A 57,671-nucleotide genomic window follows, 5' to 3' on the forward strand; every position below is an offset into this window, starting at 1 on the left:
CCCCGCTGCTGCGCATGTGTTATCAACTTCCGGATTTTCGAGACGAAATAAGTGTTCGGCGATCCAGTGGGGCGTTTTCTAAATAAATTTGAGGTTGCAATTTTATGGCTCTGTGTGCGGTCCAGTGTTTCTGAAAGTGCTAGTGAAACAGACTGATGACCATTATCACGCAGCTCAGGATCGCCTTGAATAGGATGAGGATTGTGAACAAAAATCTTTTTTGCCACTGTAATCTGGGGTGCGATCGACAGCATTTGTAATAGGGTCGCATTAAGCCCCTTGAAAAAAGCATTTATCTTATCACTCAGGTCAATTTCGGAACAATCGGCGATCACATGCATCCTGAAAATGGCGTCAGGAATAACATCCTGCGGCTCCAATGCATGTATACCGTAATCCAATGCGCTCAGTTCAATGTAAATGGTCCGGACTGCCGCACTTTTTGAAACAATGTCCTCAGCAATTTGAATGGAAGTTTGAGGCGAAAGACTGAATATGCCAAAGTTGTAGCTGCGTGTTTTTTGCTGGTTTAATGAATCGAATATGGCGGGATCAATGCCGAACAGGGTGCGGCTGGTACCTATGAACACAACATTGGGTTTGTAGGCTCGGCAAAGTTCGTGCCTTGCATTTACGTCACGCCTCGGATCGGTATAAAACTGTTCAACAAGGAGTACAGCCGCCATTTTAAAGGCAAGAAGCAGTACAAGCCATGCGGAAAGTTTACCGACCATTTTTAAAATTGTATATAATAAAAATTACCTACGTTGGGGTTGCCAAATAGCAGCACAAGTTGCACCAGCAACAATAAAGCTAGCCTTCGATGCACCGGTGTCTTTTTTTGCAAATAAGTAGCAATATCTTCCTTTTCACCCATTTGGTAATTAAAAAGGTCCATAACGAGGAACAATGCAATTGTTAAAAGCAAACTTGACTTGCTCAACGAGGTAGCGCCCGACGAAATGCCGAACATACTGCTGTAAAGTTTCAGCCCGTTGCTCAGTTCCGCGGCGCGAAACCAGCCCATGATCAGCGTGCCTGTGAGCAGCCGTACCACCACGCGGCTCACATAATGTACCTGGGAGCCGATCGGCAAACCAAATCTGGGATAAAATTTTTGCCAGAAATGCTTCGTCCGCATTTCAAAGTTAATGTAAGCCCATTGCAGCGCGCCCCAAATTACAAACGACCAGCTAGGCCCGTGCCACAAACCGGTAATGACAAACGTGACAAGCCGGTTGATTTCGAGCCGCTTTTTGTTGGTAACGCCTTTACTGATGTTGAAAAAAACGTAGTCGCGGAACCAGGAAGTAACGGTAATGTTCCAGGAATTCCATGATTCGGTGCGCGACGGACTAAAATAATAGCGGTTTGAAAAGTTTCGGCTGAGTCTGATCCCTAGTAACCTGGCTGAGCCCATTGCGATGTCGCAGTAACCTGAAAAATCGCAATAAAGTTGAACGGAAAAAAGCAGGATCGCCAATGTTACGGAGAGGCCGTTATAGTTGACAGGATCGTCAAATACGGGGTTACTAGTGCCGGAGAGTCTCGACGCAAGTACTAATTTTTTAAATAAACCCCAGATAATGAAATAAATGCCAGCTTTGATATCGTCTGCGCGATACGAAACAGGATTTCGAAGTTGTGGCAGCAATTGCCGCGCACGTTCCAACGGGCCTGCCAGCATAGTTGGAAAAAAACCCAGGTACAACGCCAGGTAACCCCAGTGCTGCTCGGGTTTGATGTACTTTCTATTAATATCAGTGAGATAGCCGATGATCAGGAAAGTATAATAAGAAATACCAATGGGCGCGAGCCAATTAAGGGCAACTGCGGAGTAAGAATTACTAACGGGAATAAGGTATTTGAAAAAAAGCAGGGGCGAGAGGCAAACAATTACCGAAAAGGTTAGAACGGTTTTCCGGCGCTGTTTTGAATGCAGCGGATTTCCCAGGTATTTTCCTGCAAAGTAGCCTATCGTAACAAGAACAATCCAAACAAGCACATACCAGCCACTCCAGCTAATATTGAAAAGGATACTAAGCGCAAGCAGCAGTATCCATTTGCGGGTATTGGGCGTCCAGTAATAGGCTGGGACAACCAGCAGCAGAAAGAGGAAGTAAGTAAAGTCGGTAAATTTTAGCATTATGCCCCTATCTTAATAACACCGGCAGGCTTCTATACCCGCGGAAAAATACTTTGGTGTCCCATTCACAGAGCTTTGCAGGGTTTAAGCGGATACTTGGAAAGGCTGACATAAACGCCGGTAGGAATTTCTGCATTTCAAATCGGGAAAGTCGGGCACCGACACAATGGTGTATACCGAAACCAAAGCCAATATGAGGATTTGGTTTCCGGGTAGGCATAAATGTATCAGGGTCTTGAAAAACGGCCGGGTCACGATTGGCTGAGGCAATTCCGACGAGCACTGTTTTACCTTTATTCAGTGACAGGCCTTCAAACTCCATTGCCTGATGAATCTGCCTGGGAATCCAGTTGACGGGACTGACAAAACGGATCAGTTCTTCTACCGCTATCGCACATTCCATATGCGAATTCCAGTTGATTTCCTTGTCTTTATTATCGATTAATGTGGCAATGCTTCTGGTGAGCAAGAGGGTAGTAGTTTCGGTAGCCGCATTCACCAGGAATTCCCATGTACTGATCAGCTCGTGGATACGGGAAGTGCCCATTATCTCGTTCATTTCCAGGAGAAGGCTGCGGGTCAGGTCTTTTTCGTGGCGACTAAGTGTTTGGGAGAGATAGCTGGTGAACTGTCTAGACATATTCGCACATTCCAGCAGGTCTTTCACTGAAAGCGTTTTTTCAAATATCAGTGTGATCACATAAGAGAATTTCTGGATAAAATCGTAATCAGAGCTTTCCAGATTTATGATCTTGCTGATAATTAAAAAACTGAATTTTCTTGCAATTTCAACCAGATCAGCTTCTTGCCTGTCACCATAGATATTCAAGACTTCTTGTATTGCGTTGCGTGTTATTTTTTCATAATCCGCTTCGTAAAACTTTTTGTTTACAAACCGACGATGCTCAGCATGCCGGTCACCGTTCATAAACAAAAGCCAGTACCGGAGGCTTTCGCCGAATTCGAGGAGGGCAGGATCGTTGTTCGCGATGGCCGATACGATCCGGAAACGCTCGGTAAAGTCGAAATTCCTGAAGTTCTCAGAATCTGAGAAAACCCGCTTGACATTCTTGTAATCCATGACGACCAGATCTCCAAACATATTAAGATGAACCGGGTTGGATTGTCGCATACTTCCGATCAGCTCTGAGTAGTTTTGGCTGATCTCATTTTGTGACGACCAAATAGTCGTTGCGGACATAAATTCCTTATTTATGAACTATTGAGTAAGTATTTAAAAAGCAGCAATATATGCTAAACTTCTTGATTCTCTAATATCCACTGGGTTGTAGCAGCGATCGTTCCCATTTCCCAGAAGATGGACGGGCTGAGCTCCATTCCCAACCACTCTTCTAAGTCGGCCGTGATGTTAACCAAAACAAGTGAGTCCAGCCGGAAATTGGCGATATTTGCATCCGGTAATACCTGCGCGGGATCCATTTCGGCATGGAGGGCAATATTGTGGATAATCCATCCGGAAATTTCGGTAAACGTTTTATTCATGATAGTAATTCGAGGTTTTGGTCAAAACTACCAAATATTTCTTTGGCATGAAGCCTTTGAATTTTTCCGCTGGAAGTCCTAGGGAGCTTGCCCGTCGGAATCAGTAGGATCTTATACGGGATCAATCCGAATGCAAGTCCGACACTGTGTGCGACAGTATTCTTTATCTGATCCATATCTTCTCCTGGTTGCACTATACGTTTTACTTCTGTTACAATCACAAGCGACTCGCCGAGTTCGGTATTGACGGAGAAGGCAGCAGCTGCATTTGGCTGAACATTCGTGTGGCATTCACTAACAACTTCCTCAATATCCTGCGGATAGTAATTTACTCCCCGAATGATAATCAGTTCCTTGGTACGCCCGGTAATGTAAAGTTGCCCATTTTCCATAAATCCCAAATCTCCCGTTCTTAGATAGGGTCCCGCGCCATCGCTGGTATATGCATGAAAAGTAGCTTCCGTAGCTTCCGGGTTCTTCCAGTATCCCAATGCAACGCCAGCGTTTTTCACCCATATTTCTCCAATTTGGGACGATGGCAATGCATTCTTCTCTTCTGACGCAACGATGACTACTTCCGTAAGCTCCACAGGCGGCCCGCAGGCGACTACCTCTTTGGAATTATCAGCTGTTTTGTGATAAACCATCGGTGTTCCATTCAAATGTAAGCTCACGGCCAGCGTAGCTTCGGCAAGTCCGTAGGCGGGTACCAGGCTGTTGCGCCGGAATCCAGTGACTTTCATGGTTTCAGCAAATCTTTCCAGGCTGGATATGCGTATCGGTTCTGCACCTACATACAATACCCGCAAAGAGCTTAAATCCAGCGTGGCAAGCTGTTCACCTGATATTCTGGCGTCACAATGATCAAGTCCGAAACCCGGCCCGCCACAAAACCCGGCCTGGTAGTTACTGATAGCTTGAAGAAATAAGAATGGCTTGGTAATGAAAAGCAGGGGGGAAAGGACAATGCCGGTTCCTCCTGTGTACAACGGGGATAAAAGCCCGTCAACTAATCCCATATCATGGTAATGCGGCAGCCAGGTCACCGAAACATCAGCTGCCGTTCTTCCAAAGCAATTATCGATAGCACTCAGGTTAGCAACCAGGTTAGTGTGGCTAATCATAACCCCCTTTGGAAGGCTTGTAGAGCCGGAAGTATATTGCAGGTATGCCGTTTGATGCGGATCGATGTCTGGAATATAGTTGCCGGCAGGCGTGGGATCAAAAGATACTTCGTCTGTAAACAACCAATTGATAGTGTAATCCTGTAATGCTTTTACGGCATCATTTTGCCTTTGAAAAAGCATTCTAAATGTCTTCCTGTTGGTGATGATCGCTGATGCTGCACAATCGCGAATAATATTGAGGATGCGCTGAATACCAGATTCCGAGTAGCCAACAGGGCAAGGTACGGCAATAAGCTTTGCTTGCAGTGAAGCCAGAAAGAAGCGAATAAAGGCGGCTTCTGCCGGAAGTAAAATCAGCAAGCGTGCGCCCGGCTTATATCGTGTGGATAGCCCGGCCGAGATCGCGTTTACCTGCTGACTTAGTTTGCTGTAAAGTATTTGCTCGGTTAACTCACCATCCTTACCTAAAAAGCCGTAAGCCAGCTTATCGGGATACAGGTTAGAATTTGATTCAAGTATATTGAGTATATGCATAAAAAAATAACAGGCCGAAAGCGAGAAGTTGACTCCGCCTTTGGGCCTATTTAATTAAAGCTTAAAATGTTTACGTCATCTCGGTACCCTGGACCTGTTTCCATGACCGTAATGGTTGCCCCGATTATACTGACGTCTGTATACTTTATCATTTTGACGGCTTGGTCTGTAGCGGTCCGCATGAATCACCCGGCGATGCGGCTTCGCAACCACTACCCGCGGCGGAGGAGCCGGGGCGCGGTAATAATACCGATGCCCGTGCCTGTAACCATAATCATAGCCAGGGTTGTATGACGCACGGTATGTACAGGATGAAATGCTGATTGCTGCGATAATCGTTATAATTACCGACAACATGACTCTGTTTGCTCTCATGGTTTCGTTCGTTTTGTGCTTCTTATAAAACGATCCCGCCGTGGGAATAGTGCCATCAGGCACCTGGCAAACGTGTTGTCGGATAAGTTATCCACAGTGTAGAAACTTGTAAGTGCAGGTTAATACACTGTAAATTCGGTTCGTGTGGACTTGTTAACAGGTTATCCACAGTGGTAGTGTGGATAACTTGTTAACAAATATTAGCAAGTGAATTATGCTTCTACATCGTAGATCAGCACCTTTTCCCAGAGGTGTGCATTCTCGTCGACAAACTTCTTGTGAAGTGGGTGAACCTGGTATACATCGTGCGCTGCTTCATCTGCAAAAACGAGGATTTCAGCAAAATCATAAGTGGCGTCGATTACCGGGCGGCGCGTTGCTGCCGGGGTACCTATGTAAACTGATTCAATGGATTCAATGGCTTCGAGGGATTTAATTCCGGCCAGTAGCTGCTCGCGCGCTTCTGCATTATCCTTCTCTTTTAACCAAAAAAAGACATTATGTACAAACATGGATGGTGGTTTTATAGGTTTTAAAATGCTTAAGAATTCACTTGCGTTACAAAATCTTCTTCACTTTGTTCCGAATGGGCGCTGGTAAACGCTTTTTCAAGTTTGAAAGAAAATGTGGTCCCCTTATCCGGCTTTGACATCACGGCGATCTTGGTGTCGTGCGCATTTAGAATGTGCTTTACAATCGCCAGGCCGAGGCCGGTACCGCCGATATCTTTGCTCCTGCTTTTATCGACCCGGTAGAAACGCTCAAATATACGGTTCAAATGTTCGTGTGGAATGCCCGGCCCGGTATCCCGCACAGCCACTTCCATGTATTTTTTACCCTCACTGAACTGCACAGTCACCTTGCCGCCCTCATTTCCGTACTTAATCGCATTTTCGATCAGGTTGAGCATTACCTGCTCCATTCGGTCGGCGTCGGCTTTAACCCACACTTCTGTAAGTTCGTCAGGCTTTACTTTTAATGTAACATTTCGGGATTTTGCGATATTTTCAAGTCTGCCGAAGATATTCAGCGCCATCAGCCGCATATCGACCGCGGCCATATTCATTTTAATATCCCCCGTTTCCATCTGGGACAAAACGAGCAGATCTTTTACGAGTACATCGAGACTATCCAAATTATTGGCTGCTTTCCGCAAAAAGCGCTCGCGTACTTTTTCATCATCCATCGCGCCGTCGAGCAAGGTGTGGATAAATCCCTGGGCGGCGAAAATGGGCGTTTTAAACTCGTGAGATACATCGGCAAGAAATTCCCGCCTGAATAATTCGAGCTTTTTCAGCTCATCAATCTCCTTCTGTTTTTTAGTAACATACACAAATATCTCGTCATTGATCGTCTTCAACGGATTGGATTCCTGGATCAGCTTTTTGCGTGGAGCAAGATTAAAATCCCGCATTTTGAGCTTGTGAATGGTACGGTACATCTTGTTCACCTCCCGGAAAACCAGAATATCGACCGTATACAAAACAAGAAAAAAGGAGGAGATAAACGCGGCAATAGAAACCACGAAAAGCATTCCTTTTGACACCCCCTCGACAAACGCTAGAAAACTGCTGGTGATAAGGGAAATCAGGAATGCAAGTATAAATGCAATAAATCGAGGACTCAGCGACATAACAAGAACATTATTCCCATAAAGTTAACATTTATGCCACTTATTAAGGCGCAATTAACCGGCTAGGCGGGATTTGTTAATGTTTGGGTAATGTGGTGGGGCGGTTTGGGTCATTGGTGGTCACTTGTGGGCATTAATAGTCATTCGTGGTCATTAATTGTCATTGGTGGTCATTAATTGTCATTTAGAGTCATTTGTAGTACTTGTTATCAGGTGTAGCTAAGGGCCAATACTTTTAACAATTCCTGACTAGTAATGACCAGAAATGACAATCAATGACAATCAATGACTTCAAATGACAATCAATGACTACAAATGACAATCAATGACCACAAGTGACTAATAATAACCACCAATGACAATTCCGAAAATCAAAACCCTCCCCTAAACTTATAAGTACTCGATACCTTGTCGATAGCTACGATGTAGGCGGCGATGCGGAGGGATACTTTGTGTTTTTGGGAAACTTCGTATACTTTATCGAATGAATCTTTCATAATCCGGTCGGTGCGGCGGTTGATCCTTTCCAGGGTCCATTTGTAGCCGATCCGGTTTTGTACCCACTCGAAATAGGAAACCGTGACGCCGCCTGCATTGGCCAGGATATCAGGGACTACCATAATGCCCTTTTCATTAATAATATCGTCTGCTTTGGAAGAAGTAGGTCCGTTTGCACCTTCTACGATCATTTTCGCCTGAATGCCGGATACGTTTTTGCGAGTGATCACGTCTTCCTTCGCTGCCGGCACCAGTACGTCAACAGGCAATGTCAGCAGATCGTCTCCTGGGATGAGCTCTGCGCCGCTGAAACCCTCCAGAGAACCTTTATTCGCGTCGCGGTAAGCTACTGCGGCTGCAATGTCGATTCCCTTGTCATTATAATATGCGCCGGAAATATCACTGATCGCGTGAATTGCCACGCCGCGGTCGCGGAGGAGCGTGGCGGCGTGTGAGCCTACATTACCAAAACCCTGCACTGCTGCAGTAGCACGGTACGGGTTGATCCGCAATTTTTCCATACCAGCCAGCGCCGAAACCATCACACCCCGGCCGGTAGCCTCTGTCCGGCCCAGCGAGCCGCCCAGTACCAGCGGTTTTCCGGTTACTACCGCAGGCACCGTCATCCCTTTCGATTTAGAGTATTCGTCCATCAGCCACGCCATTTCGCGCGGGCCCGTTCCCATATCGGGTGCTGGAATGTCCTGATCGGGCCCGAAAACGTCGAGCAATGCAGTGGTATAAGCACGCATCAAACGTTCGATTTCTCCGGCCGACATCTCACGCGGGTTACATGCGACCCCGCCTTTTGCGCCACCATAAGGAATATCAACTACCGCACATTTCCACGTCATCCACGCGGCAAGCGCGCGAACTTCGTCCAGATTTACATCAGGATCAAAGCGGATACCTCCTTTGCTGGGACCTAAAATGGTGGAGTGGATTACGCGGTAACCTTCGAATGTCCGGATCTGGCCGGAGTCCATCATAACGGGCAAGCCAACAATTACCTGCTTACGCGGTACTTTTAATATGTGGTACATTTCTTCGGAAATTCCGAGAATTTCTACGGCTTTATCGAATCTCTGCATCATTGACTCCAGCGGATTTTCCTTATCCTTAATGGGAGCCGGTTCTATGTATGACATTTTCTAACTTGTTGAAATAAAGAATGTTAATGAATAATGTGTATTAGACCTTACAAACTTACGGCATTTGTTTTTATAATAACAAAAACTCAAAATATCTTGGAATACTACAATAAAATGGTAGAAGTAGATTGTTTTAAACAACATGAATTGGCTGAATGAATATTTGGTTTCCTGCACTTTGCCAAAATATGATAGATACATTCTATGAAAAAATAAAATGATCAAAACCGACCACCCAAAGATTATTTTTTTGAAAAATGCAATGCTCCTCAGAAAGTCAGCCCGAGCTCTTTCAGCAGGTTATCGCGGTAATTTGTACCGATTGGAAGTTCAATGGTGTTCAGGAAAATACGGTTTCCCTCGATGTGGTTGATTTTGGATTTGTTGACAATAAACGATCGATGAATGCGGACGAAGGTAGTACCGGGCAGCATTTCCTCGAAGTTCGAGAAGGTCATGGCGGGTAGCAAGGTGCTGTTCGCCAGTATTATTTTGGTGTAATTGCCATTTGCCTCTGCATACAGGAGGTCCGAGAAGAGTATCTTATAAATCCTTCCGTCTGTTTTGATAAAAATGAAATCATCTTTTTTGGGTACGGTTGTTTCTGCTGCGGGACTGCCGGCTACCTGCAAGCGCTCCATTGCCTTGTCGACTGCTACAACAAAACGTTCGAGTGAAAACGGTTTTAATAAGTAGTCACAGGCAGAAAGTTCAAAAGCGTCGAGCGCGTATTCGCGATAGGCGGTTGTGAAAATTACCTGAGGTGGATTTTTAAGTGTTTTCAGAAAGGTAACTCCGTCCATTACCGGCATATTGATGTCCAGAAACAGGATATCAACCTTTTGCTCAAACAAAACGGGCTTTATTTCCAATGCATTTGTAACCGCGCCTACTACATTCAGGTAGGGGAAATGCGCGCAGTAGGTTGCGAGAATATCCCGCGCAATGGGCTCGTCGTCGACAATGAGACAATTTATCTTTTGCATATCATAGCGCATTTAACCTCAGCACAACCTCGTAGGATTGCGCCTCCTCTTTGATGGTCAGCTCGTGTGCATTAGGATAAAGCAGTTCAAGCCGCTTTTTAACATTGGGTAGTCCGAAACCGCTGTTTTTATCGAAAATCTTGGCTTCTTCTGTCGCAGGTCCGCGTGAGTTTTTGACTGCAAACAATACCAATCCGTTCCAGGTTTTGATAGAAATGTCAATGTAAATTTTCTCGTCGGGCGTGTTTTTGGAATGTTTAAAGGCATTTTCAATAAACACGATCAACAACATAGGCGCTATTTGAATTTGACTGTCGGTAACTTTCTCAATGTCAGTAACCAGTTCCAGCCGTTCTCCAATCCTGATTTTTTCGAAATCAATGTAGTTTTCAATATATGCCAGCTCATCTTTGAGCGGAACGAACATTTCTCCGGAATCGTAAACCGAATAACGAAGCAAATCTGCGAGTTTCAAAAGTAGCGGAGGGATTTTTTCGTGTTGCGTAATGGATAGTCCGTAGAGGTTATTCAATGTATTGAATAAAAAGTGGGGGCTTAGTTGCGACTGCAGCAGATGCAGTTCACTTTTACTATGCGCCGCCTCACTTCGGGCTACATTAAGCTCATTTTTGCCGATTTCCCGTACCAGTTTGATGAGCATACCAAGCATCACGCTGGCATTCATGAATAGCATCCAGCCAAGAACAAGTTCAAATCCTCGTGGACCATCTGGGGGGAACGCCATTGGTATTATGATACCCAAGCAGCTGATAGCTAGGATGGATGCAATAAAAAGTGCAGTTATTTTTAGCTCCTTGAACTTTATAATTGTCAGTTCTGCGAGGTACCTGCCGGTGAAAACGCCTGCGAACAAAAAGGCAGTAAGTGCAGTTGCAATTGCTTCGTCACCGTGCAAGTTCATTGCATTGGCAAAAAAATCCATTGCCACCCAGATCGGGCCAGCCGCGCATGCAGATAGGAAGATGTATTTATCCCGGGTGCTAAACCCCGTTTTTGTCCAGATATCCGTTTGCTTTTCCATTTCCATTTACCGGTTTGTGAGATTGCAAAGGTGTTTGTCAGGATCACAACTATGCAATCTTGCTGTCGGATTGGCTAAAAACCGTGACAGAAGTCGGGATTTAGCTTTCAGATCATTTCGACCTGCTGTGAATCGAGTCCGTCAGTGATTTGGGAAGTTACGACACTATTATTTCCCGCAGCCGGACAAGCTTCGAATATTTGGCTCATCAAATCACTTCCAATAGATGAGCCATGAAAACGATAAGCACTTTTTTAATCATTTTACTTTTTGCCAACCGGCTACTTGCCCAGTTGCCTGTGCATTCAATTTCCGGAACTGTAAAAGGTATAGGCAATGATGTTTTGCCCGGCGTAACTGTGCGGGTCGTGAAAATGCCGGATTCGATTTTTGTAAAAGGTGAGATCACAGATATCAATGGGAAATTCCAAGTTAGTGCATTGGACAGCGGGACGTACATGCTGGATATATCCGCGGTAGGTCAGAAAAGATTTATCAGCTCGCCACTGAAACTCGACAGTGCGCATCGGTCCATTGTATTGCCAGTTATCATTTTGCTTCCTGCCAAAAATTTAGAGTTGAAAGAAGTTACTGTAAAAGCTAAAAAGCCGCTAATCGAGCAGGAAATTGATCGCACAATCGTGAATGTTGAATCGATGATCAGCAGCGCGACGAGCAATACTATGGAGGTTTTGGAAAAAACGCCGGGTGTTTCTGTGAACAATAATGGAGAAATAAGTCTGAACGGGAAGAGTGGAGTACTGGTGCTCATTGACGGAAGAAGTACCTATATGTCAGGCACCGATCTGGCGGCTTACTTAAAATCGCTTCCTGGCGGGTTGCTGGATAAAATTGAGCTAATTGATAATCCTTCTGCAAAATACGATGCGGCTGGAAATGCTGTGATTGATATTCGTTTGAAAAAGAACAGGATCGGCGGTTTTACGGGAAGTTTTTCGGCGGGATTTAGTCAGGGTAAATATGCGCGGACCAATGATGCGTTGAACCTGAATTACAATTATAAGAAACTCAATGTGTTTGCGAATCTGGGTTATGGATTTGAAAGGAATTACAGTACTGATGTTTTTGACAGAAGATTTTACAATGAAAATGCTGCGCTGCTGTCGAGAGTCGATCTTACTAATGATCAGGTCTACAAAAATAGAAGTATCAATGCCAATATCGGTTTTGATTTAGCTGCTACTCCGAAAACGACATTTGGTTTGATATTGAATTTAAACAAAACAAAAAGAGACGGAACACTGGAATACGAAAGCAGGAACTACAACGCAATGCACGAGCTGGCGGTTTTAGGGAAAGGCGGAACTTCGGGCGGGGACAAACGGGATAATACTGCGCTGAATTTCAATATGCTGCACAAGTTTAATACAGCTGGAAAGGAGCTTTCAGTCGACGCAAATTACCTTCACTATGCAAATAATGGAAGGCAATTATTACAAAACCTGGCTTTTAAGCCTGATAATAGTCTGATCCAAAAAGAAGAATTTGTGTACCTGATTCCGGCTGATATTAATATTTATACAGTGAAAGCAGACTATGTGCATCCATTCAAAAACAAGGCACGGCTGGATGCGGGTTTTAAATCGAGTCTGATAAAAACAGATAATGTGTTTGATTTCTATGATCGTGAAAATGGTCTTGAAACGATCGATAATGCTCAATCAAATCATTTTAAATACAATGAGAATATCAATGCGGCTTATCTAAATGCGCAGAAATCCTGGAAGAAAATCGGGTTGCAATTTGGTTTGAGAGTTGAGAATACAAATATTGAAGGGAATCAGCTTGGTAATGAGTTGGTTGCAGGCTCCTCATTTAAAAAGCATTATACAGGCGTATTTCCAAGTGCTTACATTAGTTTCAAACCTGATGGAAAAGGGGATAACACTTTTGGGTTAATGACAGTAAGAAGAATCAGCCGCCCCAATTATCAGCTGCTCAATCCATTTCTTTTCCAAAGGGATCAATATACATACAGCTCTGGTAACCCGGATTTGAACCCGCAATACCAAACCCGCGCTGAACTAAAATACCAGCGGAAACAGTGGCTGAATATGGGATTGAGCTATAACAAATTCAGCAATACTATTTTCCCCACTACACAAACAGTCGATACAATTTTCATAAACCGGCCCGATAATATCGCAGGAGGCTTTATGGTACTGCTGAATACCAGTGTATCTGCTTCACTGACGAAATGGTGGTATACAAATACAACGTTGAGACTATCGAGAATCGGACTGAAAGGGAAAGTACTTACGGAAGATCTTGATTTCAAAAGTAATATCGCACGGCTGGAAGTAAATAATTATTTTACGTTGAGCAAGAGTGTAAGTGCAGAACTAGGCGGCTATTACGCGAGCCGTGATTTTACCGGGCAGACTGTCACAAGTGGAATGTACCGCGTGAATGCGTCCATTCAGAAAAAGCTACTGGGCGGAAAAGCCAGCATCCGACTTTCGTTTGAAGATATTTTCCATTCGTGGGTTTACCACAACAGGTCAATCAGCTTGATCCAATCAGAATATTTTCAAACTACTACCACGGACACCCAGCGGATCGGAGCTGCATTTACTTACCGTTTTGGTAAAGATACTTTTGCTCGGAAGAGAAGGCACAACAACAATGCGTCGGATGAGGAGAAAGAGCGGTTGTAAGCTGGCGCTAAATGAAATAGGGAGCACTTTCGCGCTCCCTATTTGCTATTGTGACTTTCAGAAATGTCCTAAGCCATTTCCATTTTGCCGGAATTACGTTTGCGATCGTTTTCTTCCAGATAGATCTTCCGCATACGGATGCTTTGCGGAGTCACTTCAAGATATTCATCTTTCTGGATGTACTCCATAGATTCTTCAAGTGAGAAATTGATTTTCGGAGCGATTCTCAAACCGTCATCAGTACCAGAAGCACGCATGTTGGTCAATTTTTTCGCTTCCTGAAGGTTTACCACGATATCGTTCGGGCGGTTGTGCTCGCCGATAACTTGTCCACCGTAAATTTCATCACCCGGCTCTACGAAGAAGCGGCCGCGATCCTGCAATTTATCAATGGTATATCCAGTAGCTGGTCCTGTATTTTTCGAAATGATAGAACCACTGATACGTCCTGGGATTGGTCCGCGGAATGTACCGAACTCTTTGAAACGGTGCGTCATAACTGCTTCACCCTGAGTTGAAGTCAGAACGTTCGAACGAAGTCCGATCAAACCTCTTGACGGAATCAGGAATTCAAGGTGCTGCAAATCGCCTTTTGGCTCCATAACAAGCAATTCACCTTTACGCTGCGTTGCCAATTCGATTACTTTACCAGCAGTTGATTCAGGAACATCTACTACCAAAGTTTCGATTGGTTCAAGACGTTCGCCTTTTTCATCTTCTTTGAAAAGAACCTGAGGCTGACCCAATTGCAATTCGTAGCCTTCGCGACGCATTGTTTCGATCAATACCGACAAGTGAAGGATACCACGACCGAATACAAGGAATTTATCTTCTGTATCTGTTGGCTCAACGCGCAATGCAAGGTTCTTCTCAGTTTCTTTCATCAAACGGTCACGAAGGTGGCGTGATGTTACAAACTTGCCTTCTTTACCGAAGAATGGAGAGTTATTGATGGTGAACAACATATTCATTGTTGGTTCATCCACTGCAATACGAGCGATTGGCTCAGGATTTTCAAGATCAGCAAGTGTGTCGCCAATTTCGAAATCTTCAATACCAGTTACTGCACAAATATCACCTGCTGTAACTTCGGCCACTTTCACCCGACCAAGTCCTTCAAAAGTTTGAAGTTCTTTTACTTTCACTTTTTTGATCACACCGTCTGCTTTGCAAAGTGACAATGTCGATCCTTCTTTGATAGTACCGCGTTTCACACGACCAATTGCGATCCGGCCAACGAATGCATTGTAGTCAAGTGAAGTGATTTGCATTTGCAGCGTACCTTCGTCGATAACCGGCGCAGGAATGGATTCGATGATCGTATCCAGCAAATAGGTAATATTATCAGTAGGGTGTTGCCAATCCGGGCCCATCCAGCCTTGTTTTGACGAACCGTAAACTGTAACAAAGTCAAGCTGATCTTCCGTAGCACCCAGGTTGAACATCAGGTCAAATACATTTTCCTGAACTTCTTCCGGGCGGCAGTTTTCTTTATCTACTTTATTAACAACGACGATTGGCTTCAAACCCAAATCGATCGCTTTTCCCAGTACGAAACGGGTCTGTGGCATCGGGCCTTCGAAAGCATCGACCAGCAACAATACGCCATCCGCCATTTTAAGTACACGCTCCACTTCACCACCAAAGTCGGCGTGACCTGGGGTATCGATTACGTTGATTTTATAGTCTTTGTAACGAACAGATACGTTTTTCGAAGTAATTGTAATTCCACGCTCACGTTCCAGGTCGTTGTTGTCAAGAATAAGGTCGTCGAATTCCTGATTGTCCCTGAAGAGCTTTGAAGCGTGGATGATTTTGTCAACCAATGTGGTTTTACCGTGGTCAACGTGCGCAATGATTGCGATGTTACGAATGGCTTGCATTGTTTTATAGATCAATTGTTTACGAAACCTGAAATTGGATAGTTGGATAGAATTACCAGGCCCCGCTATGCTTGTTTGACTGAAGTATTGTCAAAATAAGGTGCAAATGTACGAGTTTTCTGCTGAATAGCAGTATTTTACAATTAAATTATTGTTAATAGCTAAAAAGGAGGCTTTATACTGTGAGAAGTGCAAATTAAGAAAAGGGAGTCAGAATGATGCAATCTCGGCTTCTGACATTTTGTAAAGATTGTCCGGATCAAAATCGACACCATTTTCCCAGATTAATGTTCCATAAGAATCGAGTTTGACAGATTTGAAATAGTCTGGATCGGCAAGCTGACTTATGAGACCATCGTTGATCTTCCGATACTTTTCAATAACTTTTTCAAGATCAACTACACGCAATTCACCCGTATTGAACAGGCAGCTGACTGTGTAATCTTTGACGGCAACGATCTTTTGAATGTAGTACAGCATTTTATTGAAGTGGGTTAATCTTGTTCCACGATTTGTGATCCTCACCAAGCGTCACAAAATTCTCTAACAATTCTACTTCATGAATAATTGCCCAGGCTTGTACCAATTTAAGCTGTTTCGGCGGAAGATAACCTTCAAGCGGCTCAGCATTCTTGATTGAAATAATCGCTTTGAATTCCTGAAATTCTGCGTGAAAGTGGGGCGGATTGTGATCGTCGAAAAACATTCTGATAACTATTCCGAGAAAGCGGCTTATTTCAGGCATAGAATTATAATGTGTGAATGAGACTCAAATTTAAGATTTTCCTTCGACAGTTGGTGACAGCGCCACGATTGTCTCGATTTTGCTTTCGCCGGCAGGTTTGTTTACTTTGTAAAGATTGACATAACAACAAACAGATACATGAATAAGAATTTGCTCGCCGGAATATTGCTTTCCGCTGCAACAATAGCGAATGCACAGGATGATGCTTCCAAATACGCAGAAAGCATCAACAAGGATGATCTTAAAAAACACCTGGTAATTATCGCTTCCGATAGTCTGGAAGGTCGGGATACAGGCTCGCCGGGACAGAAAAAGGCAGCCGAATATGTTTCCAAATACTACAAGCAGTTCGGCTTGCAGCCAGGCGCAACCGACGCTGACGGAACAAAAAGCTTTTTACAAAAATATACCCTGCACAAAAGAAGCTGGGGCGAAGTGTATGTAAAGGCGGGTGATAAGAAATTCGAGTTTAATAAGGATTTTTACCTGAACGGGATATTACTAGCCCCCGAAGAGTCTTCCTCCGAGGTAGTTTTGGCTGGTTATGGTATTGATGATCAGGCATATTCAGATTACAAAGATCTGGACGTGAAGGGTAAATCAGTTATCGTTTTCGAAGGCGAGCCGAAAGCTGCCGACGGGAAATGCCTGATCAGCGGAACTGCTGAGAAAAGCAAATGGGGCGCGGCTGTGGGCTGGCAGAGTAAAGTAAAAGCGGCACACGAGAAGGGAGCGAAATATGTTTTTATTATTACGGATAAGACCGGCGATGATCTCGACAAGGAAATTCGGCAGCGGGCTGTGATGGCGCGCAGGTTCAATGCGCCTACATTAAAACCTGTTCAGGAAAACCCTAACAACATTGCGGCGGTGGGTGTATCGCAGGATGTAGCTGCCCAAATCCTGAATACGTCGGTGGCCAAGCTGGCAAAAAATAAAGCGGCTATTGACAAATCGGGCAAACCTTTGACCAAAAATCCAACCGGGCAGGTAGCTGTAAAAGCGGAGCGGACAAGCGAAACGATCGAGACGGAAAACGTAGCTGCTTTTATGGAGGGTTCTGATAAAAAAGAAGAAGTGCTTGTTATCAGTGCGCATTTGGACCATATCGGTATTTCACCAAACGGAGAAATAAATAATGGCGCCGACGATGACGGATCGGGAACCGTGTCGCTGCTAGAAATTGCGGAAGCATTCAGTAAGGCGAAAGCAGAGGGAAAAGGTCCGAGGAGAAGTATTTTGTTCTTGAATGTAACGGGTGAAGAAAAAGGTCTTTTTGGTTCTGAATATTATTCTGAAAATCCTTTGTTCCCGCTTAAAAACACGATTGCTGATTTGAATATAGATATGATCGGCCGCGTGGATGAAGCACATAAAAACGATCACAATTATGTGTATCTGATCGGGTCCGACAAGCTTTCTTCGAAGCTGCACGAGATTAGCGAAGAGGCGAATAAGAAATATGTGAACTTCAAGCTGGACTACACTTTCAACGACCCCAAAGATCCGAACCGTTTCTACTACCGTTCCGATCATTACAACTTCGCGAAGGTCGGCATACCTGTGATTTTCTATTTTACAGGAGTGCACGAGGATTACCACAAGCCCGGCGACGATGTTGAAAAGATCTTGTTTGAAAAGCAAACTGCGATCGTTAAACTGGTTTTTCACACGGCTTGGGAGTTGGTGAACAGGGACGAGCGGATCGCGGTGGATAGTAATAAGGAATAGGGAGGAGAGGGAGGAAGGAGAAAGGGAGGAAGGAGGAAGGAGGAAGTTTTTTTAAATTTGGTTTGTATGAAAATTCGGGTTTTGGGGTTTTTGGGGTTGATGTTTTGCTTTTTCGGGGAGGCTGGGTTTGCACAGGTTCCTTCTGAAAACGCGTTGCTTTGGGAGATATCGAAACCCGGGCAGGCTAAACCTTCCTACCTTTTTGGTACCATTCACCTGATCTGTCCGGCCGATTTTGTGCTGAGTGATTCACTGAAATCGGCCGTGACGAAGTCCGGCCAGATCGCATTGGAAATGGATATGGACGATCCGGGGATGATGATGACTATGATGAAGTCTATCAATATGAAAGATGGTGTCGAGTTGAAAAGTCTGATCACTGAATCCGAATACAACCAGCTTAACCGGTTTTATACTGATTCGGTGGGAATGGGGCTTGCGATGCTTGAAAAGGCCAAACCTTTCGTGTTAATGGGGCCTCTTTTCCATGCAGTATTGGCTTGCCAGCCCCAGTCCTACGAAATGACACTGGTTGAGCTGGCCAAAAAGCAAAATATGGAAGTAGTTGGGCTGGAAGCGCTGGAAGAGCAAATGGCAATTTTTGATTCAATACCCTATAAGGAACAGGCCAAAATTATCATATCCCTGATCAACGACCGACCGAAAGCGAGAAAGGAATTTGAAGAAATGGTGGCACTTTACAAGCGTCAGAATATCAGCGGGCTGTATGATCTGACCATGAAAAGTGAATATGGATTGGAAGGAAATGCGGAGATTATGCTTTTTGACCGAAATAAAAAATGGATACCCCGCATTCAAAAAATGATCGGTGAAAAACCTACCTTCTTTGCGGTAGGCGCGGCGCATTTGGGAGGTGAAAAGGGCGTGATCGCATTGCTGAGAGAGCAAGGATTTAAAGTCCGCCCGGTTTTGTAGTTTTTAAAAAGCGGTAATCCATTTCAGCAGCCACTCTGGGCTGAAAAAGAGCGCGAGTACTGCTACCAGTACAACTCCTGCGAGTACTTTTCCCGGAATATTATCACTTACTGCCTGCGTTCCTGCTTTTTCTGACTTGAAGAACAATAGATATGGAAGTCGCAGGTAATAGGCGAGCGAAATAGCCGCATTCAATATTCCGCCGATCAGCAGCCACAACATCCACGGAAATTCCTGCTGATGATAGCTTTCCCAAAGTGCAGAAAATATCAATAATTTTGAAGTAAAGCCCACAGTAGGAGGAAGCCCGGCGAGCGCGATCATGATCACGGTAAGTGTTCCGGAAATCCAGATATATCTTTTTCCCAACCCTTCATAATCGGCGAGAGTAGTGTCGGATTTTGGTTTTAAAAGGTCAATCAGCAGAAATGCGCCGAGGTTGATGATCAAGTAGGAAGCAGTGTAAAATACAGCAGATTCAAACCCAAACCGACTGTAAGCCGCGATCCCTACTAACAAATAACCCGCCTGCGAAATAGAGGAATAGGCAAGAAGTCGGCGCGCATTGGTTTGCCACAAGGCGGCTACATTGCCGATCGTCATGCTGATCAGCGCAATTCCGCCCAGGATCGGGAAATATTGCGCCGGTAATATCCCCGCAAGGCGCATTAATACCAATACAACAGCTACCTTAGGCGCCACAGATAAGAAGGAGACGAGCGGAGTAGGAGCGGATTCGTAAACATCTGGCGTCCAGACGTGGAAAGGGACGAGCGAAAGCTTGAAAAGCAGCCCGGCGAGCGTCAGTACAATGGTAACCGTTACCACCAGGTCATTGTTGTTAGACAGCCCAACAGTGAGCGCCTCGCTGGTAATATCCATCGTGCCGGTAATGCCGTAAATGAACGATATCCCGTAAAGCATTACTGCCGAGCTGGCTGAGCCGAAAAGCAAATACTTGATCCCGCCCTCCGCAGCTTTCCGGTAGGGCGATAATGCGACCAGGATATAGGAACTGATGGAAATGAGTTCGAGCGACAGATAAATAGAGAGCAAATGTGTGGACATACTCAGCAAATTCATCCCGGCCACGGCCGCGATCAGTAATGCATTGTATTCCGGCGGGAAATCATATTTCAGGAACCGGACGTGCAGCAGCGTAAATAACCAGGCAAAAACGATCATCAACTTGAAAAAAACAGCCTGACGATCGAGGAAGAGCAGGGGATGGAATTTAAACGAAGGTTCAGCATTCCACTGCATTAAAACCAGCCCGAAAGTGATAATGCAGCCAGCCAGCGCGATGTTTTGCAAATAGGCTGCGGATTTTGCCGGAGTTAGTTTTTTAAGAAAAAGCAGTTCAGCAAGCAGTATAAAACAAAAAAGGAGAGCCAGGAAAATTTCCGGAACGATGCCTGCTAAGCTTTGGCGTATATGTATGAGCTGTTCGCTGATATTCAATGGAACGGGTACAATTTTTTTGGCAAAAGTACTTAAAGATGACAGGGAAACCAGCCAATGCGGCTACCCAACTTCGAACTTATCAAATTAACCAACTTAAATCATGAATTATTTAAGAAGATTTTTTCTCTTAACTCCAATATTACTTGCACACCTGGCGATCGCACAGGATTCAACTGGTCTTGCAGGCACTGCCTACAATGAGGCTTCTGCAGAGACCGACGGCTCGCATTACCTGTTTAAAGAATGGTATTCGGGCAGTATCAGAACTTCCGACGACCAGGTTAAGGATGGTGTGAAAATCCGGTATGATGTAAATAAGGATGAGCTGGAATATAAGTCGGATTCTGGCATGTACCGCGTTTCGGCGGGTATCAAGGAATTCAATTTGCCCACCGGCACCGATTTGTACACATTCAGAAGCGGCTATCCCTCGGTCGCAGATCAGACTGAAAAGAGCTTTTACCGTTTGATGTATGACGGAAATACGAAGCTTTTAAAGAAATATGTCAAACCTATCAAAGTCGAAAAAGCAAGTGCGACTACTCAAATGGACCCTTCGGCGAAACTTTATATCCTGAAAGACGGAAAAATGAATTTAGTGGATCTGAAAAACCGAAAAAGCTTCCTGAAACTGCTGACCGACGAAAAGAATAAAATGCAATACGTGATTCGTGAGCAGCAACTTGACTTCGCTGCCGACGATGACCTGATTAAATTACTCGAAGAATACGATTCTTACAAAGCGGGTCGCGGCGGCAACTAAGCTGTTATTTCTCCACGATCCAGCGATTCACACTATTATATTTCGCTTCTAACACCACTTTAAAAAAGCCGGAAGGATATTTACTGATATCTATTTCGGCTTTTTCATTGGTAACCGGCACTTCGGCGGCCAGGTGGTAAATGTCCCTGGTACCTTTGGCGAAATTGTTGGTAGTCGTAATCCAAACCTTCACATTTCCTTCCTTATTTATTGATTTCCAGGTTAATGCGATTTTTCCCTGCTCTTTTTTAATGGTAGGGTTATTCATAGAAATTTTCCCTGTCAGCGCAATTCCGTCGACTTCAAATGCCTGATCTTTCGGAATGTGGATATCCATGTGACGCGCCACGGTAGGCATAATGTCGACGATCCCCGGATTGGCTTTGAAGTTGGCATTCAGGTCTTTTGCATTCGTCACGATCCATGTCCCACGCTCGCGGTCTGACTGTCCGCCGTGGCCTTTTCCGGTCTTGCTGTCGCGACCGTGATCGGTGGTAACAACCACCAGCCAGTCTTCGTTAAAGGTTTTTTCGCGGTATTGAACAGATTTCCAGAGTCGCCCCATTTGATCGTCCATGGTTTGAATAGCCTTGTGGAATTGCTCGCTGTCGCCAAAACGGTGGCCCATATCGTCCGTAAATTCGAGATAAACCCACGACATATCCGGCGCATTATCGTGAATGTACATGGCAGCCTCGTCCACTACTTTTTCATCGATCTTGTGAATGTACTCTGCCTGCTTGTCGTGTGGAAAATGAATGGTATCGACTTCCAGGCCGTCGAAAGAATAGTCTAGCTGCAACTTATTGGTTTGTTCCAACCCTTCACCTACCAGCTTCGTGCGGTTATCCAGCCAGGTTGAGAATACGGCGCTTTTTTTGTGTGGATACTGACTTTCCAAAAACCGGAATAAAGTCCAGTAATGATAGTTGGGGTCTTTGATATCGTTGTCAAATACATTGTGCTTATTGACCCAGGTGCCCGTCAAAAGACTGTTGTAGCCTACCGCCGAGATCGTTGGCGTTTCGGAATAGGTACCTTTATCGCCGCCTACGTGCGCGCGGGTATAGCCGCCTACTTTTGCAATTGCGTCTAGATATGGTGTGGGAATTTTCTCTTTACTATCACTGGAAATCCCGTCCACAATCACGAAAAGCGTCTTTTTAATTTTAGTTTGGGCAAAAACGCTTTCTTTTTGAAAAAGGACTAAGACGAAACTGAGCAGGGATAACCGTAAAATTTTCATTTGAAACAGAATAAAAAATGCTCTCAAATTAACGGCGATTTTGCCGGATTTGAGAGCATTCATGCACTAAGAAATTATTAAATATCAGGGATTTGCCGGCAATGCTGGCGTTTCTTCGGTCTTTTTCTTTTTACCAAAAACATAAACCAGACCAAAGTGGCTTTTCAATACCCCGCTGTCAAATTCGTCCTTCACATAGGGATTCAGTTCCAGAGCGAGCTGAATGTTCCTGTTTTGAGGCAACGGTGATATTCTAACACCCACATTCAGTGAATATCCGTCGATCGTAATCAGGTCTGCATCCGCGTCAGCAATGCGGTAGAGCGGGTTCAGTCGAAGTCCGCCGCCAATATACCACTGTACAACTTCGCCCCTTTTCAAATTGATCATCGGAAGTAGATCGACACTCAGACTGCTAAAAAGTGAGTTGGTCTGAAACCGGGTATCGAGCCAGATCGCTTTCCGCGGGTTGGTACTTACCGAAAGCAGGCTGCTCCACGGATAATATCCCACAGAAGCTTGTGCTTTGAGTGTTTCTGTATTTAATGCAAAAAGAACGGTGAGCAGGCAAAACAATTTTTTCATCACTAGCGGCGGATCGCTTTATTCAGTTTACCGGCAGCTTGCATGGTATTCATCTTCTTCATCATTCTCCGCATTTCATCAAATTGCTTGATCAGGTTATTGACCTGTAAAATGGTGGTTCCGCTACCGGCTGCGATCCTTTTCTTGCGGCTTCCGTCGATCATATCCGGATTTTCCCGCTCCTTTTTGGTCATCGACTGAATGATCGCCTCAATAGGTTTGAAGGATTCATTGCTAATATCAAGATCCTTCATCGCGCTGCCCATTCCAGGGATCATACCGATCAGATCTTTCACGTTACCCATTTTCTTGATCTGCTGTAACTGACCAAGGAAATCGTCAAAATCAAACTTATTCTGACGCATTTTCGCATTGATACGCTTCGCTTCATCTTCATCAAAAGCCTGCTGCGCGCGCTCAACAAGGGAAATAACGTCACCCATACCCAAGATCCTGCTCGCCATCCTGTCGGGATAGAAAGAATCCAGGGCCTCCATTTTTTCGCCGGTACTGATGTATTTGATCGGCTTATCTACAATCTGACGGATCGAAAGCGCCGCTCCACCACGTGCATCACCGTCGAGTTTTGTTAATACAACTCCGTCAAAATTAAGTCTTTCGTTAAATGTCTTAGCCGTGTTCACCGCATCCTGTCCCGTCATCGAATCCACGACGAAGAGAATTTCAGATGGTTTTACAGTGGATTTAATATCTTCCACCTCCTGCATCATTACTTCATCCACCGCCAAACGTCCCGCAGTATCGACGATCACAATCTTCTTGCCCGTTTTCCTTGCGTACGCTACTGCATTCTGTGCAATGCTTACTGCATTTTTGTTCTCAGGCTCTGAATATACCTCCACGCCCACCTGCTCGCCGAGCACTTTCAGCTGGTCGATCGCCGCGGGACGATACACGTCGCAGGCAGTTAACAGAACCTGGCGACCTTGTTTTTTGAGTAATGCAGCCAGTTTCCCGGAGAAAGTAGTTTTACCGGAACCCTGCAAACCTGCGATCAGGATCACAGCCGGGTCGCCTTTGATATTGATCCCTTCGGCTGTTCCGCCCATCAACTCGGTCAGCTCTTCCTGAACGATCTTGACGAACATTTGTCCCGGCTCGACGGAGATCAATATCTTTCTGTCAAGCGCTTTTTCACGGATGCGGTCTGTAATTTCTTTGGCAACCTTGAAGTTCACATCGGCGTCGACCAACGCTTTGCGGACTTCCTTGGTAGTTGCGGCAACATTTATATCGGATATCCTGTCCTTTCCTTTGAGTGTGCGAAAGGCATTATTTAGCTTATCCTGTAAGTTCTCAAACATGGATTATAAAGTATTATTCTTGATCTGACCTTAAATAAGTCACAAATGTATAAATAAAATAAGGAGTACAGGAAAGGGAATCCTGCACTCCTTAAAATTCAATGTGATATCTGAATGCTGACTTATTTTTTGCCTTTGAACTTCGCGGCGATCCAGCGGAACATTTTCTTTTCTTTTTCCCAGAAAAATGAAAACTGGCCGAGTAAGAAACCGTATGCAAGTAGTAAAGTCTGGTACGTCGGGAAAATGAAAATGATGTAGGTAATGGTTTTGAGCCACATTGGCGTCAGATCGTCGTAGCCCAGGAGATAAAAAAGTCCCTTTCTGAACCAAACAACCGACGAGCCCGCCAAACTGAAAACGGCTAACACTACAAGAACCTGCCTGGTAGTCTCCAATCCCCATCTTTCCTGCATTTTGCCTAACCAGGGCTGCGCATTTTTTTCTCCGCTCTGCATATATTAGTGTCTTGTCTGCGTTTTAATTTCCTGCAAAGAAACAATGCGAATCGCAATTTTCCTTGATTTTAATGAATGTTTAATCATGACTTTAGTCAGCTGAATTGACGATGCGCCGGACTATAAGCTGTATTCATAAAGCACATAACTTGCTAGTTCTCCTCACAGCGAAGTCCCAATTCCGGGATCTGAAAATTTCTTGTCCCTGATAAACTGCTCGTCGTTTAATGTTCTCAAAAATGCGATGATCGATTGTTTCTCAGTCGCATTCAGCTGTATGCCAGCTTTGGTACCCGTTTTCAGAAGCGGGTCGAGCGTGTTTGATTCGTGTATGCTGGGTTTTGCATTATCGTTTGCATAATGGTTCAGCACTTCTTCCAAAGTCGTAAACCGCCCGTCGTGCATGTATGGCGCAGTGAGGCCGATGTTCCGCAGGCTCGGCACCTTGAATTTCAGGCGGTCGGCCTCATTTAATGTGATCGCATACCTGCCCTGGTCGTTGATCCGGTTGGGCGGCAAGCCGTTATTTCTGAAACTATGGTCTGTAAAAAGCTCCGTAGCGTGACAGGAACTGCATTTTTGTTTAAAAACCGATAATCCTTCTTTTTCCAAAGCATTCAAAGCCGACGCGTCTCCCTGCAAATAATAATCGTAGCGTGAGGTAGCCGAAACCATCGTCATCATAAACTGCGACAATGCTTTCATCATTTTATCCGCCGTAATTTCATTCGTACCAAAAGCAGCTTCGAACATTTTGGGATAGTTTACCTGCTTGGTCGCGCCTGCTACGGGTGTATTTTTTAGCTTTTCGATTACAGTAGCGACCTTTTCGCCCATTTCAACCTCGTTCTGAATCGGTACCGGAGGCACTTCGTCCATTGCGTGCACACCGCCGTCCCAGAAAAAGGAGGTATTCCACGCCATATTTTGTACTGAGGGAGAATTCCGGATTCCGATCTTGTCGTCCACGCCGTGGCTGAGGTCGTGTCCGTGGTGGGTGAATGCGGCCTGCTGCTGGTGGCAGGTACCACAACCTATATTGTCAGTTCTGGATAATATTCCATCGTAAAACAGAAACCGGCCCAGCTCGATACCTTCCTCGGTCAATGGATTTTTGGACAGATCATAAACCGGCGCGGGGAAATAGGAGGGTTTGGTAAATTGTACGGGCGTCGGGCCAGTCGGTTTCGGTTCCGGCTCGGGCAGCGGCTTTTCGGGATCCTTTCCACAGGATATCAGCACCAGCAAAATCCAGGTGAGCATGACCGAAAAGTTGAAGATCTTTTTCATTGTAGCTACTGACTTGTAATCAGTTATTTCGCACCTCTTTTACGCTGAACATATTCGCATAATTCTCAGCAATATTCGCTGAAAACGGTTCAAACATTACTCCTGGTTTCTCTGCAATACGCAGTTTGGTTGGGCCGTCAAAAATTTTGAGGATATCAGCTTGAATATAAACCTGCGGTGTCGCTGTGGTGGTAACTGAGGCTGCTTGACTACCGAAACTCAATTTTACCGTCTTGATATTGTTCAACGTTCTTCCCGATCTCCCGCCGAAGCCGCCAATGTGGTATTCGTATTTTCCATTCGCTATGGTAGACGAGTCCGATTTTCCTTCGAACTTAAGGAAAATGTACCCCGGATTCCAGTTCCAATACATAGCTTCTTCGTTCGTCGGGCCAGTGTATATATCCAGGATCCCTTTCCTGTTCTCCGGTTCTTCAATACTTTTCAGACTGTCCACTCCGATCACATATTCAATTCCAGCGTAGTTGCCCGTCGGTACATTGTTAATTTTCAGGATTTGTGATGCTTCATCTACTTCCCTTACCAAAAAGTAGCTCGAATCCTTCGGTACCGTAAAGGTGCTGCCGTCGGCTTTGGTGAATTTAATATTGGAAATATAGTAATTGAGTTTGCTGACCGTGAAATCTTCACCCGCTGCATTCGTATAGGTGGCGCTATTCAAAGCCACTTTCGCATCGCCGGCCATGTTGCTGAAATTCACCACGATACTGCCGGTTCCAACAGTCGGCTCATTATCATTGGAACAGGAAAGCTGGAATAATGCCAATGCGAGAAATGCGAAGGCAGAGGATATTGCAAAGTATCTTTTCATACACGATCTGAAACAGAATGAAGGCATTTACTAAAACTTAAAACAGAAAAAAGGGTTCATTTATGCGAAATCAGCTGGTTTAGGATGAAAAATAATATGTAGTAATTTTCCTATATTTGGCCTTTAAACAATATGGCAGGCATGCCTCCGTTTATTTTCAAAGCCATTTTTTCCAGGATTGACCGCTGTTCCATTCGCTTAAACTTTCACTATTATATTTAATATGATGCTTCTGCAAGCACTTACTGACTCTACGGTAGCAGCGCCTGTTGCTGACCAGGGACTTTCCATTATAGATCTTCTCGCAAAAGGGGGTTGGGTGATGTTACCGCTGGGTTTACTTTTCCTGGCAACTCTTTTTCTGATCATCGAGCGGTTTTTAGGAATTAGTGCAAATGGAAAGATCGAGCCGCAGTTTGTGGACAATGTTAAAGATTTTATCCAGCAGGGAAACCTGAAATCGGCTGAATCGCTTTGCCGCAACCAGCGCAATGCAGCGGGCCGGATCCTGGAAAGAGCCTGTGGCCGAATCGGTTACCCGATCAAGGACATTGAAACTACCATTGAAAATGCCAGCCAGATCGAGATCCAGCGCATGGAAGGTAACCTGCCTTACCTCGGTGTAATCGCAGGTATCGCGCCTATGTTAGGGTTTGTGGGTACAATTTCAGGTATTATCCGGATTTTCTACGATATCTCTATTTCCAACGACTTCAATATCAGTACGATTGCGGGTGGTATGTATGAAAAAATGATCACTTCCGGCTCGGGTCTGATCATCGGTCTGATCGCTTACGCAGGGTACCACTTGCTGAATATGAAAATCGACAATTTCGCATTGCGTTTGCAAATGGCGGCTTCTGATTTTCTGGATGTATTACAAAAGCCGGTGGCTGCGAAGTAAAAGACAAATTTATTTATGAAAATACGTCGCAAGAGCCGGTTTGCCCCTGAGGTGTTCACGCACTCGCTCAACGATATCATGTTTTTCCTGCTGCTGTTCTTTTTGATCATCTCCACGATGTCCAATCCGAACGTGATCAAGCTGATGCTTCCCAAAGCTTCCGCGACACAGCAGATGTACAAAAAGCAGATTACGTTGTCGGTGGATGAAAACAAGGGTTACTTTATTGATAAAGAACAAATTCCTTTCGACCGCCTCGAAGCCGAACTCCAAGGCATTTTCGCCAATGTAGAAGAGCGTACGATCGTTTTGAGAGTAGATAAAAACCTCGCAGTCCAGGACCTCGTAGATGTACTGGAACTTGGCGCCAAGAATGATATTAAAATGGTAATGGCTACTGCGAAATAATTTTAAAGGGAGGAAAGGGTGGAAGGGAGAATGGAGGAATGGGTTTTGTCCCGTTCAGCCATTCTCCCTCTCCTTTTCTATAGCTAATTTCTTCTTCCTCCCTGTTTATCCCATTTTCCTTCCTCCGTTCCTCCCTTCCTCCTTCCTCCCTTTCCTCCCAACTCCCGGCACTCTCATAAATCAAAGCGACAATCCTCTGTAAAATCGCTCCCTGCTCTGCATTCGCTATATTACTTGGTTTTCCTTCGCAGGCATCGAGGAATGCGGTTGTGTTTTTGAGTTGGATATCTGCTTCTTCTATATGGGGAAAATCGATATTCGCAAGCTCGCCGCCAAGTTCTGTAAATAGCGAAAGCGGTTTGTAAACTGCGCCGCCTTTTGTTCCGAATACTTCCAGGTTAACGTCTTTGTCAGCCTTCATATTCAATGCGAATGAAGATGATAATGAGATACTTGAATTGTCGGGAAAAGATAAATGCGCAAAGCAGGCGTCTTCTACTTCGAAACTCTCCGGGCTCCACTCGCCCATCAAACCTTTACCGCCAGCTTTACCCAGGAAATCATAAGTGTTGGCCACAATCCGATCCGGCATCTGGTAGTCCAGCATTTCCAGCGCGAGGTCGAGGATATGCACGCCGAGATCCATTAATGCACCGCCTCCCTGTATGGATTTATTAGTAAAATTACCCCAGCCCGGTATCCCGCGCCGACGCAGATAATTGGCCTTAATGTGATAAATGTGCCCCAGCGTTCCTTCTTCGCGGCATTTTTTAATTAACGCAAATTCAGGGGTTTGCCGTAACTGCAAGTTATAAGCCAGTGTTTTGCCTTTTTCTCTGGCCAGTTCCGCCATTTCGCTGGCTTGCCCGGCAGTAAGTGCCGGCGGCTTTTCACAGAATACGTGACAGCCGTTTTCGAGCGCCTGAATCGCAAAAGGATAATGCAGGTTATTGGCAGTACAGATCACAACAATATCCGGCCTGCATTCGCCCGCGTACATTTCCGCGGCATTATCGTAAGCAAACGGGATCTGGTGCTTGTCGGCCAGCGCGCGGGCCTTTTCTTTTACCCGGCTGCAAACCGAAACGATCTCAACCCGATCATTGAGCGCTTTTAATGCAGGAATATGGTTCTGGTCGGCAATGTGGCCGCCGCCTATAATGGCGACTTTGAGAATGGGCATATTAAAACTGTTATCTCTGATTTGGTTGCCGTAAAATATGGAAACATTAGCAGAAATAACAGCCAATACATTTTATCCGAGACTAGTTACTTTTTTCGGTGGATTCTTTCAGGTATTTGTACTTGCCGCTTGTTTGAAGTCCCATGGAATACTCTGGCAGACCGGTAGTGTAGTAATTCATAAATCGATAACTGCTCGAATCGGGGGTAAATCGATATTCAGCTTTTGGAGGATTCGCTGACGGCTTGAACGTTTTAGGCTCAAAGAAAGCAAGGGAAGAGTTAAAAAGATCCTCAACCTCTACTTTAGCTATCCGGACAACTTTGAGAAACGGTTTAGGTTCGGGTAAATGAAATCCCTGGCGTTTATCGGACTTCTCACCTGGCAGATCAAATCTAATTTCGATATTCTGCGCCGCGCTCAGAGGTTTTCCATTCTGTACCGCGGGCTCCCATTTGGGCATATTCTTCACAAGTCTGATAGCCTCTGCATCCAGACCAAATCCTACGCCTTTTACGATCACTATATTACCAATAGAACCTTCTTCTGCAACAGTAAATCTCACGAACACGGAACCTGAGACAAGCGCTTTGCTTGCGCTTTCCGGGTACTTGGTGTTAGTTTTGAGATATTCGAGCATCGCCTGATGTCCACCTGGAAACTGCGGCTTTTGTTCTGCTACTGTCAAAGGTCCGGCATTTTGTTTAGTAACAGCTGGCTTCTCGATAGCTGCATTATTAGCAGTAGCCGAAGCTTTAATTGGTTCATTATCAATTTCGAGTGTGAAATCGTAAGTAAGTTTGTTTTTATCAATCGTCATTTCCTGCGACTTAAACTGCACGTGGCTGACTACAATCGAGGCGTTTTCCGGCACATTACGAAGCTCATATTTTCCTTGCTTATCAGTCGGTGCACCCTGATTAGTTCCTTTTACGATCACGATCGCATCGGCAATTTTGTTTCCGCTTTTGTCCGAAACAGTTCCTTTAATATCAATACCAAAACTTTCATTAACAGCCGGATTTTCACGTTCCGGCGCAGGCAAGTACATTCTAGAAGCGGTCAGAAAAACAGTGAGCGCAGTCAGTGGGATGATCAGCGCATATTTCCCCAGCAACCATTTTGAAGTGCGGTTTTTGTATATCATCTGAATTCTGTTTTTAAGTAAGGATGAATTGGCAAAATGATTCGCGAGTACCTGTTCAGGCACTTTTAATGCATAGGAGACCAGGAAATTTGCATAACGGTCACGGTTCGGCGCTTCCGCATCGGCGAGGTATTCGTGCACAGCCTGTATCGAACGCTTGTACATCCACACTACCGGATTGAGCCAGAACACCACTTTCAGCAGCTCAATCAAAATCACATCGAAACTATGCCACTGCCGGATATGCACATATTCGTGGCGGATGATCGCGTCGGGGTTATTCTCATAGTCTGACCTGTTCACGATCAGCCATTTAAAGAATGAAAATGAGCCGGTTTCTGCACTTTGGAGTTGTCCGTTGTCGAATAGCAGGAGCGTGTAAGCGTCCGTGCGAATGCGCTCGCCGCGGCGGAGTAGCGAAAATAACTTTTGAAATGAGCTTAATAACTTGAAAATCATGACCATAACTCCCGCCAGATAGTAACCCGCTACCAGGATAGCCCAGTTGAACGGCTCCTCTACCGTTTCGGTAACTGCGGGAATTAGTTGCGTGGATTGCTGGTCGTAACTGGTTTCTAATACCGGCGCAGGAACCCAAAACGTGATCGCAGGGAGCAAAAACGCTGCCCCAATCGACGCTAGCAAATAGAACCTGTTCCACTTGAAGAACGTATGCTGCCTGAAAAACAACCAGTAACAGCCGTAGAACAGTACCAGGTACAGGTTCGTTTTTGCCAGATAGGTCAGCATTTCCATGATTTCTAGTTTTTCTTGGTCGTGATCAGGACTACGCCATTTTTACCTTCTTCTCCGTAAACATCCGGTGTTCCTGCTTTTTTCAAAACACTGATTGATTCAATTTTATCAGGATCAAGTTCGGATGTGCTCAAACCGTCCGTTTGTTTAACACCGTCGATGATGTACAATGGCGGATTTTTCTCTGCCGACGGGTCGCCTTTGAACCGTACTCCCACACTGGCTGTACCACCCGGGTTCAGCTCACGCACTTTGGCGGTACCTGAGGCTTGGTCGTTCGTTTTATCGGAAATATGCACGACGGTAGCCTCGTTCGAAGCTTCCGGCTTGGCTGGTTTTGTAGTAATATCAATTACTCCGCCTTTCGCTTTGTTACCATAAGAAGCAACAGCCTGGTCACCTTTAAGTACATTCACCGAGGCGATCTGGTAAGACTGGACGTTTTTTTGAACATCCTCCTTTTTCATTTCCTTTCCGTCGACCACATACAAAGGATTATCTTTCGTGTCTTCGAGGTTCAATCTTCCCGAGGTATTTTCTTCCAGCATAAAATTGATCGGAAGCGTCATTTTTACATTCACTTTATGCCCGTTCTGCTCACCTGGTGTCCAGGCAGGCATACTTTTCACAACCCGCACTGCCTCCTCATCACAACCAAATCCAATACCCTTTTCTATCATGACATTCTGCACATTGCCCGATTCAGTGATGATATATGAAACAAATACCTTTCCCTGCACATTTGCTTTGGCCGCTGCCGTCGGATACTTGATTTTCCTGGCTAGAAATTGAAACATCGCTGTCTCCCCTCCCGGATATTTCGGTTGGGTTTCCACTACCATGAAAACTTTGTCAGGCATTTTCTCTTCCCCTGTTTTGGCTGTTTCTGGTTGTTTGTCTTCGCGCTGCTCACAGCCCGCTACGAACAATGCGGTGGCGCCTATTAGTGTAGCTGCTGCCAGATAGGTACTCAGCAGCCATTTCGGGCTTCGGTTTTTGTAGATCATCTGGATTCGGGATTTAAGTTGTGATGGTTTGAAAAAATGGTTTGTCAATGAAGCCACGGGCGCATTTAATGCATAACTGACTAAAAAACGCGCATAATTCTCCCGGTTGGAAGCTTTCGAATCGGCCAGGAATTCGTGTACTTCCTGTAAATCGCGTTTGTAGAGGAGCAGGACCGGATTGAACCAGAACAGCACTTTCATGATCTCCAAAAACAGAATATCCGCACTATGCCACTGCCGTGTGTGCACCATTTCATGACACAGAATATCGTCAAAATGGCTCTCATAGTCGTTTCGATTGATTACAATCCATTTAAGGAAAGAAAATGAGCCGATCTTGTTCGAGTCGATCATCACTACGGTGCAATCTTCCAGCTCGATCACTTCGCCGGATTTCAGAAAATTTCTGAGTTGGAGAATATGGCGAATCAGGTAGATAAGCGAGATGATCAGGCCGACGATGTAAACAAACCACGCTGCCTGCGTCCACGTTACCAGCGGCTCTTCCTGCTGCTCAAACGTAATGGCGACCGGGGCCGAGCTTACTTCGTAAATAGCCGGGATCGCCGGCGCGGTTTCGGGGTATATCACAAAAGGCAATGCAAATGCGATCGCGATCGAGCCGAGCAGGTAAATGCGGTTCCACTGGAAAAAGGTGTGGTTCCGGAGCATCAGTCGGTAACAGGCAAATAATAAAATCCAGTACAGATTTACCTTGCCGATATATAAGAGCATATCCATGGCTAACAGATTTATTTTTCGTCTTTGTGCTGATTGATGAGTTTCATGATCTCGTCTAGGTCCTTCGTTTTCAGATCATTGTCCTTTACAAAAAACGAAACAAGGTTAGGCAGTGAATTGTCGAAGTAATTGACCATTAACTGCTTCATTTCGTGTCGCTTATATTCCTCCTCGCTGATCAGCGGAAAGTATTCGTGCGTCTTTCCGTAAGCGTTGTAGCCTACCACCTCTTTCTTTTCAAGAATGCGGATGATCGTCGAAACCGTGTTGTATGCTGGCTTAGGTTCAGGCATTTCGGCCAGTATATCTTTGACAAATCCTTTTTTTAATTGCCAAAGAATCCGCATTACCTCTTCCTCAGCGCGTGTCAATGTGCGTACTTCCATGATATTGATATTGTATTGAAAAGTTAATTAACTGATAATTCAAATGTAGGACTATTTATTTAGTTTCAAAACTATTTTATTAGTTATTTAAAAATTCTCACTTGTTTTTATCTTTAAACAAGGCTGGCATAGTATTAGCGAACCTGCTTTCTGTCTCTCTTTCTATCCAAATATGACTGAACTGATCACGATTAAGGTAAATGGCAAAGTGCATAATGTCGAAGCGGATCCGGAAATGCCTTTGCTCTATTTGCTGCGAAACGATTTGCGGCTGAACGGACCAAAATACGGTTGCGGGATCGAGCGTTGCGGCAGTTGTATGGTGCTTTTGAACGGAAAGTCACAGCCTTCCTGCGTGATACCCGCTTCTTCTGCGGCAGTTTACGAGGTCACCACATTGGACGGGCTTGCCAAAAACGGGAGGTTGGATCCTGTTCAGGAAGCATTTATAGAAGAGCAGGCTGCGCAATGCGGCTATTGTATGAACGGCATGATCATGTCCGCCAAATCATTACTCGCCGAAAACAAAAATCCCTCTGACGAACAGATTCGCCAGGCGCTCAATAGGGTACTTTGTCGCTGCGGCACACATACCCGAATTATCAGTGCGGTAAAAAAGGCAGCGGCCAAAATGAAAAATTCATGAAAGATCACACGCATTTCAGCTCCGACAGGCGCTCGTTCCTCAAAAGTTCCGGGCACTTGGTGATCGGTTTTCAGCTTTTTCCTGCCTTAGCAGCTATTACCGGGTTTGAGGACAAATCTGTTTGTGAAATAGAGCCGGTTGCAGATGGCCAGACGATCGACGCCTGGATTCGCTTCGATGCAGACGGTAAGCTGTCGGTTATTACTGGCAAAATGGAGCTCGGCCAGGGTATCCGCACGGCGCTGATGCAAATGGCCGCCGAAGAACTGGATATCCCGATGAATAGAGTGAAAATTATCATAGCAGATACGGGCCAGACGCAGGATGAACGCTACACTGCCGGCAGCGGCTCCATCGAAGGCAGCGGTCGCGCGATCCGGAATGCAGCTGCCGAAGCGAGGCAATATCTATTGAAGCTGGCTGCGGAAAAGCTTCAAACGGAGGTTGAAAACCTGTCGGTCAAAGACGGAGTGGTAATATCTTCCAAAAGTAAGAAAACGGTCACTTACCAGGAATTAGTTACAGGTAAACGTCTGGAAGTGGAAGTGACCGGAAAGGCGCCGCTGAAAGATCCTGCGTCGTACAAGCTTGTTGGTAAAGCGATCCACCGAGATGATATTGCACAAATGGCCGCAGCCAAAGCCTATTACATTCAGGATATGCGGTTACCCGGGATGGTGCACGCCCGTATTTTACGCCCTCCTGTTTATGATTCCAAACTTGTTTCTGTACCGAAAGAACAGATCGCAAAAGCACCTGGCGTACTGAAACTGGTCGTGAACGGGAACTTCGTGGCAGTGATCGCAGACAAAGAATATACTGCTGTAAAAGCTTTGGGAATCTTAAAAACCGACGCAAAATGGGATTCGAAGCCACTTAGTGTTTTACCTCAAAATTTATATAACAATATACTAGAAACTGCTTCTGACTCCAAAGTAGTAGAGGAAAGCGGCGGCAGCGTACCAGCGAAGGATTTTACGCACGAAGCTGTATATAAAAAACCGTATCAAATGCACGGATCGATTGGCCCGTCGTGCGCGATCGGCCTCTGGAAGAACGATCTGCTTACTATCTGGTCGCACAGCCAGGGCGTTTACCCGCTGCGGAAAACGATTTCAGATCTCCTGAAATTGCCGGAAAGCAAGATCAGGGTAATCGGTGTCCCGGGCGCGGGATGTTACGGCCACAATGGCGCCGACGATGCGGGCGGCGATGCGGCTTTGCTTGCGATGGAAATGCCGGGTAAGCCTGTGCGCGTGCAATGGATGCGGGAAGACGAGCATAAATGGGAGCCTTATGGTTCTGCGATGCTATTAAGTATAAGGGGGCGGATCGGCGCGGCTGGTAAAATCGATGCCTGGGATACGGAGATTTGTTCGGATACGCACAGCTCGCGGCCGGGCGGCAATGCGGGGCACTTGCTCGCAGGAAGACATATTGCCAAACCGTTTACCTTCAAATCGGGCGGTTTTTCGGGCGGCAGCCACCGGAACTCAGTGCCGCTTTATGATTTTGCTGCTAAGAAAATAAGTCTGCGCGACTTCGACGGACCATTGCGGAGTTCTGCATTGAGGAGTCTGGGTGCGTACGGGAATATCTTTGCGCTGGAATCTTTCATGGACGAACTTGCGTGGAAAGCGGGCGAGGATCCGGTCGCTTTCCGGCTGACGCATTTAAAAGATGAGCGCGCGCGGCAGGTGATTACGACGCTGGTTCAAAAAGCAGGCTGGGGGCAGGGTAAAGGGGAAGGTTTTGCTTTTGCCCAATACAAAAACAGCGCGGCGTACCTGGCCGTGAAGGCGGAAGTAACTATTGACAAAGCAGCCAAAACGTACCAATTGACGAAATTAAGCGCTGTGATCGATTCGGGTCAGGTGATCAATAGCGATGGGATCATAAACCAGACTTCCGGTGGAATGATCCAGGCGGCAAGCTGGACCATGCTGGAAGAAGTGAAGTTTGATAAAACGGGCATTACCAGTACTACCTGGGAAACTTACCCGATCCTCCGTTTTGATCAGGTCCCGCATACGGAAGTTCATATTATCCACAGGCCGGGGGACGAGCCGCTTGGTGCAGGAGAAGCGGCTCAGGGACCAACTGCCGCCGCGATTGCCAACGCGATTTTTCATGCCACCGGCAGCCGCCTGCGCGAATTGCCTTTGACACCCGACAAAATCAATTGGGAAAAGATCAGCTGACTGCCTCGGGAGCTGCATTCCGGCTCACATTTAAATGGCGGCTGATCACCCGCATCAGTTCTTCTGCACGAAAAGGTTTGGTAACGAAGCTTGCAAACTTGACCCCGTCAATTTCCGGCGCTTTTTCGGCAAAAGTATCTGCGGTAAAAGCGATCACAGGCACGTGCGCGTGTTGAGGATAATTGGTGCGAATAGCTTTCATCGCCGCAATGCCGTCCATCACAGGCATTTGAATGTCCATTAAGATCAGATCAAATTCCCCATCGTCCAGGTAGGAAAGCACTTCCTGTCCATTGTTGCAAATGACAAAATAAGCTCCCCACCGCGTAAGCAGATGCTTGAGCAATATCTGATTGGCCAGAATATCCTCGGCAGCCAGGATACGGTAACCTTTCAGAGAAACCTGCTCGGGTGCTACTATCCGCTGCGGTTCGATTGCATTTGCGACCTTACCAAAATTAAGAATCACGCTGAAAGTGGCGCCTTCGCCCAGTTTACTTTGAGCAGAGATCGTTCCGTTCATCAGTTCGGTAATTTTTCTGGTAATGCTGAGACCAAGACCGGTCCCGCCGAAATACCGGGTTGCATCATTTTGGTGCGCCTGTGAGAAGCTGTCGAAAATATTACCGAGCTTATCTTCCGAAATGCCAATTCCTGAGTCAGTTACGTCAATTTTAATATCGACACTATCGCCCTTATCCTCATATAATTCCACCGAAACTTTCACAAATCCGCCTTCCTCCGTGAACTTGATAGCATTCCCGACCAGATTGATCAGGATCTGGTTCAGCCTGTACGCATCTCCCATTAATAATTTCGGCACATTAGGTCCGGCGCGGAAAGCGAGGTCGATCGATTTTTCCTTTGCTCTCACCTCGAACGTCCTGACCAGGTATTCCAGTTTCTCTTTCAGGTCAAATTCAAAGTTTTCCAGCCCGAACTTACCCGCTTCGATTTTGGAGAAATCAAGAATATCATTCAGGATAACCATCAGGTTATCAGCCGAATATTTAATCATTTTAAGGTATTGTCTGTCTTCCTCAGGAAAATTGCTGCTCAGCAGGAGCTCTGTAAATCCAATGATACCATTCATTGGCGTACGGATCTCGTGGCTCATGGTCGACAGGAAATCGGACTTGATGCGGGTAGCTTCTTCGGCATCTTTCTTGGCTTGTAACAGCTCTTTTTCCACCAGTTTTCGGGCGGTAATATCAATCGCGGTGCCAAGCACTTCCTGTACACTTCCCTTTTCATTGCGCTTGAAAGGCACTTCTCTCGTAATGATCCAGACCTCCGACCCGTCACGGTGTTTCAGCCTGAACTCCTTTTCGATCACATCCGAATCCTTTACCCAATGCCGCATGTAATGGTAGTGCCGGCGAAATGTGAGCTGGTCCTGGTCATTGATAATTTTGGTCAGCCCACTAATGCTGTCAGATATATTATCCTCCTCTGAATATCCTAATATTTTGGATATCTGTTTGTTATGAAAAATGTTGGTCCAATTCTCAATATCAATCACGTAGATGATATTGGGAGACAGCAATGCTATTTTATTAATAAATTCCTCTTTTTCGGCAAGTTCGCGATGAGCCCGCTTGCGTCCCTCTTCCGCTTCCCGCATCCGGCTCATTGTATGGAAAGTTTTCGCCAGTTTTTCGGCATTGATCTCTGACTTGGGGAAATAGTCCATTGCTCCGGCCTTCATCATTTCCACGGCAATACGTTCGTCACTCTGTGAGGTAAGTACGATCACCGGAAGATTTGGCGCCACTTTTTTGATCTTTTTCAGTAATTCCAGGCCGTTCGTTTTCGGCAGCTGGTAATCCAGGAAAATGCAGGTAGGAAACCAGGTTTCCAGCACTTGTAATGCATCTTCGGCGTATTTCGAGATCCTTATTTCTCCGAGCTCTACCTGTGACTCTTGAACGGCGTGCGCGAAATGCATCGCGTCGATATCGTCGTCGTCTACTAACAGGATGTTAAGGGTAGTCATAACAGGTTTTTATCACGCTGAGTTATGTTATTCCGGAAATTTACAAAGGGTCCAGTAATTATTTAGCAAGGTCAGGGTCTCCGCCCATACCGTTGATGAGGCTTTCACCAGCAAGCTCTTAATAGCTGTTTTGTCAAATTTAAGGACTGTTGTAACGATGGAATTGTCTTTTAAGAAATTTGCGATTTCACCCGCAGAAGAGTAACCAGAAAAAATCGCGCCGGGATATTCGCCGGTCAGCTTTTGTGTGAGATTACTTGTCTCGAGCAGCTCGCGGTTGCCAAAAACAACGAATAATTGGGGTGTTAAACTGAATGAAATAGGAGAGGAAATATCATTATAAACAACCTGTTCAATTTGCATGAGGTGGATATCTGATCGGGCTTATAATTCGAAATAACAATTTACAGAAAAGTTTTGATACTCGAATTAATATTACCCTTATCCCTGTGTAACTCCGGCAATTACGGTTCAGGTAATGGAAGGAAACGATATTCCTTTGATCTTCCTAAAAAGTTCGACTGCATACAAATCCGTCATTCCGGACACAAAATCAAGCACAGTCTGGATTTTCGAATAGGGATCGGTTCGCGAGGTGATGAATTGTTTAGGAATCAGCTCTACCAGTTTCTTAGTGTAATGTGAATTGTTGTTCAGATAGGCGGGTACAAATTCTTCCAATAATCCTCCAATTACTTTGTAACCAGCGACTTCTATCTGTACCACGGATGAATAGTTATAAATTTTACTAACAGAAATGCGCCCGATCTCTTTCATCGCTGACCGGTAAGGTTCCGCAATTCCGTCGATCAGGCTTTGATTGAAATTACCGTCGAGGATTGTCTGCTGCTCATTGTAAAATAATTCGGAGCATTCGTGGATGAGCGTACTGATCGACTTGGCTCTTAAAAGACTGATTTTCGCATCATCATCGTCTATTTCCTGCAATCGGCCGGGCATTTTTGGATCATTGCAAAGTTGCAGGAGCAGCGTTTCCACTTCCTGGTAAGAAAGGATCTTCAACCGGTGCGCATCTTCAAGGTCAATCACATTATAGCAAATATCATCGGCCGCTTCAACCAGGTAAACGAGCGGGTGGCGCCGGTACACCAGCGGCGAACCGGACTCTTTTTGTAGTTCTAATTCATCCGCAATCTTCTGAAAACCAGCTTGCTCAGACTGGAAGAAACCGTATTTCTTCGTGTATATGTTCGCCTTGTTATGTCCGGCAATCGCCTCGCAGGGATACTTTGCGATCGCAGCCAGCGTGGAGTAGGTGAGCGCGAAACTTCCGTAACCCTTACCTGCATACGGATGTGTCAGGATCCGGAATGCATTTGCGTTACCCTCAAAATGAGTAAGATCGGCCCACTGCGCCGCGGTTACCTGCGATTTGTATTTTTGTCCGTCGTCATCTGTAAAATAATGGGAGATCGCCGCCTCGCCGGAGTGCCCGAATGCCGGGTTACCGAGATCGTGCGCCAGACAAGCAGCGGAAACGATATTCCCGATTTCGCTGATCAGAGGCAATTTAGTATCAATATCCTGATCGTCGGCGCGGAGTTTATTGTAAAATATCCTTCCTAAAGATTTACCGACACTTGCTACTTCCAGGCTGTGTGTGAGCCGGTTATGGACAAAAACACTTCCTGGCAGCGGGAATACCTGCGTTTTATTTTGAAGTCTGCGGAATGGAGAGGAAAAAATGAGGCGGTCGTAATCGCGCTGGAATTCTGATCTTGCCTCGGCAGGATCTGCATTGTATTTGTCTTCGCTTCCCCAGCGTTTGGCCGAGAGCAATTTTTCCCAATTCATCATTTGCTGTCTTTAAATGGCAAATCTAATCGGTTTCATCTCGCATTGGTAGTTTCCTGCCGGCTAATCCTTTTCATTTTCAGGGAATACTCACTCAAAATCTCAAAACTGACTGCTTATGAAAAGGATAGGGTTCAAGGCTGGTCTGTGTATATTGTTTTTTGTCGCGGGAATCGCGGCTTCAAATGCAGGTAACCGCATTTTGGGGCCGGGCAAAGATGAAAAGCTCGCCAAAGAAATGGCGCTCGCCGTAAATGCATTCATTAAACTGCTTGATGCCGGCCAGCAGAAAGACGCGATATTGCCCTATTCCGATCCAATGAGGTTTGACTGGAATTTTACACCCCGCGACAGAAAAGGGATTTCTCTGAAACAAATGGATGCAGCGCAGCGAAAAGCCGCAATGGCGCTGATCAAGGTTGTTTTAAGTCAGGAGGGATATAGTAAGGCTGAGCAGATCATCGACCTGGAAAACGTACTGCGGGTGGTAGAAACACGCCCGGCAAACGATACTTACCGGGACCCTGAAAATTATGCATTTCTTGTATTTGGCAAACCAGGCAACGATCCCTGGGGCTGGCGGGTGGAAGGCCACCACATTTCCCTGCATTTTTCCTCGATCAACAACCATATTACTTACACACCTAGCTTCATGGGCAGCAATCCAGGCAAGGTGCTCGCCGACGTACCTCAAAAAGGGAAAGTAATCCTGAAAGCCGAGCAGGAAACAGCATTCAAGTTGCTGAACAGCCTTGACAAATCTCAACAGGAAAAAGCCAGTCTGGGCGCAAAGGCACCGAACGAAATATTCACTTCAAACACCCGCAAAGCGTCTCTCGAAAAAATGGAAGGAATACCAATGCGGGATTTAAATGCTACGCAGAAAGCGATTTTCAAGGACCTGATTATGGCTTATCTGCAACGCTATCACGTCACACTCAAAAGCCAGCAGTGGGCCGAACTTGAAAAAGCCGGACTGGAAAATATCCATTTCGCATGGATGGGCGACCGCGAGCCGCTGATCGGTCCGGGCCACGGCCACTACTACCGCATCCACGCCCCCACATTCCTGATCGAATTCGACAACACCCAAAACGGCGGCAACCATATTCATACAGTAGTAAGGGACCTGACGAATGATTTCGGGGAAGATATGCTGCGTGCGCATTATGAAAAGGGGCACCGGTGAATAGACCCCTAAATCCCCTGTTGGGGACTTGCGTTGATTGCGTATCCAACGGAATACTGCCGAGCTCCCCTTTAGGGGTTGGGGGTAGGTGCACGGAAGATTACTTTGTGCCCTTTTACCCCTAAATCCCCTGTTGGGGACTTGCGCTGCTGCTCAGTTAACGAATAACGATAGCTCCCCTTTAGGGGCTGGGGGCAGGTGCACGGAAGATTGCTTTATGCTCTTTACCCCTAAATCCCCTGTTGGGGACTTGCGATGCTTGTTGGTTAACGAATAACGATGCCCCCTTTAGGGGCTGGGGGTAGGTGCACGGAAGATTGCTTTATGCTCTTTACCCCTAAATCCCATGTTGGGGACTTGCGATGCTGGGTAATTTACGAATTACGATAGCTCCCCTTTAGGGACTGGGGGTAGGTGCACGGAAGATTACTTTGTGCTCCTTTTACCCCTAAAACCCCTATTGGGGACTTGCGATGCTGGTTGGTTAACGAATAACGATAGCTCCCCTTTAGGGGCTGGGGGTAGGTGCGGGGTAGATTACTTCGTGCCCCTTTTACCCCTAAATCCCCTATTGGGGACTTGCGCTGCTGAGTAGTTAACGAATAACGATGGCTCCCGTTCAGGGGCTGGAGGTAGAGGCTGGGGGTAGGTCAATAGCCCATTTGCTCCAAACCAAGTACTATCGAAAACCAAAATGAAAGCCACCTACCAGCCGCATTCAAAATACACACATTATGATGCACTATGGCGCTCCGCCTGTCTTATTTGCCCGTGCAAGACAGCTTCGTGAAAATGAAACCAGGGCTGAAAAGTTGCTCTGGGAAAGATTGTCTAATAAGCAACTGGGCGTTAAATTTCGAAGGCAGCACCCATTTCACCTGTATATTGTAGATTTTTATTGCCACGAAGCGAAACTTGTGATCGAAGTGGACGGAAGCATTCACCTGCTGGATGAGAACGTCGAATATGACCGGTTGAGATCTGAGCTGATCAACGATTTCGATGTTCAGGTGGTTCGGTTTTCGAATGACGATATATATTTCCGGATAGATGAAGTCATTTCCGCAATCCGGGAAATTGTCGCCGGGAGTCAGTAAATTCGCAAATGCCCCAGCCCAGTCACCGCTACTTTATTATCAATAAGCCTCCTAATATGGTTTCCCAGTTTGTCAGTACCGACGAGGTGGGGTTGCTGGGGGATCTGGATTTTGAGTTTCCGGAGGGTACGCATGCAATAGGCCGACTCGATAGCCACTCGGAAGGTTTGCTGATTTTGACTACCAATAAGCGGGTTACCAATCTCCTTTTTATGGGCGAAGTCCCGCATAAACGTACGTATTGGGTCAATGTGGGGCATCTGGTAAGCGAGCAGACCTTGCAGCTGCTCCGCAATGGGATCGGGATCAGGGTAAAAGGCGGGGTGGAATATATTACCAATCCCTGCGAGGTCGAAATTATCCCCAGACCCGCTATTTTAACAAAACACAAAAACGAAACCTACGAAAACATCCCCAATACCTGGCTGGAAATGACCTTAACAGAAGGGAAATTTCACCAGATTCGTAAAATGGTGCGCGTAGCCGGGCACCGGTGCAAGCGCCTTGTTCGCGTTAGTATTGAGGAGCTGGAACTGGGCGACCTGCCGCCGGGCGGGGTCAGGGAAATAGAAGAGACGGAATTTTTCAGGTTATTAAAAATAAAAAACGGGCAATCATGAATCTCATTGGAAATATTATCTGGCTGGTCTTCGGTGGTTTTCTGGTTTTCCTGGAATATATGGTCGCGGGCTTAATACTCTGCATTACGATCATTGGAATTCCATTCGGGATCCAGTGTTTCAAAATCGGTATGCTCGCGCTTTTCCCGTTCGGGCAGCAAGTGCGCGATGTTCCCGGCAATACAGGTTGCCTGTCCACTGTTTTTAATGTGATCTGGCTGGTAGTCGGCGGGATTTGGATTGCGCTCACTCACCTGATCTTTGGAATAATTCTTGCCATTACCATCATCGGACTTCCTTTTGCAAAACAGCATTTCAAACTAATGACCCTGTCTTTGACCCCATTCGGGAAGGAAATTTATTAATCCGTACCAAATTAAAGTGGCATGAAAGCAGCCGTTATTACAGAATCCGGTGCACCGGAAGTATTGCAGATTCGCGAGCGGGAAGTGCCAAAGCCAACAGGAACCGAAGTACTTATCAAAGTTTACGCCGCGGGTATAAACCGGCCAGATGTGATGCAGCGCCAGGGTAAATACCCGCCACCAGCCGGAGCTTCCGAAGATATTCCCGGGCTGGAAGTAGCCGGCGAAATTGTAGAAACAGGCAGTGCAGTAACTGGCTGGAAGCCGGGCGATAAAGTTTGCGCATTGCTTTCCGGCGGCGGTTATGCCCAATATGCTGTCGCTCAGGCCGGACACTGTCTTCCGGTACCCTCCAATTTTACCTACGCACAGGCTGCATCTTTGCCCGAGACAATTTTTACGGTGTGGCATAATGTATTCCAGCGCGGGCAACTCAAAGCAGGTGAAAATTTCCTGGTACACGGTGGCAGCAGCGGAATCGGTATTACTGCGATCCAACTTGCGAAAGCAATGGGAGCGACGAAAGTTTTCGCGACCGCCGGTAGTGCAGAGAAGTGCGAAGCCTGTATTTCACTGGGAGCTGATATTTGCATTAATTATAAAGAAAATGACTTCGAAGCGATTCTGAAAGAGGAAGGCGCAGATGTGATCCTGGATATGATCGGTGGTGATTATATTCCTAAGAATATCCGCCTGCTGAATACTGATGGTCGCCTGGTTTTCATCAATACCATGAAAGGCAGCAAGGTGAAAACGGAGGAAGATCAGGTAGATTTCGGACTGATCATGCGGAAGCGGCTTACAATTACTGGCAGCACTTTAAGGAACCGGGATAATGATTTTAAAACACAGCTGGCGCAGGAAATACGCGATCAGGTTTGGCCAGTGCTGGAAAAAGGCGCATTTAAGCCTGTCATTTTTAAAGAATTCACATTAAACGAAGCTGCATCAGCACACACTTTAATGGAAAGCAGCGAACATATCGGGAAGATTATTCTGGTTAATAACTGGGAATAGTTACTTCTCCTGCATTAATTTTCTGTTCAAAATGGCTGAAATTTCGTCAGCCTGAATGTAAACCATCAAATGTCCGCCGCCGGCAATCACTTGATCCGGCTTCACCAGCTTGATCGGGATCAGCCGGTCCTGGTCGCCGTGAATATGATACAGATTGTCGGCCCGCTGCTTTTTCTCCCAGCTACCGGTTCGTGCCAGTGCCCATTTTAAGAATTTGGTATGGGTATCGTGCAAAATAGCCTTCAAAAGCGATTTCGATTCGGGTGTAGTTGCGCTAAAGTACTTATATGTGGTCTTATTGGCAGACTTCAAAATCGGCCCTGCAAAGGGTGACAACAGTAGAAACCGCGTTAATCCACGATAGAAGCGTGAAACCGGAATCCCGGTAGAAGTGCTCGAGATAATAACGATCTGCTCAGGCCGCGCGATCTCCGATATTTCCGACGCGATCATCCCCCCAAAAGAAACCCCAACCAGCTGAAACGGTTTTGTAGTATCGATCTGCGAGATAATCCTGCCCGCATAATGTGCCAGCGTCTCTTTTTTCAAAGGTTTAGCCCACTCAATATGATGCACGGAAATGTCATCATCTAGTTTCAGGTTGCTGAAAATGCGCTTATCCGCGCCAAGACCGCTGAGGAAATAGACATTCATTTTGGACGAATCAGCGGAAGTATTTTGTCCGGCAAAAGCATATTGGCCCGAAAAGAAAGTGAATATTATTAAAGCAAAAAACGCAGCCCGGGTTTGAGAAAGCATATCATTGGATGTAACTTCTCAATATACGAACTGCGCCTGAATAACGATTTCTTATCGCGTGAGATTAAATCTGATTCCGCCCATTACCCATCGACCAGGCATTTTGGAGCCGAGTAAATCGCTGTATTCTTTGTCAAATGCATTGTCAGCCTGCACATAAAACGCCAGCATTTTATTGAGGAATGCGTATTCAGCTCTCGCATTCAGCACAAAATAGCTTTTTGTGATCTCAGCCTCAATCGCCGCCGCTTCCCTCGCTGCTCTTTGTTTGTACAAACCATTCAGGCTGAGTGAGAAATTATTAACCTGATAAACAGCAGAAAAATTAGTCAGGAACCTGGCGTGCGACGACACGTAAAACGAGGGTACCTGGTTACTATTCTTGCTATCGAGCCAGGTTAATCCTGCATTAAAGAGTAGTTTCTGGTTTGATCCGATGGTATTAACAGACTGAATATCAAACTCGAATCCAGTCGTATTCACCTCCGCAATATTCAGTGCCAAACCAAAATTTCCGGTCGATGAAAGGTTATCCTTTCTCGGCATTTGCGCATAAGGCGTAGTCACGTAATCAATCAGGTCGTTTTGTAATCTTTGGAAAAATGTCGCGGAGAATTTGAATTGAGAGGCACTATTTGCAGTCAAAAACCAGTCTGCGCCAGCCTCGTAACTGAACGACCGCTCGGCTTTCAGATAAGGGTTACCCACGTTTCCACCTGCGACGAGGGTTTTATTATAGTTATTAAAACGCTCGGTAAAATCTGCATCGCGGATCGTTTTACCCGCACTTCCGCGAAGCTGCCAGCTGTCTTTTTTGTAGGATAATGTAATTTGAGGAACTGCTTCCGTACCTATACTTTCTCGCCAATCCACACGAAGAGAAGGAGTTACTGTAAAACTTTCTCCAAGACGCTGCACGAGTGAAACGAATGGAGCAAGCTGGTGAAGCGAATGGTCGCCGCGATCGTTGGAAGCGATATTTTTGTTCTGATAATTCAAACCTGCAATCACGCTGGTGGCCGGCGTGAATTCCTGTTGTAAAGTCGCCAGTCCCTGCCAGAGCTGCGATTTGCTGTTATTAGCAATGGAGTGCGGATTAAATAGGTAGGTATCTTCCACAAATTTGTAGCCCGCGTCGAATGCAAATGCAGTTTTGTTCTTTTTATAGCCAAGCCGAAGCTGGTTCCACGAAGATTTTACTTTTTCGCTGGCGGTATCGGATTTGAGTACGGTGTAAAAATTCTGCGCGGCAAAATCGCGGTGATCATAAGAACTGCGCACTGCCACATTCCACGCGTCGGAAAGCTGGTAGTTCAGGGAAAGCGACGCGGTATTGTTGTGAAAATATCCTTTTATACCCCGCTGCTGCACGCCAGTAGCATTATTTGTGAGCAGGCCGCCGGAAACTGCCAGTCTGCCTTTTTGATAAAAACCACCTGCATTTGCATTGATCAAACCATATTGCCCGGCTGAGATTCCGGCACTGACATTCGTTTTTGCCGGGGCATTTTCAACTGTTTCTCCATGTAGCCGCGACGCGAAAGTTTTGGAAATTACGTGAATAACCCCGCCCACCGCATCTGAACCATAAATCGCCGAAGAAGCACCTTTCAAAACCTCGATCCGCTCGATCTCTGCCGGAGAAATGGGGATATAGCTATTAAAATGCCCGGTATTGGGATCGTTAAGGCGAATTCCATCCAGAATTACAAGCACTTGCTGAAAGGTACCGCCACGCAGTACGATATCACTCTGTGAGCCCATCGGTCCCCGTGCCTGAATCTCCACGCCCGGTACATACCTGAGCAGGTCATCGATACTATGCACCGGCAGGTTCTGAAAATTCTCCCCCTTGATCACCGCAATATTCCGCCCCGTCTCCGAAGCCCGCTTTTCAACAATCGAAGAAGTAACAGTCACAGGATCCAAAGAAATATCCTGCGCGAATAAAGAGCCGGCAACAAGACAAAAGCCAGTACAAAAAATGTAAAATTGAGACATTGAATAAAAAATTAAAATGTTTTCCTTCCTCCCTACGCGGGCCGCCCTTTCCTCCATCCTCCCTTTCCTCCATCCTCCCTACGCGGGTCGCCCTTTCCTCTCTTCAAACAAAACTACTACCTTGCCGGACCGTCTAAATGCTCCGGTTTTGATCTAATGAATAGTCCGGTTGAAATTCCATTTAAAAATATCATTCTGCTCGACAGGCTTTCCGGTACGCCGGTTTATCTGCAAGTGGCTCATAAACTGATCAATGCGATCCAGCGCGGGGTGCTGGCAAATGGCGCTAAACTTCCCGGAACGCGCTCGCTGGCCGAAATTCTGGAAGTGCACCGGAAGACCGTCGTGGCCGCCTATCAGGAGCTGGACGCCCAGGGCTGGATTGAAATGCGGCCGAATAAGGGTACCTATGTGACGTATTCATCAGAAAACAGGTACCCGGGGCTGAAAAATTTCCGGGCGGAAGATCTGATTAGTTACCCCCGCGAAACCGGTTTTGCATTTGAAAAAAGCATGCTGCTCGATCGTCCCGTTTCCGTTTCAAATGTTGATCTGGAATTTACAGACGGGCTGCCCGACGTGAGACTGGCACCGATGGACAAACTGGCAAAAGCCTATTCAGGTGTTTTGAGAAGAAAAAATAACCGCAAATACCTGGGCTATTCGCACGCAGAAGGTAATATATACTTCCGCGAAAAGCTTGCCGGATACCTCAACAATACCCGCGGGCTGCATATTAAAGCAGAAAATATCCTGACTACCCGGGGAGTTCAAATGGGTATTTACCTTGCTTCGCAGCTGTTGATCAACAAAGGAGACCGAGTAGTCGTGGCTGATCTGAGTTATTACACGGCCAATATGATTTTCCAAAAGGCCGGCGCACATATCCTTTCTGTTCCGGTCGACGAGCAGGGAATATCGGTAGATGCATTGCGGAAACTTTGCAAAACCACGCCGGTCCGCCTGCTCTATATTACGCCGCACCACCACTATCCCACCACCGTAACGCTTAGTGCCGAGCGGCGAATGGAATTGCTGGGTCTTTCGGTCAAATATGGATTTATCATTCTGGAAGACGATCACGATTACGATTTTCACTATAACAGTAGTCCGGTGCTGCCGCTCGCGAGTGCCGATCGCGCTGGAATGGTGGTGTATGTGGGTTCATTTTGTAAGGCATTGGCGCCGGGGCTGCGGTCGGGCTACCTGGTTGCGCCGGCCGATCTGATCACTGAGCTGGGGAAGTTCAGGCGGATCATTGACCGGCAGGGGGATCTGATGATGGAGCAGGCACTGGGCGAATTGCTGGACGAAGGGGAAGTACAGCGGCATATCAAGAAGGCGCAAAAAGTGTATCACCAACGCCGCGATCTGCTGGAAACGCTGCTGAATACCCATTTAAGCGATTATCTCACATTCAAATCTCCCCCCGGCGGACTGGCTTTCTGGACGGAGTGGCGGAAGGATATTAACCTGATGCGCGTTAGCAAGGCTTGCCTGAAACGAAATCTGCATTTGCCGCAGACCTTACTTTTTCAAACCGGAAAATTAAGCGCGGTTCGGCTGGGATTCGGTAATATGGATGAGGATGAAATGCGCGAAGCGATCCTGATTCTGAGTGAAGTCGTGGCGCAGGAAAGCTGAGTTGGAATCCTGAATTATTCAATTAATTTGTGATAAATTCATAAACCTGCCACGCAATTCCCCCGGTATGAAAAAGAGAACATTTATCAAATTATCATCTGCATTCATGACAGCTCCACTGTTTTCACCACTCGAAGGATGGGCCGTAACCGGCGAAAAGCTAAAAAACTGGGCAGGTAACCTCGAGTATAGTACTGAAAAGCTGGATTCGGTGAAATCGTTGCAGCAGGTGAAGGAAATAGTTGTCAAATATCCCAAGCTCAAAGTGCTCGGTACGCGGCATTGCTTCAATAATATCGCAGACACGAAAGACCAGTTTATATCTGTAGTTAATGCGGACGAGCAGGTTGTTTTAGACGAAAAAAACAAAACAGTTACTGTGAATGCCGGCCTGAAATATGGTCAGCTGAGCCCTGTCCTGCATAAAAAAGGATTTGCATTGCATAATCTCGCCTCGCTGCCGCATATTTCTGTAGCCGGCGCCTGCGCTACGGCTACGCACGGTTCGGGGGAGAAAAACGGGAATATGTCGACGGCGGTTGCTGCGATGGAGCTGGTTACCGCGAGCGGTGAAGTAGTCCAGTTAAGCAGAAAGAGCGATGGGGAGAAATTCAATGCGGCGGTCGTAAACCTGGGTGCTTTGGGTGTCGTAACGCAGGTTACCCTCGATGTGCAGCCCACTTTTATGATGGGCCAATATGTGTACGAAAACCTGCCGCTCGACCAATTAAAGGAGCATTTTGATGCGATTGAATCTGCTGGGTACAGTGTCAGCCTTTTCACCAACTGGCAAAGTAACGCGATTCAGGAAGTGTGGGTAAAGTTCAAGGTCGGAGATAATGCTTTCAAAGCAGAAAAGGAATTTTTCGGGGCAAAACTCGCTACTAAAAACCTGCATCCGATCCCGCAACTTTCAGCTGAGAATTGTACCGAGCAAATGGGCGTGCCGGGTCCCTGGTACGATCGGATGCCGCATTTCAAAATGGGTTTCACGCCCAGCAGCGGAAAAGAGTTGCAGTCGGAATATTTCGTGCCGCGCAAAAATGCCGTGGAAGCTATTATGGCGATTTCCAAGTTAGGCAACCAGGTCGGCCCGCACCTTTTCACCTCCGAAATCCGGACTATTGCGGCGGATGATTTATGGCTCAGTCCGTGTTATAAGCAAGATTCGGTCGCTATTCACTTTACCTGGAAACAGGAATGGGCGGCTGTGAGCAAGCTTTTGCCAGTTATCGAACGCGAACTTGCTCCGTTCAATGTCCGGCCGCATTGGGGGAAACTTTTTACGATTTCACCCGCTCTTCTTGAAAAACGGTATGATAAACTGGCTGATTTCAGAAAGCTGGCGAGGGAATACGATCCGAAGGGAAAATTCGTCAATGACTTCCTGAAGCTGAACGTGTTCGGTTGAAACTTTCCTCGAATACGATGTAGAAACTGGCACGAATAGCGCGGCGTTTGCGTTCTTCAGTGTAGACATTTTGCGCTAATCAACATCTATAATGGCAACAAAATTGAGAGAACTTCCGGCCGCTGCACAGGAGATTACCTCCGAAAAAATTACCGAATTATTCATGCATTACTGTTTGGAACACAACAAAAAGCCTGAGTCGGTGTATTTGTTCTGCAAGCAGAATGGAATTGTGGAAAAGGATTTTTATAAACATTTCTCGTCCATCGACGCGATTGAAAAAAGTGTATTCGTTAGCTTTCATAAGCTCGCTGTACAGCTAATGGATCAGAGTCAGGATACTGTATTACTGGGTTTTCAGGATAAGTTGCTGACTTACTATTACACTTATTTTGAGATACTTACAGCGAATAGGAGCTATGTGATATTGGCTTTGAAAGACAATAAAAACAAGCTGGACAGTCTGATGAAGTTGAAAGAATTCCGGAAGGAATTTAAAGAATTCGTCAACCAGATCAGCACGGGATACCTCAAAATGAAGAGCGAAAGGATTCGCAGCGCACAACAGGACGCGTTGAACGAAGGCGCCTGGATCCAGTTTCTGGTGACGTTGCGATTCTGGCTTGACGACGAGTCGATCGGGTTTGAAAAAACAGACCTGTTTATCGAAAAGTCGCTCCGCGCCACATTCGACCTGATCGATACTTCACCACTTGAAAGCATTATTGATTTTGGAAAATTTCTCATTAAAGAAAAGCTGCGGTAGGAATGGAGACAATTGATAGTATACCTACCTCGAAAATTCAGCGTGCCTCTAAATTGATCTCGACCGGCGTGAAAATCGGCGGGAATTATTTGAAGTATTATGGCGAGAAGATCACAAACCCGGAGTCGGCACGTGATAATTTGAATACGAATAATGCGGAAGATATTTATGACGGTCTTAAAAACCTGAAAGGCAGTGCATTGAAATTGGCTCAAATGCTAAGTATGGAGAAGAATTTCCTTCCTCAGGCTTATGTGGAGAAGTTTTCGCTGTCGCAGTTTTCGGTACCGCCGCTTTCTGCTCCGCTGGTTGTGAAAACGTTCCGTAAATATTTTGGTAAATCTCCACTTGACCTTTTTGACTCTTTCGACGCAAACGCGATTAATGCCGCGAGCATCGGGCAGGTGCATAAAGCTACGCTTGGAGATAAACAATTGGCAGTAAAAATCCAGTATCCCGGCGTTGCGGAAAGTATTTCAACAGACCTTGCCTTGGTGAAGCCGATCGCAATGCGGATGTTCAATATTCAGGCAAAAGATTCGGATAAGTATTTCAAAGAGGTTGAGACCAAGCTGACGGAAGAAACCAATTACATTCTGGAAATTGCGCAAAGTGCTGAAATAGCAGAGGCTTGTGCCCACATTCCAAATCTTCGTTTTCCGGTTTACTATCCCGAATATTCCTGCGAAAGGGTTATTACGATGGATTGGATGCAGGGAAGGCATTTGTCGGAGTTCACGAAGACTAATCAGGACCAGCATTTAGCCAATAAAATAGGGCAGGCGCTTTGGGACTTTTATATGTTCCAGGTACATCAGCTGCGAAAAGTCCACGCAGATCCGCACCCCGGCAATTTCCTGATCGACGACCAGGATAATTTGATTGCAATTGATTTTGGCTGTATTAAAGAGATTCCTGAATCGTTTTACATGCCATATTTCGATCTGGCCGAGCCTGAAAATCTGAACGATCCGCTGATCTATAATAAAAGGCTCATGGAACTGGAAATCCTGACACCAAAGGATACAGAAAAGGAGATCATCTATTTTTCAAATCTCTTCAAAGACGTACTTGGACTTCTGACACAGCCATTTAACTCGGATACATTTGATTTTTCAGACGAAACGTTCTTCCTGAAACTGGCCGCATTAGGTGAGAAATACGCCAACGATAAAGAACTTCGCAAAATGAATATGAACCGCGGATCCAAGCATTTCATTTATATGAACAGGACGTTTTTCGGTCTATTCAGCCTGCTGCACGATTTGAAGGCGACAGTGGAAACGAAGCAGCTAGCGGTTTGATAATTGATATTGTCCTATTAAAAAATGGCAGACCGGGAGGTCTGCCATTTTTGTTATACTTGAATTCAGATTTTCTAAAATATGTTTAACTTTAATAAATAGCCATCATGACGTCACACACACTTTCGCGGACATTATGGTCGTGATCAGTTACAAATTGATCAGGGAGTTTACAGTACGTTATCCAGATTCAGCTAATGCCTTAAATACCTGGTTTAAAACATCAGAAAAGGCAAACTGGTCAAATTTTCATCAATTAAAAGCAGATTTCAATTCGGTCGACGCCGTCGGAAATGATAGATACGTATTTAACATAAAGGGAAACAATTATCGGCTAATAGCCCTTATCAACTTTAGTATCAGAACTATTTATCTATTGTTTATTGGGACGCATGATGAATACGATAAAATAGATGCCTCAACAATTAAGCTCAGAAAAAAATGAATAGTACCTACATAAAAATAGACACCGAGCCAGAGTATGACCGTATTATGGAGGAGATATTGGTCTTAATGAATAAAGGCGAGGTCAATCTTTCCGAGGCGGAAATGCAGAAGATACGCAAAATGGCACTTGCGGCAGAAGCTTATGAGAGAGAGCATTATTATATTAAGCCTCCCAAAGCCCTGCAAGGTATGATCTAGACGCCGATTTCATTCCGAAAACACATCTAACCCTATTCCATCGTAAACTCTGGGTTATAGATCAACCCAATTACATTACCCCAGGGGTCGAGCACGGAGGCTACTACGATATCGCCGCCGACATTCGTGGGCTCTTCGTGGGGCGTGGCGCCGAGGCTGATCAGTCTGTCAAACTCCTGCTCTGCGTTTTCTACCCCCCAATAGGTTACTACATTCGCTATCTTTCCAGACATTTCTGCCTCTTCCGGCTGCAAGCCTAACTCGTAACCGGCGATATTGAACCCGACGTAAAACGGCTCGTCGAAATACGGCGCGGTTTCGAATGCTTCCGTGTACCAGGCTTTTGCTTTTTCAATGTCGGGGACTTTGTAAATGGTAGTCCGGAGACCGAGGAATTTATTTGCCATTTGCTTGGTTTTTTACGATTTCAAATCCTTTTGCATACATACACTATAATCGGATACTGCTAAAATCGGGTCGGTAACCGGCTTGTAACCTAGCTTTTTATACAATGCTATTGCCTGTGGTTGCCCCTTGCCGGTTTCAAGAAACGCAGTATTATATCCCAATTCCAGTGCCCACTTCTCTATCTCAGCTACCAGAGCAGAAGCAATACCGCGACCGCGAAAGTCGGGCTCCACATACATCCGTTTAAGCTCTATTGTGTTTTCATTCAGTATCTTAAAACAGCCGCAAGCGGCAAGGTGACTTTCGGAATAGGCAAGTAAAACCGTATTTAAACCTACAATCCTGTTGTACTCCTCAAAATCCTCCTTTTTAGTATTATATATCCGGCAAAGCTCATCGTCCAGCTTGTCCGTCAATGCTTTAAAGTCAGGATTTTCGCTATTTGTCCTGATTAGCCCGGTCATTTGTTCAGAATTCAAAGCAGCTTAATCTGCCCGGCATTCTTCGGGTCAATAGGTACGTGCAGGTTCATCCCCAGCTCGTCGTTAAATTTCCTGATCAGGTAACCCGATAAAAAGGGCGAGGCTTCTTCGTGGTTTTGATGGACGAAAAAGTAGATTTTTTCAATACCTTCAGCTACCCACACTTTTATCCTTTCAAACCACTCGTCGAGCCTCGTATAATCAGAATCCACATTGGCGCCATTATAACGGATAAATGCAATAGGCGTAGTCAAACGCATGTGCAATAGGTCCCTGCGCCCGGCTGCGTCAGTGATGATGTGCGTGATATTATTTTTTTCGAGCACTTCGTAAAACTCCGTGTTGTCAAATGTGCCATCGTACCAGCCGGTGTGCCGCAATTCCAGTGCAAGCGGAAAGCCCGACGGCCACTCTTCCAGATATGCTTTGAGTGCCTCCCAGTTCTTGGGGCCAAAATTATCCGGCATTTGCAGAAACAGCATTCCCAGTTTTTCCTGTAAATGCGAAATCCCGTCTAGGTACACGTCAGTTTGTTCCTTTGCTTCTTTCAGCCTTTTCCAATGACTTACACCCTGGTGTATCTTGGGAAAAAACTTGAAACCCGGGGTAGTTTTATTGTACCAGCCTTCGATGGTTTCAACGGGGAAGTTATTATAAAATGTGGCATTCAGCTCGATACTGTTGAACTGCGTCGCATAGTAGCCCAGCTCGTCTTTGGTCCCTTTCGGGTAGAAGGTTTTCAGGTCCGTTTTATTCCATTTGGCGCAGCCGATACAAATTTCGGGGTTGCCCTCGCCTTTTGCATTGGCAAAAATAATTTTGGTGCCAGGTGCATCGGGCGGCAGCGTGAAATCGATTTCTGCGGGATTGTCAACTTTTCCGAATTTCATATGATAGCCTGAATTTTGTCAAAACAATGAAAAGCCTTTCTATTTTTATCTCCCAAAATCATCCTGAACACGCACAATATCGTCTTCATCAGAAGGATTGGCAGGATCTGTATGTTGCCAGATCTCAGCTACGAAACCCCATTCATTTACACCAACCAACCGGTGGCGCTCGCCTTTTTTCAGGTCAACAACAGTTCCGATCGGTAATTGCTGCAATTCGGTTTCTTCGTCGGTATCACTAATCACGATTCCTGCATTTCCTCCTATTACTTTCCAGATCTCAGCGCGGCGGTGGTGATATTGCCACGAAAGGCGCTTGTTTGGAGCCACTACCAGAATTTTGGGACTCAATTTTTCGTAGCCTGCGAAGTCTTCCAGTGACAAATGCGGGAAAAAAGTCGAAATGAATTGTGGCGCCTGACTTTCGTCTAAAACAAAAAAGCCGCCCCAGGGCCGAAAATGATCTTTGCTGACAACCGTGAAGCCCTGCTCGTCGATAAACTGCTGAACTTTTGCAAAAACGACATCTTTGTCCGCATCGGCTGTGAATGATTGTATCATATTAAAGGGAAATAACGTAGATAAGGTGAATTTCAAAATTAGAACAAAAAACAAAAAGTCAACCTAAAAATTACTGTGTGACAGGTTGAGCTAACCTTCGGTAAAATCTGCTTATTGGCACTATTTAAATATTTTATAGCTATAAATTATTGGCGCTGCCTGATACAATTTAAACTGTTATTGGTAAATTTATATATTGTAAGCCCAGGTCTATGAATGAAATTTACCGCGAGATCACCCCTTTGACGCAATACGACTGTTTTACGGTATTTACAAGAAGTAAGACAGTTTTTGACTTTCCATTACATACGCACGAAGAGTTCGAGCTGAATCTGATCCTGTCCGGGCGCGGCGTCAAGCGCATTGTGGGCGACCATAGTGAGGTGATCGATAATGCAGAACTGGTACTGGTAGGAAATAACCTCCCGCACGGCTGGCTTACGCACAGCTATAAATGGGAGGAGGGAATGCCGGAAGTGAAGGAGATTACGGTGCAGTTTCACAAAGATCTTTTTGACGAAAAATTCCTGAAACGGAACCAACTGTTTTTCGTCCGGTCGCTGCTGGAAAAATCGGCGAAAGGGATAGCTTTTTCAAAAGATACGATTGAAAGGATATTGCCACGGTTCCAGGCCTTGGAACAAAAAAGTGGGTTCGATTCGATATTGGAACTGATGTCAATCCTGCATGATCTGTCCGTTTCGCGCAATATGCGGACACTTTCAAAAGGTACTTTCACCGATGATACCATCAATTTCAACAGCCGGCGGATTGAGAAGGTATTTGTTTTTATGCGGGATAACTATGACAAGGAAATTGATCTCGACGCTGTGTCGAAGCTGGCAGGTATGTCTGAGGTTTCTTTCAGCCGGTTTATCAAGAAAAGAACCGGGAAGACTTTTATCGAGAGTTTGAACGAGATCAGACTGGGGCACGCGTCGCGGTATTTGATCAACACCAGTAATACAGTTTCCGAAATCGCCTACAAATGCGGGTTCAATAACCTGTCCTATTTTAACCGGATATTCAAAAGTAAAAACGGCTGCACACCGAAGGAGTTTCGGGAGAATTACTCGGGGACTCGGACGTTTGTTTAGGGTTTATGAGTATAGAGTTTGTAGTTCGGAGTAGTTCTGTGTGGTTCGGGGTAGGTGAGAGTTTTGAATGATTGAATGATTGAATGATTGAATGATTGAATGATTGAATGATTGAATGATTGAATGATTGAATGATTGAATGAGTGAATGAGTGAATGAGTGAATGAGTGAATGAGTGAATGAGTGAATGAGTGAATGAGTGAATGAGTGAATATAGAAAAAGAGCTCAAAGCTTTGGGCGGACCCTTACTTTGAACTCTTTACTCATAAACTCTAAACTCATCAACTCAAAAACCCAAACTACACTTTCGTCATCCAGCCGAATCCGTCTTCGACTTTGCCGGTGCGGAGGTCGGTCAGGTAGTTTTTCACTTTATTGACAAATGAATCTTCTTTGATCTCGGGAAGTGCGTAGTCTACACCTTCATAAGCGATGGTCGCGAAAGGAGATATTACTACTGCTGTACCAGCTCCGAAAGCCGATTCAAGCGTTCCGTCTTTTGCGGCGTCGATGATTTCCTTCACACTTACCCTGCGCTCTTCCACCGGAATACCCCACGTTTTAGCGATTTCTACAATGCTTTTCCTGGTAATTCCGTCAAGCGTAGTTTCTGATACATAAGGTGTTACCAGCTTTCCATCGATCAGGAACATGATATTCATCGTGCCCGATTCTTCAATATAAGCATGCTCGCGGGCGTCGGTCCAGATCAGCTGATCATAACCCTCCTCCTGTGCAAGCTTGGCAGGGTACAATGAACCGGCGTAGTTACCAGCACATTTGGTACCGCCCACACCACCTTCGGCGGCACGGATAAAATGCGTTTCCACTTTAACCCGCGGCGGCTTCGCATAGTAAGTACCTACCGGACTTGTGAATATGATAAAGTAATATGAATCAGATGGTTTTACACCAATATAAGGATCGGTAGCGAACATGTACGGACGAATGTACAGCGAGCAGCCCGGCTGTGAAGGTACCCAGCCTGAATCCAGGCGAAGCAGTTCAAGCAGCCCGTTCATGAAAACGTCTTCCGGAATCGAAGGCATGCAAAGGCGTTCTGCCGATTTATTGAGTCGTTTCCAGTTATCTATCGCACGGAAAAGAAGCACTTCCCCTTCTTCATTCTTATAAGCTTTCATTCCTTCGAAGATCGCTTGTCCGTAATGAAGCGCAGCAGTAGCAGGGCTGAGCGAGAGGTCGCCGTAAGGGACGATCCGAAGGTCCTGCCATTGGCCTCCGCGATATTCGGCGATAAACATGTGGTCGGAAATATTCCGGCCAAAAACCAGG

At 45.8% G+C, this 57,671-nt stretch carries 54 protein-coding genes (2 of these 54 cut by a window edge); 20 read left to right on the forward strand and 34 right to left on the reverse strand.

Annotated elements, in window-relative coordinates; all coding sequences use genetic code 11:
- The 10 genes from KOD92_RS22795 to KOD92_RS22840 all read right to left on the reverse strand — a co-directional run.
- Window positions 1-734: the 5' portion of a hypothetical protein gene (locus KOD92_RS22795; RefSeq protein ID WP_215235924.1), read on the reverse strand. The gene continues 229 nt to the left of window position 1, outside the view; the window shows 734 of its 963 coding nt (coding positions 1-734); its start codon is at window positions 732-734; the stop codon falls past the left edge of the window.
- Between the two features lie 2 nt (window positions 735-736).
- Complete coding sequence (locus KOD92_RS22800; RefSeq protein WP_215235925.1) at window positions 737-2,146, reverse strand: MBOAT family O-acyltransferase; 1,410 nt, start codon at window positions 2,144-2,146, stop codon at window positions 737-739.
- Window positions 2,147-2,153: 7 nt separating this feature from the next.
- A complete protein-coding gene (locus KOD92_RS22805; protein WP_215235926.1) occupies window positions 2,154-3,347 on the reverse strand; it encodes a cytochrome P450 in 1,194 nt (397 codons plus the stop codon).
- Between the two features lie 53 nt (window positions 3,348-3,400).
- Window positions 3,401-3,649, reverse strand: coding sequence for an acyl carrier protein (locus tag KOD92_RS22810; protein ID WP_215235927.1), 249 nt, complete (start codon window positions 3,647-3,649; stop codon window positions 3,401-3,403).
- Window positions 3,646-5,310 carry a fatty acyl-AMP ligase gene (locus KOD92_RS22815; protein WP_215235928.1) on the reverse strand — a complete coding sequence of 555 codons (1,665 nt, stop codon included), beginning with the start codon at window positions 5,308-5,310 and terminating at the stop codon, window positions 3,646-3,648. The genes KOD92_RS22810 and KOD92_RS22815 overlap by 4 nt, the downstream gene beginning before the upstream one ends.
- Before the next feature lie 587 nt (window positions 5,311-5,897).
- The gene (locus tag KOD92_RS22820) at window positions 5,898-6,197 is read right to left on the reverse strand and encodes a Dabb family protein (RefSeq protein ID WP_215235929.1); all 300 of its coding nucleotides are present in this window, start codon (window positions 6,195-6,197) and stop codon (window positions 5,898-5,900) included.
- A gap of 29 nt (window positions 6,198-6,226) precedes the next feature.
- On the reverse strand, window positions 6,227-7,318 hold the full coding sequence (locus KOD92_RS22825; RefSeq protein ID WP_215235930.1) for a sensor histidine kinase: 1,092 nt from the start codon (window positions 7,316-7,318) through the stop codon (window positions 6,227-6,229).
- A gap of 371 nt (window positions 7,319-7,689) precedes the next feature.
- Window positions 7,690-8,964, reverse strand: a complete 1,275-nt coding sequence (locus KOD92_RS22830) for a Glu/Leu/Phe/Val family dehydrogenase (RefSeq protein ID WP_215235931.1) — start codon at window positions 8,962-8,964, stop codon at window positions 7,690-7,692.
- Between the two features lie 272 nt (window positions 8,965-9,236).
- Entirely contained in the window at window positions 9,237-9,953 is a 717-nt protein-coding gene (locus KOD92_RS22835) for a LytR/AlgR family response regulator transcription factor (protein WP_215235932.1), read from the reverse strand.
- A 1-nt stretch (window position 9,954) separates the two neighbouring features.
- Entirely contained in the window at window positions 9,955-10,995 is a 1,041-nt protein-coding gene (locus tag KOD92_RS22840) for a sensor histidine kinase (protein ID WP_215235933.1), read from the reverse strand.
- Between the two features lie 233 nt (window positions 10,996-11,228).
- Here KOD92_RS22840 and KOD92_RS22845 point away from each other — a divergent pair, with 233 nt between their 5' ends.
- Complete coding sequence (locus KOD92_RS22845) at window positions 11,229-13,673, forward strand: outer membrane beta-barrel protein (protein WP_215235934.1); 2,445 nt, start codon at window positions 11,229-11,231, stop codon at window positions 13,671-13,673.
- 68 nt (window positions 13,674-13,741) lie between these two features.
- Here the strand turns inward: KOD92_RS22845 and typA are convergent, their stop codons facing one another.
- The 3 genes from typA to KOD92_RS22860 all read right to left on the reverse strand — a co-directional run bounded on the left by typA (window position 13,742) and on the right by KOD92_RS22860 (window position 16,301).
- Window positions 13,742-15,556, reverse strand: coding sequence for a translational GTPase TypA (gene typA, locus KOD92_RS22850; protein ID WP_215235935.1), 1,815 nt, complete (start codon window positions 15,554-15,556; stop codon window positions 13,742-13,744).
- Window positions 15,557-15,766: 210 nt separating this feature from the next.
- The gene (locus KOD92_RS22855) at window positions 15,767-16,036 is read right to left on the reverse strand and encodes a DUF2442 domain-containing protein (protein WP_215235936.1); all 270 of its coding nucleotides are present in this window, start codon (window positions 16,034-16,036) and stop codon (window positions 15,767-15,769) included.
- 1 nt (window position 16,037) lies between these two features.
- On the reverse strand, window positions 16,038-16,301 hold the full coding sequence (locus tag KOD92_RS22860) for a DUF4160 domain-containing protein (protein WP_215235937.1): 264 nt from the start codon (window positions 16,299-16,301) through the stop codon (window positions 16,038-16,040).
- A 138-nt stretch (window positions 16,302-16,439) separates the two neighbouring features.
- Between KOD92_RS22860 and KOD92_RS22865 the strand changes: the two genes are divergently transcribed.
- Window positions 16,440-18,032 carry a M28 family peptidase gene (locus KOD92_RS22865; protein ID WP_215235938.1) on the forward strand — a complete coding sequence of 531 codons (1,593 nt, stop codon included), beginning with the start codon at window positions 16,440-16,442 and terminating at the stop codon, window positions 18,030-18,032.
- Between the two features lie 66 nt (window positions 18,033-18,098).
- Window positions 18,099-18,968 (forward strand): TraB/GumN family protein, encoded by an 870-nt coding sequence (locus KOD92_RS22870; RefSeq protein WP_215235939.1) that lies wholly within the window; start codon window positions 18,099-18,101, stop codon window positions 18,966-18,968.
- Between the two features lie 3 nt (window positions 18,969-18,971).
- On the opposite strand, the gene KOD92_RS22875 is transcribed toward KOD92_RS22870, so the two are convergent.
- Window positions 18,972-20,429 (reverse strand): NADH-quinone oxidoreductase subunit N, encoded by a 1,458-nt coding sequence (locus KOD92_RS22875; protein WP_215235940.1) that lies wholly within the window; start codon window positions 20,427-20,429, stop codon window positions 18,972-18,974.
- A 103-nt stretch (window positions 20,430-20,532) separates the two neighbouring features.
- Here KOD92_RS22875 and KOD92_RS22880 point away from each other — a divergent pair, with 103 nt between their 5' ends.
- Window positions 20,533-21,195 (forward strand): hypothetical protein, encoded by a 663-nt coding sequence (locus KOD92_RS22880; protein ID WP_215235941.1) that lies wholly within the window; start codon window positions 20,533-20,535, stop codon window positions 21,193-21,195.
- Between the two features lie 4 nt (window positions 21,196-21,199).
- On the opposite strand, the gene KOD92_RS22885 is transcribed toward KOD92_RS22880, so the two are convergent.
- The 6 genes from KOD92_RS22885 to KOD92_RS22910 all read right to left on the reverse strand — a co-directional run bounded on the left by KOD92_RS22885 (window position 21,200) and on the right by KOD92_RS22910 (window position 26,931).
- Window positions 21,200-22,441 carry an alkaline phosphatase family protein gene (locus KOD92_RS22885; RefSeq protein WP_215235942.1) on the reverse strand — a complete coding sequence of 414 codons (1,242 nt, stop codon included), beginning with the start codon at window positions 22,439-22,441 and terminating at the stop codon, window positions 21,200-21,202.
- 84 nt (window positions 22,442-22,525) lie between these two features.
- Complete coding sequence (locus KOD92_RS22890; RefSeq protein ID WP_215235943.1) at window positions 22,526-23,026, reverse strand: hypothetical protein; 501 nt, start codon at window positions 23,024-23,026, stop codon at window positions 22,526-22,528.
- 2 nt (window positions 23,027-23,028) lie between these two features.
- Window positions 23,029-24,351, reverse strand: coding sequence for a signal recognition particle protein (gene ffh, locus KOD92_RS22895; protein ID WP_215235944.1), 1,323 nt, complete (start codon window positions 24,349-24,351; stop codon window positions 23,029-23,031).
- Between the two features lie 122 nt (window positions 24,352-24,473).
- Window positions 24,474-24,809: a DUF6787 family protein gene (locus KOD92_RS22900; protein ID WP_215235945.1), complete on the reverse strand. Its 336-nt coding sequence runs from the start codon at window positions 24,807-24,809 to the stop codon at window positions 24,474-24,476.
- Window positions 24,810-24,971: 162 nt separating this feature from the next.
- Window positions 24,972-26,099, reverse strand: coding sequence for a cytochrome-c peroxidase (locus tag KOD92_RS22905; RefSeq protein WP_215235946.1), 1,128 nt, complete (start codon window positions 26,097-26,099; stop codon window positions 24,972-24,974).
- A 19-nt stretch (window positions 26,100-26,118) separates the two neighbouring features.
- Entirely contained in the window at window positions 26,119-26,931 is an 813-nt protein-coding gene (locus KOD92_RS22910) for an MbnP family protein (protein ID WP_229254807.1), read from the reverse strand.
- Window positions 26,932-27,154: 223 nt separating this feature from the next.
- Here KOD92_RS22910 and KOD92_RS22915 point away from each other — a divergent pair, with 223 nt between their 5' ends.
- On the forward strand, window positions 27,155-27,835 hold the full coding sequence (locus tag KOD92_RS22915; protein ID WP_215235947.1) for a MotA/TolQ/ExbB proton channel family protein: 681 nt from the start codon (window positions 27,155-27,157) through the stop codon (window positions 27,833-27,835).
- A 15-nt stretch (window positions 27,836-27,850) separates the two neighbouring features.
- A complete protein-coding gene (locus KOD92_RS22920) occupies window positions 27,851-28,243 on the forward strand; it encodes an ExbD/TolR family protein (RefSeq protein ID WP_215235948.1) in 393 nt (130 codons plus the stop codon).
- Here the strand turns inward: KOD92_RS22920 and KOD92_RS22925 are convergent.
- The 4 genes from KOD92_RS22925 to KOD92_RS22940 form a co-directional block, all read right to left on the reverse strand.
- Window positions 28,230-29,426, reverse strand: coding sequence for a Gfo/Idh/MocA family protein (locus KOD92_RS22925; RefSeq protein WP_215235949.1), 1,197 nt, complete (start codon window positions 29,424-29,426; stop codon window positions 28,230-28,232). The genes KOD92_RS22920 and KOD92_RS22925 overlap by 14 nt on opposite strands.
- A gap of 82 nt (window positions 29,427-29,508) precedes the next feature.
- A complete protein-coding gene (locus KOD92_RS22930; protein WP_215235950.1) occupies window positions 29,509-31,329 on the reverse strand; it encodes a M56 family metallopeptidase in 1,821 nt (606 codons plus the stop codon).
- 5 nt (window positions 31,330-31,334) lie between these two features.
- Window positions 31,335-33,077 (reverse strand): M56 family metallopeptidase, encoded by a 1,743-nt coding sequence (locus KOD92_RS22935; protein ID WP_215235951.1) that lies wholly within the window; start codon window positions 33,075-33,077, stop codon window positions 31,335-31,337.
- Window positions 33,078-33,088: 11 nt separating this feature from the next.
- Entirely contained in the window at window positions 33,089-33,463 is a 375-nt protein-coding gene (locus KOD92_RS22940) for a BlaI/MecI/CopY family transcriptional regulator (RefSeq protein ID WP_215235952.1), read from the reverse strand.
- A 172-nt stretch (window positions 33,464-33,635) separates the two neighbouring features.
- Here KOD92_RS22940 and KOD92_RS22945 point away from each other — a divergent pair, with 172 nt between their 5' ends.
- Complete coding sequence (locus KOD92_RS22945; protein WP_215235953.1) at window positions 33,636-34,109, forward strand: (2Fe-2S)-binding protein; 474 nt, start codon at window positions 33,636-33,638, stop codon at window positions 34,107-34,109.
- A complete protein-coding gene (locus KOD92_RS22950; protein WP_215235954.1) occupies window positions 34,106-36,310 on the forward strand; it encodes a xanthine dehydrogenase family protein molybdopterin-binding subunit in 2,205 nt (734 codons plus the stop codon). The genes KOD92_RS22945 and KOD92_RS22950 overlap by 4 nt, the downstream gene beginning before the upstream one ends.
- On the opposite strand, the gene KOD92_RS22955 is transcribed toward KOD92_RS22950, so the two are convergent.
- The 3 genes from KOD92_RS22955 to KOD92_RS22965 form a co-directional block, all read right to left on the reverse strand.
- Window positions 36,303-38,306, reverse strand: a complete 2,004-nt coding sequence (locus KOD92_RS22955; RefSeq protein WP_215235955.1) for a response regulator — start codon at window positions 38,304-38,306, stop codon at window positions 36,303-36,305. The genes KOD92_RS22950 and KOD92_RS22955 overlap by 8 nt on opposite strands.
- A 27-nt stretch (window positions 38,307-38,333) precedes the next feature.
- Window positions 38,334-38,669, reverse strand: coding sequence for an FIST N-terminal domain-containing protein (locus KOD92_RS22960; RefSeq protein WP_215235956.1), 336 nt, complete (start codon window positions 38,667-38,669; stop codon window positions 38,334-38,336).
- 108 nt (window positions 38,670-38,777) lie between these two features.
- A complete protein-coding gene (locus KOD92_RS22965) occupies window positions 38,778-40,124 on the reverse strand; it encodes a deoxyguanosinetriphosphate triphosphohydrolase (protein ID WP_215235957.1) in 1,347 nt (448 codons plus the stop codon).
- Window positions 40,125-40,239: 115 nt separating this feature from the next.
- Between KOD92_RS22965 and KOD92_RS22970 the strand changes: the two genes are divergently transcribed.
- From KOD92_RS22970 to KOD92_RS22990, 5 genes are all read left to right on the forward strand, one after another.
- Window positions 40,240-41,310, forward strand: a complete 1,071-nt coding sequence (locus KOD92_RS22970; RefSeq protein ID WP_215235958.1) for a DUF3500 domain-containing protein — start codon at window positions 40,240-40,242, stop codon at window positions 41,308-41,310.
- A gap of 734 nt (window positions 41,311-42,044) precedes the next feature.
- Window positions 42,045-42,407: an endonuclease domain-containing protein gene (locus KOD92_RS22975; RefSeq protein ID WP_215235959.1), complete on the forward strand. Its 363-nt coding sequence runs from the start codon at window positions 42,045-42,047 to the stop codon at window positions 42,405-42,407.
- A gap of 8 nt (window positions 42,408-42,415) precedes the next feature.
- Window positions 42,416-43,027 carry a pseudouridine synthase gene (locus KOD92_RS22980; RefSeq protein WP_215235960.1) on the forward strand — a complete coding sequence of 204 codons (612 nt, stop codon included), beginning with the start codon at window positions 42,416-42,418 and terminating at the stop codon, window positions 43,025-43,027.
- Window positions 43,024-43,392: a YccF domain-containing protein gene (locus KOD92_RS22985; protein ID WP_215235961.1), complete on the forward strand. Its 369-nt coding sequence runs from the start codon at window positions 43,024-43,026 to the stop codon at window positions 43,390-43,392. Before KOD92_RS22980 ends, KOD92_RS22985 begins: the two co-directional genes overlap by 4 nt.
- Before the next feature lie 21 nt (window positions 43,393-43,413).
- Window positions 43,414-44,409: an NAD(P)H-quinone oxidoreductase gene (locus tag KOD92_RS22990; RefSeq protein ID WP_215235962.1), complete on the forward strand. Its 996-nt coding sequence runs from the start codon at window positions 43,414-43,416 to the stop codon at window positions 44,407-44,409.
- On the opposite strand, the gene KOD92_RS22995 is transcribed toward KOD92_RS22990, so the two are convergent.
- Both KOD92_RS22995 and KOD92_RS23000 read right to left on the reverse strand, forming a co-directional pair.
- Entirely contained in the window at window positions 44,410-45,168 is a 759-nt protein-coding gene (locus KOD92_RS22995; protein WP_215235963.1) for an alpha/beta hydrolase, read from the reverse strand.
- Between the two features lie 51 nt (window positions 45,169-45,219).
- Window positions 45,220-47,169 (reverse strand): TonB-dependent receptor plug domain-containing protein, encoded by a 1,950-nt coding sequence (locus KOD92_RS23000; RefSeq protein WP_215235964.1) that lies wholly within the window; start codon window positions 47,167-47,169, stop codon window positions 45,220-45,222.
- 156 nt (window positions 47,170-47,325) lie between these two features.
- Here KOD92_RS23000 and pdxR point away from each other — a divergent pair, with 156 nt between their 5' ends.
- From pdxR to KOD92_RS23030, 6 genes are all read left to right on the forward strand, one after another.
- Window positions 47,326-48,813, forward strand: a complete 1,488-nt coding sequence (pdxR, locus tag KOD92_RS23005; RefSeq protein WP_215235965.1) for a MocR-like pyridoxine biosynthesis transcription factor PdxR — start codon at window positions 47,326-47,328, stop codon at window positions 48,811-48,813.
- 67 nt (window positions 48,814-48,880) lie between these two features.
- A complete protein-coding gene (locus tag KOD92_RS23010; protein WP_215235966.1) occupies window positions 48,881-50,224 on the forward strand; it encodes a D-arabinono-1,4-lactone oxidase in 1,344 nt (447 codons plus the stop codon).
- Between the two features lie 91 nt (window positions 50,225-50,315).
- Complete coding sequence (locus tag KOD92_RS23015; protein ID WP_215235967.1) at window positions 50,316-50,990, forward strand: TetR family transcriptional regulator C-terminal domain-containing protein; 675 nt, start codon at window positions 50,316-50,318, stop codon at window positions 50,988-50,990.
- A gap of 2 nt (window positions 50,991-50,992) precedes the next feature.
- On the forward strand, window positions 50,993-52,294 hold the full coding sequence (locus KOD92_RS23020) for an ABC1 kinase family protein (RefSeq protein ID WP_215235968.1): 1,302 nt from the start codon (window positions 50,993-50,995) through the stop codon (window positions 52,292-52,294).
- A 136-nt stretch (window positions 52,295-52,430) separates the two neighbouring features.
- Window positions 52,431-52,739: a type II toxin-antitoxin system HigB family toxin gene (locus tag KOD92_RS23025; RefSeq protein WP_215235969.1), complete on the forward strand. Its 309-nt coding sequence runs from the start codon at window positions 52,431-52,433 to the stop codon at window positions 52,737-52,739.
- On the forward strand, window positions 52,736-52,939 hold the full coding sequence (locus KOD92_RS23030; RefSeq protein WP_215235970.1) for a hypothetical protein: 204 nt from the start codon (window positions 52,736-52,738) through the stop codon (window positions 52,937-52,939). Before KOD92_RS23025 ends, KOD92_RS23030 begins: the two co-directional genes overlap by 4 nt.
- Before the next feature lie 32 nt (window positions 52,940-52,971).
- Here the strand turns inward: KOD92_RS23030 and KOD92_RS23035 are convergent, their stop codons facing one another.
- From KOD92_RS23035 to KOD92_RS23050, 4 genes are read right to left on the reverse strand one after another with little or no spacing between them, the layout of a single operon-like run.
- A complete protein-coding gene (locus tag KOD92_RS23035) occupies window positions 52,972-53,346 on the reverse strand; it encodes a VOC family protein (protein ID WP_215235971.1) in 375 nt (124 codons plus the stop codon).
- Window positions 53,347-53,358: 12 nt separating this feature from the next.
- Complete coding sequence (locus KOD92_RS23040; protein ID WP_215235972.1) at window positions 53,359-53,811, reverse strand: GNAT family N-acetyltransferase; 453 nt, start codon at window positions 53,809-53,811, stop codon at window positions 53,359-53,361.
- 11 nt (window positions 53,812-53,822) lie between these two features.
- Window positions 53,823-54,719, reverse strand: coding sequence for a DUF72 domain-containing protein (locus KOD92_RS23045; protein WP_215235973.1), 897 nt, complete (start codon window positions 54,717-54,719; stop codon window positions 53,823-53,825).
- Between the two features lie 45 nt (window positions 54,720-54,764).
- The gene (locus KOD92_RS23050) at window positions 54,765-55,280 is read right to left on the reverse strand and encodes a cupin domain-containing protein (protein WP_215235974.1); all 516 of its coding nucleotides are present in this window, start codon (window positions 55,278-55,280) and stop codon (window positions 54,765-54,767) included.
- A 212-nt stretch (window positions 55,281-55,492) separates the two neighbouring features.
- On the opposite strand from KOD92_RS23050, the gene KOD92_RS23055 reads away from it, so the two are divergent.
- Complete coding sequence (locus KOD92_RS23055) at window positions 55,493-56,377, forward strand: AraC family transcriptional regulator (RefSeq protein ID WP_215235975.1); 885 nt, start codon at window positions 55,493-55,495, stop codon at window positions 56,375-56,377.
- 300 nt (window positions 56,378-56,677) lie between these two features.
- Here KOD92_RS23055 and KOD92_RS23060 read toward each other — a convergent pair whose 3' ends face one another.
- Window positions 56,678-57,671: the 3' portion of a branched-chain amino acid aminotransferase gene (locus tag KOD92_RS23060; protein ID WP_215235976.1), read on the reverse strand. The gene runs 74 nt beyond the window's last position; only the last 994 of its 1,068 coding nucleotides appear in the window; the start codon falls outside the window, past its right edge; its stop codon occupies window positions 56,678-56,680.

This window comes from Dyadobacter linearis (genome assembly GCF_907165045.1).
Taxonomy (GTDB): domain Bacteria; phylum Bacteroidota; class Bacteroidia; order Cytophagales; family Spirosomataceae; genus Dyadobacter; species Dyadobacter linearis.

Excerpts from the sequence above, each read along its gene's own strand:
- KOD92_RS22855 (WP_215235936.1), bottom strand. The coding sequence starts at position 16,036 with ATGCTGTACTACATTCAAAAGATCGTTGCCGTCAAAGATTACACAGTC.
- KOD92_RS22950 (WP_215235954.1), top strand. The coding sequence starts at position 34,106 with ATGAAAGATCACACGCATTTCAGCTCCGACAGGCGCTCGTTCCTCAAA.
- KOD92_RS22980 (WP_215235960.1), top strand. The coding sequence starts at position 42,416 with ATGCCCCAGCCCAGTCACCGCTACTTTATTATCAATAAGCCTCCTAAT.
- KOD92_RS23040 (WP_215235972.1), bottom strand. The coding sequence starts at position 53,811 with ATGACCGGGCTAATCAGGACAAATAGCGAAAATCCTGACTTTAAAGCA.
- KOD92_RS22820 (WP_215235929.1), bottom strand. The coding sequence starts at position 6,197 with ATGTTTGTACATAATGTCTTTTTTTGGTTAAAAGAGAAGGATAATGCA.
- KOD92_RS22945 (WP_215235953.1), top strand. The coding sequence starts at position 33,636 with ATGACTGAACTGATCACGATTAAGGTAAATGGCAAAGTGCATAATGTC.
- KOD92_RS22865 (WP_215235938.1), top strand. The coding sequence starts at position 16,440 with ATGAATAAGAATTTGCTCGCCGGAATATTGCTTTCCGCTGCAACAATA.
- KOD92_RS22825 (WP_215235930.1), bottom strand. The coding sequence starts at position 7,318 with ATGTCGCTGAGTCCTCGATTTATTGCATTTATACTTGCATTCCTGATT.
- pdxR (WP_215235965.1), top strand. The coding sequence starts at position 47,326 with ATGAATAGTCCGGTTGAAATTCCATTTAAAAATATCATTCTGCTCGAC.
- KOD92_RS22835 (WP_215235932.1), bottom strand. The coding sequence starts at position 9,953 with ATGCAAAAGATAAATTGTCTCATTGTCGACGACGAGCCCATTGCGCGG.
- KOD92_RS22905 (WP_215235946.1), bottom strand. The coding sequence starts at position 26,099 with ATGAAAAAGATCTTCAACTTTTCGGTCATGCTCACCTGGATTTTGCTG.
- KOD92_RS23045 (WP_215235973.1), bottom strand. The coding sequence starts at position 54,719 with ATGAAATTCGGAAAAGTTGACAATCCCGCAGAAATCGATTTCACGCTG.
- ffh (WP_215235944.1), bottom strand. The coding sequence starts at position 24,351 with ATGTTTGAGAACTTACAGGATAAGCTAAATAATGCCTTTCGCACACTC.
- KOD92_RS22940 (WP_215235952.1), bottom strand. The coding sequence starts at position 33,463 with ATGGAAGTACGCACATTGACACGCGCTGAGGAAGAGGTAATGCGGATT.
- KOD92_RS22935 (WP_215235951.1), bottom strand. The coding sequence starts at position 33,077 with ATGGATATGCTCTTATATATCGGCAAGGTAAATCTGTACTGGATTTTA.
- KOD92_RS22800 (WP_215235925.1), bottom strand. The coding sequence starts at position 2,146 with ATGCTAAAATTTACCGACTTTACTTACTTCCTCTTTCTGCTGCTGGTT.
- KOD92_RS22840 (WP_215235933.1), bottom strand. The coding sequence starts at position 10,995 with ATGGAAAAGCAAACGGATATCTGGACAAAAACGGGGTTTAGCACCCGG.
- KOD92_RS23000 (WP_215235964.1), bottom strand. The coding sequence starts at position 47,169 with ATGTCTCAATTTTACATTTTTTGTACTGGCTTTTGTCTTGTTGCCGGC.
- KOD92_RS22995 (WP_215235963.1), bottom strand. The coding sequence starts at position 45,168 with ATGCTTTCTCAAACCCGGGCTGCGTTTTTTGCTTTAATAATATTCACT.
- KOD92_RS23020 (WP_215235968.1), top strand. The coding sequence starts at position 50,993 with ATGGAGACAATTGATAGTATACCTACCTCGAAAATTCAGCGTGCCTCT.
- KOD92_RS22900 (WP_215235945.1), bottom strand. The coding sequence starts at position 24,809 with ATGCAGAGCGGAGAAAAAAATGCGCAGCCCTGGTTAGGCAAAATGCAG.
- KOD92_RS22985 (WP_215235961.1), top strand. The coding sequence starts at position 43,024 with ATGAATCTCATTGGAAATATTATCTGGCTGGTCTTCGGTGGTTTTCTG.
- KOD92_RS22925 (WP_215235949.1), bottom strand. The coding sequence starts at position 29,426 with ATGCCCATTCTCAAAGTCGCCATTATAGGCGGCGGCCACATTGCCGAC.
- KOD92_RS22860 (WP_215235937.1), bottom strand. The coding sequence starts at position 16,301 with ATGCCTGAAATAAGCCGCTTTCTCGGAATAGTTATCAGAATGTTTTTC.
- typA (WP_215235935.1), bottom strand. The coding sequence starts at position 15,556 with ATGCAAGCCATTCGTAACATCGCAATCATTGCGCACGTTGACCACGGT.
- KOD92_RS22870 (WP_215235939.1), top strand. The coding sequence starts at position 18,099 with ATGAAAATTCGGGTTTTGGGGTTTTTGGGGTTGATGTTTTGCTTTTTC.
- KOD92_RS22890 (WP_215235943.1), bottom strand. The coding sequence starts at position 23,026 with ATGAAAAAATTGTTTTGCCTGCTCACCGTTCTTTTTGCATTAAATACA.
- KOD92_RS23035 (WP_215235971.1), bottom strand. The coding sequence starts at position 53,346 with ATGGCAAATAAATTCCTCGGTCTCCGGACTACCATTTACAAAGTCCCC.
- KOD92_RS22910 (WP_229254807.1), bottom strand. The coding sequence starts at position 26,931 with ATGAAAAGATACTTTGCAATATCCTCTGCCTTCGCATTTCTCGCATTG.
- KOD92_RS23030 (WP_215235970.1), top strand. The coding sequence starts at position 52,736 with ATGAATAGTACCTACATAAAAATAGACACCGAGCCAGAGTATGACCGT.
- KOD92_RS22845 (WP_215235934.1), top strand. The coding sequence starts at position 11,229 with ATGAAAACGATAAGCACTTTTTTAATCATTTTACTTTTTGCCAACCGG.
- KOD92_RS22970 (WP_215235958.1), top strand. The coding sequence starts at position 40,240 with ATGAAAAGGATAGGGTTCAAGGCTGGTCTGTGTATATTGTTTTTTGTC.
- KOD92_RS22920 (WP_215235948.1), top strand. The coding sequence starts at position 27,851 with ATGAAAATACGTCGCAAGAGCCGGTTTGCCCCTGAGGTGTTCACGCAC.
- KOD92_RS22990 (WP_215235962.1), top strand. The coding sequence starts at position 43,414 with ATGAAAGCAGCCGTTATTACAGAATCCGGTGCACCGGAAGTATTGCAG.
- KOD92_RS22975 (WP_215235959.1), top strand. The coding sequence starts at position 42,045 with ATGATGCACTATGGCGCTCCGCCTGTCTTATTTGCCCGTGCAAGACAG.
- KOD92_RS22915 (WP_215235947.1), top strand. The coding sequence starts at position 27,155 with ATGATGCTTCTGCAAGCACTTACTGACTCTACGGTAGCAGCGCCTGTT.
- KOD92_RS22885 (WP_215235942.1), bottom strand. The coding sequence starts at position 22,441 with ATGAAAATTTTACGGTTATCCCTGCTCAGTTTCGTCTTAGTCCTTTTT.
- KOD92_RS22830 (WP_215235931.1), bottom strand. The coding sequence starts at position 8,964 with ATGTCATACATAGAACCGGCTCCCATTAAGGATAAGGAAAATCCGCTG.
- KOD92_RS22930 (WP_215235950.1), bottom strand. The coding sequence starts at position 31,329 with ATGGAAATGCTGACCTATCTGGCAAAAACGAACCTGTACCTGGTACTG.
- KOD92_RS23025 (WP_215235969.1), top strand. The coding sequence starts at position 52,431 with ATGGTCGTGATCAGTTACAAATTGATCAGGGAGTTTACAGTACGTTAT.
- KOD92_RS23050 (WP_215235974.1), bottom strand. The coding sequence starts at position 55,280 with ATGATACAATCATTCACAGCCGATGCGGACAAAGATGTCGTTTTTGCA.
- KOD92_RS22815 (WP_215235928.1), bottom strand. The coding sequence starts at position 5,310 with ATGCATATACTCAATATACTTGAATCAAATTCTAACCTGTATCCCGAT.
- KOD92_RS22810 (WP_215235927.1), bottom strand. The coding sequence starts at position 3,649 with ATGAATAAAACGTTTACCGAAATTTCCGGATGGATTATCCACAATATT.
- KOD92_RS22805 (WP_215235926.1), bottom strand. The coding sequence starts at position 3,347 with ATGTCCGCAACGACTATTTGGTCGTCACAAAATGAGATCAGCCAAAAC.
- KOD92_RS22955 (WP_215235955.1), bottom strand. The coding sequence starts at position 38,306 with ATGACTACCCTTAACATCCTGTTAGTAGACGACGACGATATCGACGCG.
- KOD92_RS22965 (WP_215235957.1), bottom strand. The coding sequence starts at position 40,124 with ATGATGAATTGGGAAAAATTGCTCTCGGCCAAACGCTGGGGAAGCGAA.
- KOD92_RS23055 (WP_215235975.1), top strand. The coding sequence starts at position 55,493 with ATGAATGAAATTTACCGCGAGATCACCCCTTTGACGCAATACGACTGT.
- KOD92_RS23015 (WP_215235967.1), top strand. The coding sequence starts at position 50,316 with ATGGCAACAAAATTGAGAGAACTTCCGGCCGCTGCACAGGAGATTACC.
- KOD92_RS22880 (WP_215235941.1), top strand. The coding sequence starts at position 20,533 with ATGAATTATTTAAGAAGATTTTTTCTCTTAACTCCAATATTACTTGCA.
- KOD92_RS22960 (WP_215235956.1), bottom strand. The coding sequence starts at position 38,669 with ATGCAAATTGAACAGGTTGTTTATAATGATATTTCCTCTCCTATTTCA.
- KOD92_RS23010 (WP_215235966.1), top strand. The coding sequence starts at position 48,881 with ATGAAAAAGAGAACATTTATCAAATTATCATCTGCATTCATGACAGCT.